Annotated in this window: 46 protein-coding genes (2 of these 46 only partly in view); 44 read left to right on the forward strand and 2 right to left on the reverse strand. The window is 51.7% G+C overall.

Annotation, left to right across the window (positions count from 1 at the left end; genetic code table 11):
• The 35 genes from MKX51_RS15085 to MKX51_RS15255 all read left to right on the forward strand — a co-directional run.
• Positions 1 to 3990, forward strand: the 3' portion of a protein-coding gene (locus tag MKX51_RS15085; RefSeq protein ID WP_340992954.1) for a polysaccharide lyase family 8 super-sandwich domain-containing protein. It extends 663 nt beyond the left edge of the window; 3990 of the gene's 4653 nt are visible here — the last part of the coding sequence; its start codon lies beyond the left edge, outside the window; it ends in the stop codon at positions 3988 to 3990.
• Positions 3991 to 4083: 93 nt separating this feature from the next.
• Positions 4084 to 5793 (forward strand): extracellular solute-binding protein, encoded by a 1710-nt coding sequence (locus MKX51_RS15090; protein ID WP_340992955.1) that lies wholly within the window; start codon positions 4084 to 4086, stop codon positions 5791 to 5793.
• A 97-nt stretch (positions 5794 to 5890) separates the two neighbouring features.
• On the forward strand, positions 5891 to 6850 hold the full coding sequence (locus MKX51_RS15095) for an ABC transporter permease (protein WP_340992957.1): 960 nt from the start codon (positions 5891 to 5893) through the stop codon (positions 6848 to 6850).
• A 13-nt stretch (positions 6851 to 6863) separates the two neighbouring features.
• Positions 6864 to 7742 (forward strand): carbohydrate ABC transporter permease, encoded by an 879-nt coding sequence (locus tag MKX51_RS15100; protein ID WP_340992958.1) that lies wholly within the window; start codon positions 6864 to 6866, stop codon positions 7740 to 7742.
• An 88-nt stretch (positions 7743 to 7830) separates the two neighbouring features.
• Positions 7831 to 9558, forward strand: coding sequence for a sensor histidine kinase (locus MKX51_RS15105; protein WP_340992959.1), 1728 nt, complete (start codon positions 7831 to 7833; stop codon positions 9556 to 9558).
• 7 nt (positions 9559 to 9565) lie between these two features.
• Positions 9566 to 11191, forward strand: coding sequence for a response regulator (locus tag MKX51_RS15110; protein WP_340992960.1), 1626 nt, complete (start codon positions 9566 to 9568; stop codon positions 11189 to 11191).
• 143 nt (positions 11192 to 11334) lie between these two features.
• Positions 11335 to 12444, forward strand: coding sequence for a glycoside hydrolase family 88 protein (locus MKX51_RS15115; protein ID WP_340992961.1), 1110 nt, complete (start codon positions 11335 to 11337; stop codon positions 12442 to 12444).
• A 20-nt stretch (positions 12445 to 12464) separates the two neighbouring features.
• Complete coding sequence (locus MKX51_RS15120) at positions 12465 to 13169, forward strand: SGNH/GDSL hydrolase family protein (protein ID WP_340992962.1); 705 nt, start codon at positions 12465 to 12467, stop codon at positions 13167 to 13169.
• A 95-nt stretch (positions 13170 to 13264) separates the two neighbouring features.
• Positions 13265 to 13762 carry a DinB family protein gene (locus MKX51_RS15125; RefSeq protein ID WP_340992963.1) on the forward strand — a complete coding sequence of 166 codons (498 nt, stop codon included), beginning with the start codon at positions 13265 to 13267 and terminating at the stop codon, positions 13760 to 13762.
• Between the two features lie 166 nt (positions 13763 to 13928).
• Entirely contained in the window at positions 13929 to 14606 is a 678-nt protein-coding gene (locus MKX51_RS15130; RefSeq protein WP_036726939.1) for an MBL fold metallo-hydrolase, read from the forward strand.
• A 28-nt stretch (positions 14607 to 14634) separates the two neighbouring features.
• A complete protein-coding gene (locus tag MKX51_RS15135; protein WP_340992964.1) occupies positions 14635 to 15600 on the forward strand; it encodes an acyltransferase domain-containing protein in 966 nt (321 codons plus the stop codon).
• 164 nt (positions 15601 to 15764) lie between these two features.
• Positions 15765 to 17564 (forward strand): cache domain-containing sensor histidine kinase, encoded by a 1800-nt coding sequence (locus MKX51_RS15140; protein WP_340992965.1) that lies wholly within the window; start codon positions 15765 to 15767, stop codon positions 17562 to 17564.
• Positions 17561 to 18406 (forward strand): response regulator transcription factor, encoded by an 846-nt coding sequence (locus MKX51_RS15145; protein ID WP_340992966.1) that lies wholly within the window; start codon positions 17561 to 17563, stop codon positions 18404 to 18406. The genes MKX51_RS15140 and MKX51_RS15145 overlap by 4 nt, the downstream gene beginning before the upstream one ends.
• A 255-nt stretch (positions 18407 to 18661) precedes the next feature.
• Entirely contained in the window at positions 18662 to 19957 is a 1296-nt protein-coding gene (locus MKX51_RS15150) for an ABC transporter substrate-binding protein (protein WP_340992967.1), read from the forward strand.
• Positions 19958 to 20042: 85 nt separating this feature from the next.
• The gene (locus tag MKX51_RS15155; RefSeq protein WP_340992968.1) at positions 20043 to 20927 is read left to right on the forward strand and encodes a carbohydrate ABC transporter permease; all 885 of its coding nucleotides are present in this window, start codon (positions 20043 to 20045) and stop codon (positions 20925 to 20927) included.
• Positions 20928 to 20939: 12 nt separating this feature from the next.
• Complete coding sequence (locus MKX51_RS15160; RefSeq protein WP_340992969.1) at positions 20940 to 21767, forward strand: carbohydrate ABC transporter permease; 828 nt, start codon at positions 20940 to 20942, stop codon at positions 21765 to 21767.
• Between the two features lie 24 nt (positions 21768 to 21791).
• Positions 21792 to 23402, forward strand: a complete 1611-nt coding sequence (locus tag MKX51_RS15165) for a bifunctional metallophosphatase/5'-nucleotidase (protein ID WP_340992970.1) — start codon at positions 21792 to 21794, stop codon at positions 23400 to 23402.
• Positions 23403 to 23564: 162 nt separating this feature from the next.
• Positions 23565 to 24554 carry an alpha/beta hydrolase gene (locus tag MKX51_RS15170; protein ID WP_340992971.1) on the forward strand — a complete coding sequence of 330 codons (990 nt, stop codon included), beginning with the start codon at positions 23565 to 23567 and terminating at the stop codon, positions 24552 to 24554.
• 254 nt (positions 24555 to 24808) lie between these two features.
• The gene (locus MKX51_RS15175) at positions 24809 to 26302 is read left to right on the forward strand and encodes an N-acetylmuramoyl-L-alanine amidase (RefSeq protein WP_340992972.1); all 1494 of its coding nucleotides are present in this window, start codon (positions 24809 to 24811) and stop codon (positions 26300 to 26302) included.
• 126 nt (positions 26303 to 26428) lie between these two features.
• Positions 26429 to 27673 (forward strand): MFS transporter, encoded by a 1245-nt coding sequence (locus MKX51_RS15180; RefSeq protein ID WP_340992973.1) that lies wholly within the window; start codon positions 26429 to 26431, stop codon positions 27671 to 27673.
• A 265-nt stretch (positions 27674 to 27938) separates the two neighbouring features.
• Positions 27939 to 28841: a CPBP family glutamic-type intramembrane protease gene (locus MKX51_RS15185; protein WP_340992974.1), complete on the forward strand. Its 903-nt coding sequence runs from the start codon at positions 27939 to 27941 to the stop codon at positions 28839 to 28841.
• Positions 28842 to 28874: 33 nt separating this feature from the next.
• The gene (locus MKX51_RS15190; protein WP_340992975.1) at positions 28875 to 29630 is read left to right on the forward strand and encodes a MerR family transcriptional regulator; all 756 of its coding nucleotides are present in this window, start codon (positions 28875 to 28877) and stop codon (positions 29628 to 29630) included.
• A gap of 150 nt (positions 29631 to 29780) precedes the next feature.
• Positions 29781 to 29903: a hypothetical protein gene (locus MKX51_RS15195; RefSeq protein WP_340992976.1), complete on the forward strand. Its 123-nt coding sequence runs from the start codon at positions 29781 to 29783 to the stop codon at positions 29901 to 29903.
• 72 nt (positions 29904 to 29975) lie between these two features.
• Positions 29976 to 31442, forward strand: coding sequence for a nucleotidyltransferase family protein (locus tag MKX51_RS15200; protein WP_340992977.1), 1467 nt, complete (start codon positions 29976 to 29978; stop codon positions 31440 to 31442).
• 29 nt (positions 31443 to 31471) lie between these two features.
• Complete coding sequence (locus MKX51_RS15205; protein ID WP_340992978.1) at positions 31472 to 32236, forward strand: hypothetical protein; 765 nt, start codon at positions 31472 to 31474, stop codon at positions 32234 to 32236.
• Complete coding sequence (locus tag MKX51_RS15210; RefSeq protein WP_340992979.1) at positions 32226 to 32498, forward strand: PqqD family protein; 273 nt, start codon at positions 32226 to 32228, stop codon at positions 32496 to 32498. The genes MKX51_RS15205 and MKX51_RS15210 overlap by 11 nt, the downstream gene beginning before the upstream one ends.
• A gap of 26 nt (positions 32499 to 32524) precedes the next feature.
• Positions 32525 to 32647: a hypothetical protein gene (locus MKX51_RS15215; protein ID WP_340992980.1), complete on the forward strand. Its 123-nt coding sequence runs from the start codon at positions 32525 to 32527 to the stop codon at positions 32645 to 32647.
• Positions 32648 to 32713: 66 nt separating this feature from the next.
• Positions 32714 to 34465, forward strand: a complete 1752-nt coding sequence (locus tag MKX51_RS15220; RefSeq protein ID WP_340992981.1) for an ABC transporter ATP-binding protein — start codon at positions 32714 to 32716, stop codon at positions 34463 to 34465.
• A complete protein-coding gene (locus MKX51_RS15225; protein WP_340992982.1) occupies positions 34462 to 36261 on the forward strand; it encodes an ABC transporter ATP-binding protein in 1800 nt (599 codons plus the stop codon). The genes MKX51_RS15220 and MKX51_RS15225 overlap by 4 nt, the downstream gene beginning before the upstream one ends.
• Positions 36236 to 37465 (forward strand): radical SAM/SPASM domain-containing protein, encoded by a 1230-nt coding sequence (locus MKX51_RS15230; protein WP_340992983.1) that lies wholly within the window; start codon positions 36236 to 36238, stop codon positions 37463 to 37465. The genes MKX51_RS15225 and MKX51_RS15230 overlap by 26 nt, the downstream gene beginning before the upstream one ends.
• 13 nt (positions 37466 to 37478) lie before the next feature.
• The gene (locus tag MKX51_RS15235) at positions 37479 to 38201 is read left to right on the forward strand and encodes a sugar phosphate isomerase/epimerase family protein (protein ID WP_340992984.1); all 723 of its coding nucleotides are present in this window, start codon (positions 37479 to 37481) and stop codon (positions 38199 to 38201) included.
• A complete protein-coding gene (locus tag MKX51_RS15240; protein ID WP_340992985.1) occupies positions 38198 to 39013 on the forward strand; it encodes a Sir2 family NAD-dependent protein deacetylase in 816 nt (271 codons plus the stop codon). The genes MKX51_RS15235 and MKX51_RS15240 overlap by 4 nt, the downstream gene beginning before the upstream one ends.
• Positions 39010 to 39936, forward strand: a complete 927-nt coding sequence (locus MKX51_RS15245; RefSeq protein WP_340992986.1) for a hypothetical protein — start codon at positions 39010 to 39012, stop codon at positions 39934 to 39936. Before MKX51_RS15240 ends, MKX51_RS15245 begins: the two co-directional genes overlap by 4 nt.
• A 17-nt stretch (positions 39937 to 39953) precedes the next feature.
• Positions 39954 to 40733: an HAD hydrolase family protein gene (locus tag MKX51_RS15250; protein ID WP_340992987.1), complete on the forward strand. Its 780-nt coding sequence runs from the start codon at positions 39954 to 39956 to the stop codon at positions 40731 to 40733.
• 29 nt (positions 40734 to 40762) lie between these two features.
• The gene (locus MKX51_RS15255; protein WP_340992988.1) at positions 40763 to 41431 is read left to right on the forward strand and encodes a hypothetical protein; all 669 of its coding nucleotides are present in this window, start codon (positions 40763 to 40765) and stop codon (positions 41429 to 41431) included.
• 35 nt (positions 41432 to 41466) lie between these two features.
• Here MKX51_RS15255 and MKX51_RS15260 read toward each other — a convergent pair whose 3' ends face one another.
• Positions 41467 to 43758 carry a helix-turn-helix transcriptional regulator gene (locus MKX51_RS15260; RefSeq protein WP_340992989.1) on the reverse strand — a complete coding sequence of 764 codons (2292 nt, stop codon included), beginning with the start codon at positions 43756 to 43758 and terminating at the stop codon, positions 41467 to 41469.
• A gap of 303 nt (positions 43759 to 44061) precedes the next feature.
• Here MKX51_RS15260 and MKX51_RS15265 point away from each other — a divergent pair, with 303 nt between their 5' ends.
• The 6 genes from MKX51_RS15265 to MKX51_RS15290 all read left to right on the forward strand — a co-directional run bounded on the left by MKX51_RS15265 (position 44062) and on the right by MKX51_RS15290 (position 52715).
• The gene (locus tag MKX51_RS15265) at positions 44062 to 44988 is read left to right on the forward strand and encodes an ABC transporter permease (protein ID WP_051478139.1); all 927 of its coding nucleotides are present in this window, start codon (positions 44062 to 44064) and stop codon (positions 44986 to 44988) included.
• A gap of 15 nt (positions 44989 to 45003) precedes the next feature.
• Positions 45004 to 45873, forward strand: a complete 870-nt coding sequence (locus MKX51_RS15270) for a carbohydrate ABC transporter permease (protein ID WP_209870928.1) — start codon at positions 45004 to 45006, stop codon at positions 45871 to 45873.
• 43 nt (positions 45874 to 45916) lie between these two features.
• The gene (locus MKX51_RS15275) at positions 45917 to 47485 is read left to right on the forward strand and encodes an extracellular solute-binding protein (protein WP_340992990.1); all 1569 of its coding nucleotides are present in this window, start codon (positions 45917 to 45919) and stop codon (positions 47483 to 47485) included.
• A gap of 85 nt (positions 47486 to 47570) precedes the next feature.
• Positions 47571 to 50621, forward strand: coding sequence for a CBM96 family carbohydrate-binding protein (locus MKX51_RS15280; RefSeq protein ID WP_340992991.1), 3051 nt, complete (start codon positions 47571 to 47573; stop codon positions 50619 to 50621).
• Between the two features lie 154 nt (positions 50622 to 50775).
• Positions 50776 to 51552, forward strand: coding sequence for a 6-phosphogluconolactonase (locus tag MKX51_RS15285; RefSeq protein WP_340992993.1), 777 nt, complete (start codon positions 50776 to 50778; stop codon positions 51550 to 51552).
• Positions 51549 to 52715: an N-acetylglucosamine-6-phosphate deacetylase gene (locus tag MKX51_RS15290; RefSeq protein ID WP_340992994.1), complete on the forward strand. Its 1167-nt coding sequence runs from the start codon at positions 51549 to 51551 to the stop codon at positions 52713 to 52715. The genes MKX51_RS15285 and MKX51_RS15290 overlap by 4 nt, the downstream gene beginning before the upstream one ends.
• Before the next feature lie 110 nt (positions 52716 to 52825).
• Here MKX51_RS15290 and MKX51_RS15295 read toward each other — a convergent pair whose 3' ends face one another.
• A complete protein-coding gene (locus tag MKX51_RS15295) occupies positions 52826 to 53371 on the reverse strand; it encodes a hypothetical protein (protein ID WP_340992995.1) in 546 nt (181 codons plus the stop codon).
• 29 nt (positions 53372 to 53400) lie between these two features.
• On the opposite strand from MKX51_RS15295, the gene MKX51_RS15300 reads away from it, so the two are divergent.
• The 3 genes from MKX51_RS15300 to MKX51_RS15310 all read left to right on the forward strand — a co-directional run.
• Positions 53401 to 55326: a DUF4838 domain-containing protein gene (locus MKX51_RS15300; protein ID WP_340992996.1), complete on the forward strand. Its 1926-nt coding sequence runs from the start codon at positions 53401 to 53403 to the stop codon at positions 55324 to 55326.
• Positions 55327 to 55356: 30 nt separating this feature from the next.
• Complete coding sequence (gene nagZ / locus MKX51_RS15305; RefSeq protein WP_340992997.1) at positions 55357 to 56916, forward strand: beta-N-acetylhexosaminidase; 1560 nt, start codon at positions 55357 to 55359, stop codon at positions 56914 to 56916.
• A 173-nt stretch (positions 56917 to 57089) separates the two neighbouring features.
• Positions 57090 to 57671 carry the start of a beta-L-arabinofuranosidase domain-containing protein gene (locus MKX51_RS15310; RefSeq protein WP_340992998.1) on the forward strand. 1296 nt of this gene lie beyond the right edge of the window, so 582 of the gene's 1878 nt are visible here — the first part of the coding sequence; its start codon is at positions 57090 to 57092; the stop codon falls past the right edge of the window.

Here is a 57671-nt window from a genome sequence, read left to right on the forward strand (position 1 = left end):
AAATCTGCCGCCAAGCTGACTGCAGCCAGAGATGCGCTGACGCCAATATTCGACTATACCGTAGAAGGGGACGGCTTCTACAAGGATGGATCGTTCATTCAGCACAATGTGTATGCGTATACCGGAAGCTATGGGGTAAGTCTGCTGCAGGAGCTGTCCAATGTGTTATTCCTGCTGGGCGGCACCTCATGGGAGCCGGTGGTTCCAGGATTAAGCCATGTCTATTCGTGGGTGTATGATTCCTATGAGCCCGTAATTTACAAGGGTGCGATGATGGATATGGTACGCGGCAGAGCCATCTCCAGAAACTATGAGCAGGACCATGTAGTAGGCCATAACACCATTGCGGCGATCATCCGGCTGGCCCAGATGGCTCCGGCGGCGGATGCGCAACGGATGAAATCCATGGTGAAGGCCTGGATTCAATCAGACACCGCCTTCAGCTTCTATAAGGATGCAAGCCTGAGCATAGCCCTGTCAGCCAAAGAAATCATGAATGACAGCAGCATTACACTCAGACCGGAGCAAATACAAACCAAGGTGTTCGCGGGAATGGACCGTGCGGTTCATTTGCGCCCGGATTTCGGTTTCGGGGTCAGCATGTCTTCCAAGCGGATCGGCACCTATGAATCTACGAACGGGGAGAACCTGAAGGGCTGGTATACCGGGGCAGGTATGACCTCCCTGTACAATAATGATCTTCAGCAATATACCGACTACTGGCCAACCGTCAATAAATACCGGCTGCCAGGAACGACTGTAGATACGATGGCAAGAACTACGGATGGGGAAGGGGCAGGCTTCATCAGTCCGAAGACATGGGCCGGAGGCACGGAGCTGCTCGGAGAATCCGCCACCGTGGGCATGGACCTCAAAGGCTACGGTAGTACCCTGACCGCCAAGAAGTCCTGGTTCATGCTGGGTGACCAGGTAGTTGCGCTTGGAACGGGCATCAAGAGTACAGATGGCCGGACCATTGAGACGACCATCGAGAACCGGATGCTGAACAAGTCTCACACCACCCGGGGGATTGATTCCGCCTCTCCGGCAGCAGTGCCATCCGGCAGCGAACCCGTGCGCCTTAAAATCTATGCCGTTAGTGACAGCGGCAACGACGGCAATCTGCCCGTAAATACCTATGATAATAACCTGGGCACCCGTTGGTCCTCGTCAGGGGACGGCCAGTGGATTCAATACGATCTGGGCAAGACGCAGCCGGTAGGGTATGCGGGGATTAACTTTTTTGTGCAAAATTCAAGAACCACCTCTTTCGACATTCTGGTCTCCCAGGATAACCTGACATGGAGCACGGTGTTCAGCGGAAGCTCCAGCAAGGTGGATGATTCCCGGATTCAAATGTTCGACTTCCCGGATACCGAAGCGAGATATGTTAAGCTGGTCGGCCACGGGAACTCGTCGAATCTGTGGAACAGCATTAACGAGCTGCAGCTGTATGCGCCTAGTGCAGCAGGCAACCCGATCATTCCGCTGACCGTAACTCCGTTAAGCGTTGCCTCCGTAACCGATAGCCTGGATTCCTCCAGCGTTCAGCTGGTCAAGGATAACGATATCACCACCTTCTGGAGTGCAGAGGGAGCGGGGAAATGGCTGAAGTACGACCTGGGAACAGCTGTGCCGCTCGGCTATGCAGGCATTAGCTTCGCCATGGGCAATGAGCGGCAGTATGCCTTCGATGTGGAGACCTCGCAGGATAATACGGTATGGACATCGGTCTATGGCGGACAAGTCAACGGGCTGACCTCCGAGATTCAGGCATTTGACTTCACCGACACCACCGCCAGATACGTGAAGTTCACCTTCCACGGCAACGATGAAGATCTCATGTACAGAGTCTCCGAGATCCAGCTGTACGCTCCGAGTTCCTTGGGAACGGTACTGGACCCGCTTCATAACGTACAGAAGACATTCGGGGATGAAGCGTTCAGCGTCAATGGCGTTGCCAAATCCACGGCGCTGGGCTGGACGGAGGAGATGGACAATGTCTCTTATGCGCATCTGGAAGGCACCGGGGGGTACTACTTCCCGCAGCCGGCTGCGGTCAAAGGCCTAAGAGCGGCCTCTACGGGCAGCTGGTCCGAGCTGAATACCGGCGGTCCAGCCACTCAATTATCTAAGAATTATCTGACGCTCTGGGTTGACCATGGTGCGAATCCGGTCAACAAGGATTATGCCTATGTTCTGCTGCCGGGTAAGACTGCCGCACAGACAGCCGCTTACAGCAGCAATCCCGAGATCGAGATCCTCTCGAATAATACCAACATCCAGGCGGTTCGTGATAAGGTACAGAATATCACCGGAGCTAACTTCTGGAAGCCCAGCACCGTCGGGAGGCTGACGGCCTACACCCCGTCTTCCATTATGCTCAAGGATGATAACGCGCAGCTCGATATAGCGGTATCCGACCCTGCACAACTCCAGTCCAGTGTTACCTATGAAGTGTACAAGGAAGGCTTGTCGGTCCTCACCAAGGATTCCAGTATTACCGTTCTCCAGCTCAGTCCGACGATCAAGTTCGTGGTGAATACCGGCGACAAAGATGGCCGCTCCCATAAGGTGAAGTTCCAGTATGATCCAGCTGTCCTGACGCCGTTGCCGGCACCGACTCCTCCTCCGGTCACGGAGCCGGTACCGCCAGTGCCAAGCACGGTGACTCAGGTGGACGACCTGGACGATTTCACCGGCCTGTTCGCCCGCAGCGCTAATCTCAGCTTTGACCGGGGAGAATGGAAGACCTTCGGCGGGGATACCTCGCGGCTAATCCGGACCAAGAATACCAATGAGTACATTGTGTATAAGGCCGCAGACAATAAGGAGATGACGGACTTCAAGCTTAAGACCTGGTTCTGGTCCAGTGAGTCCACCACTGATTTCGCGTTCTACACTTCGCCTGACAATATAACCTACAGCCCCTTCAGCCCGGAGAAGACCGCCGGGTCCGCAGGCTGGAAAGAAGTGAATTACAGCGGCAGCCTGCCTGCCGGAACCGGGTATCTGAAGATTGTCTATATGCACAGCACCGGTAATTTCTGGAATCCGCAGATCGGCCAAGCGGAGATTACCAGCAAAGTACCTGTTCCTCAGGCCGTTACGGTAACCGATGAAGTCTATGATTACAGCAAGATGTTCGCCCACAGCGCCAATCTGTCGATCAGCAGTGCTAATCAGGCCAGCTTTGGTGCGGATGCTTCCCGGCTGGTGCGGCTCACTAACAGTAATGAATATGTAATTTATAAGGCAGCGCCGGATATGGACCTGAAGCAGTTTGCCGCCAAGGTCTGGTTCTGGCCGTATGAAGAAACGGAGGAGCTTACCTTCTATACCTCTAAGGACAATAACACTTACGCTCCGTTCACCCCGGTGACCTCAGTCACAGCGGCTGTCTATGGCAGCTGGGATCAGGTCACCTACAGCGGAGTGCTGCCCAGAGGTACGCAATATCTGAAGATTGTCTACGGAATCAGCCCTGATGCCGTCTGGAATCCGCAGATCGGGAGCGTGGAGACACTCAGCGTGATTCCGAAGCCGGCGAGCATGTTATTGACGGATCACCTGTATGATTTCAGCAAAATGAATGCCCACAGCAGCAGCCTGTTCTTCGACACCACGAATCCGGGCAACTTCGGCGGGGATACCTCCCGGCTGGCGAGGAAGACCAACACGGAGGAGCACATGGTCTATAAGGCTGCCGCGGACATGGATATGAAGCAGTTTGCCGTTAAGGCCTGGTATTGGCCGAATGAAGCAGCAGCCGGTGATCTGGCATTCTATGTCTCGGCGGATAACCTGGCCTACAGTCTGTTCACCCCGGAGAAATCTGCAGGTACGGGCAACTGGAAGGAGGTTAATTACAGCGGAGAAGTCCCCGCCGGAACCAGGTATCTGAAGATCGTCAGCAAGGTAACACCAGAGAAAAGCTGGAACCCGCAAATCGGCAAGGTCGAGATTCTCAGTGAGATTTCAGGTGATTAACGAAAGTTCATAATCTTAAATTCCGGTCATGTTAATGGCATGGCCGGAGTGCAATAATGAAAGAGCAAGCAAGAGCATACTTGGGGGGATAAGATGAAACAGAAGCAAACGTTAACAGCGATTGTAAGCGTTATCCTAAGCGCAGGCCTTCTGGCCGGCTGCTCCGGCAACAGCACCGGCAAGGAAGGGCAAGCCGCAAGTCCGGACACAAGCCCGGCGGCGGCGGCCAGTGAGGCGCCGTCGGCTCCGCCGAAGGAGAATGACCGCACCAAGTTCGATCCGCCGGTTACCATTACGGCAGCTATTGCCTTGAAGCCTTCCGACAAGCTGCGCAGCGGTGACACTCCCGAGAATAATCCGGTATCCCGCTGGTTCAGTGACAATCTTGGCATTATTACCAAATATCAATGGGTAGTGACCGATTCACTGGACACTAAGGTCCGGCTGGCGATGGCCAGCGGTGAGACTCTGCCCGATGTTCTGTACGTATCGGGTACCTTGTTTGAGGATCTGGTGGCCTCCAAGAAGATCCAGCCCATCGATGAAGCCTTCGAGAAGTATGCGACAGCGAGAGTGAAGGATTCCTACGCCAAGAACCCCGACATATGGAACGCAGTGAAAAGAGACGGCAAGGTCTATGGCCTGCCCAACATCTCTAACGGAATCGTCGGCGACACCGTCATGTGGGTCCGCCAGGACTGGCTTGATAAGTTGAATTTAAAGGCCCCTGCTACCATTGAGGAGTACCAGCGGGTGATGGATGCCTTCACGAACCAGGACCCGGACGGCAACGGGAAGAAGGATACGTTCGGTATGGCGATCGGCGGCAATTCCGGATTCTACAAGCCGACCAACAACTATATGGCCGATGCGGCATTTATCTTCGGTCAGGATCAGCCTTACATGTGGCTGAAGGGAGAGGACGGCAAGCTGCAATACGGCTCCACGAAGCCCGCTATCAAAGAGGGGCTGGCCCTGCTGAATGACTGGTACAAAAAAGGATACATCAGCCCGGATTTCGGTACGCAGGATGCGACCAAGGCCATGGCTGATTTCACCTCCGGCAAAGCAGGCATTGCTTTTGCTCCCGGGTGGGCTGGCGGATGGCCGGTGGGGACGGCTGTAGCTGAGGCCAAAGCGAAGAATGAGTCTGTCGTGATCAAGCCGTATCCGCTGCCCTCGGGGATTAATGGTGTGGTCGGACGGCAGGAGTCCCCTCCGTCTTATGGAACCTATGTGTTCCGTGAAGGCTTTGAACATATGGATGCCATCTTCAAATATTGGGACACGATGTACGGTGGCTTAATTGAAGACGAAGCATACCCGTTCGGCCGCGGGTACGGGGAAGGGTATGACTATGTGATGAAGGACGGCAAGCCCTCCTGGGATGTTCCGGACGGAGTGGTCAGCTTGAACAGCTATTTGCTCCTGTCGCCCGGCTCGGGGACAGCCCCGATGAATGTCGTCAGCGGCCCGAATATCTATGAGCGGGTGGCTGCCGGCAAGCAGGATAATATCTTCGAGCAGAAGCTGAAAGCGAGCAACGGCGAGCTGACTATCGCCGGCTTCGCAGTCGCCCAGTCGCAATTCGGTCAGGATGTGAAAAGCGGCTTCTACGGGGCCAACACGCCGACGATGAAGGAGAAATGGGATCAGTTAGCGACACTCGAGGAGCAGACTTTCCTGCAGATTATCTACGGTAAGCAGCCACTTGATTACTTCGATACTTTCGTCAAGCAATGGAATGACCAGGGCGGTGCCAAGATTACAGAGGAGGTTAATGCTGCCGCAGCGGGTCAATAATCTAACAAGCAAATGTGGAATATAGCTTCCTTTACTGCTTCACATTTGCTTGTTCCATGATTCAATAAGTCACGTTTATCGATAGGAGACCTAACGGATGAAAACCGTGAAAGTAAATCTTAGCACAACCAAGAGAAGCGCTGTCCCCATCCCGAAGCTGCGCGGCAGCTTCAATCTGCGGAAAACCTGGCCGCTGCACCTGTTTCTCCTGCCTTCCGTGATTCTGCTGCTGATCTTCAATTATGCACCGATGGCAGGCTTCATCATTGGCTTCAAGGATTACAAGCCCTGGCTTGGCATGTGGGATTCCCCTTTCGTGGGGCTTAAGCATTTCCGCTTCATGTTCCATGACCCCGTGGCTCTCCAGGTGATCTGGAACACCTTCATTATCGCTGTCTTCAAAATTATCTGCGGCGCAATAGCGCCCTTCACCTTCGCTCTTCTGCTCAATGAAATACGCGTTGTGTTCCTCCAAAGAACGGTACAATCGCTGGTCTACCTGCCTCACTTCCTGAATTGGGTTATTCTCGGCGGCATTCTCTCAGACATGCTGTCCACCAGCGGAATGATTAATCAGTTCCTCGGCTGGCTGGGTCTTGAGCCTGTGTTATTTCTGGGAAGCGGCAATTGGTTCCGGTTCACTCTGGTGGCAAGTGATGTATGGAAGGAATTCGGCTTCGGCACCATTATCTATCTGGCTGCCATGGCAGGCATCAATCCCAATCTGTATGAGGCTGCGGGTATAGACGGGGCCAATAATTTCCGCAAAGCATTGCATATCACCATCCCGTCGGTCATCCCCATCGCTATTGTGGTGGCGACCTTATCGCTCGGCAATATTCTGAATGCCGGATTCGATCAGGTGTTCAATATGTATAATCCGTTAGTCTATGACAAAGGCGATATTATAGATACTTATGTGTACCGTGTAGGCTTGCTGCAAGGCTCCTTCAGTCTGGCGACAGCGGTTGGATTATTCAAATCCGTCATCAGCTTTACACTGATCGCCATCACCTACCGGCTGGCCAGCAAGTATGCAGATTACCGGATTTTCTGAAAGGATAGAGACTATGCTCAAAATACCGTTCTCCAATCGAATGTTCCAGGTGCTCAATAACCTGCTGCTCTCTCTGGTGGCCATTCTTTGTATCCTGCCTATGGTTCATGTGCTGGCTGTATCACTCAGCTCAGATTATGCCACTACCTCTTACCTTGTGAAGTTCTGGCCGGTTGGCTTTAATCTGTCTGCCTATCGGAAAGCGCTAGCGAGCAACAATTTTATCATTGCCTTTGAGATGAGTGTGCTGCGGACGGTTCTGGGTACGGCGATCACCATGTTTTTGACCATGCTGGCAGCCTACTCTATGTCTAAGGACGACCGGTATTTCCGCGGCAGAACAATGTACGCCTGGTTCTTCGTATTCACAATGCTGTTCCATGGCGGCCTGATTCCAACTTATCTCGTAGTGCAAAAGACCGGCCTGACCAATTCGATCTGGGCCCTGGTCATCCCCTCCGCCGTGAATGTATTCAATGTCGTGCTGATGATGAATTTCTTCCGGGGAATACCGAAGGAGCTGGAGGAGTCCGCCATGATTGACGGGGCCGGGCATTTCCGGATCTTGTTCCGGATTCTATTTCCGATATCGCTGCCCTCGATTGCCACGCTGTCCCTATTCACCATAGTATTTCACTGGAATTCCTGGTTCGACGGGCTGATCTATATGAACAAGGCAGAGCTGTTCCCGCTGGCCACCTTCCTCCAGGCACTGATTGCCGGGTTCGATTATACGAAGATTGGGCTGAATCCGACGGATCTGGAGAATCTGTCTGAGCGTTCGCTGAAATCAGCCCTGATCTTCATTGGCACGTTCCCGATTCTGCTCGTGTACCCCTTCCTGCAGAGATATTTCGTCAAAGGAATGACTCTCGGCTCCGTCAAGGAATAACACGAATTAACTTCTGGCTGTTAGGGGAGACCTTAGCAGCCATTTACTGTGTATAATGAGGAAGAATGAGCTGAAGGGGGGAGCAGGCGTGAAATTAATCAAAAGGGTAATCCTGCTCATTGTATCCAGCGTCATTCTGATTCTGGCGCTGTATTCCTATTCCTACCGGCAAAGCGTGTCTGTTATCGAGAACCAGATCAATACCCGCAATGACGAGAAGCTCTCGTACTTCCTCAACCGGATAGAAGGTCTGCTGGATCAGAACATGCTGTTCGCTACGCTGATGGCCAAGGACCCTGAGGTGAAAAGAGTATCTTACGGCAATCTGCCCCCGTCCGGGTACGACCGGCTGAATGTGATCCAGTCGCTGGAGCACCAGCTCAATCTGTTCAGCATTACGAATCAGATTATGAACATCATCTCGATTTATTTTCCCAGGTACGATCTGGCTCTGTCCTCCATGCCTTCAACGAAATTCGACCAGGAAGAAATCGCTTCCGCCTATTCCTCCAACTGGGAGCTTAACATGGTTGAGGTAAGCGGCGTACAAATGGAAGCGTTCTCCCGCTTCTTTGTCTCCCCGTATCAGGCGGAGCCGCCGGATCTGATGAAGGCTGATTTTATTATCCGCGTGGATTTTTTCACCAAGAATATTATGAATCTGCTGGATGAATTCAAGCTTGGCGGGTACAGCGATGCGTTCTTTTACCATAGTCCCGAGCAGATTGTCTATAATAGCACGGCCCGGATCGGGCTAATCCAGCAGGTGATGAAGCTGCGCAGCCCGGAGATCCATAACGCACAGCAGCAGTATCATGAGGTCGTCGAAGTGGACGGCAAGAAATATATTCTCTATGTTCTGCCTTCCCACAAAATTGACTGGAGTCTGGTTGATATCGAGCCGCTGGATGAGATTCTGCAGCCGGTGGTGGACAGCCGCAATCTGTTCGGTGTGATTCTGTTCCTGCTCCTGCTGCTGGGGATTATAGCCGCCTTCCTGCTCTACTTCTACATACAGGTGCCGATTCGTATTCTGATCCGTAGTGTGGAGCATATCCGCAACCAGAATTTCTCTTACCGGATTACCAGTCTGAAGCGCAATGAATTCCAGCAGCTATTCGATTCCTTTAATCATATGGTTCAGGAGATCGACCATCTGATCAAGCGGGTGTACGCCGAAGAGATCCGTTCGCGGGAAGCGGTTATGAAGCAGCTGCAGTCGCAGATTAACCCCCATTTTCTATACAACTGTCTGGCCTACATCGTGAACATGGCGAAGCTGAACAAGAACAGCTCCATCATAGCCATGGCCCATAGTCTGGGCGATTATTACAAATACACGACCAGAAATGAGACGCTGGAGACGACGCTGAGGAGTGAGATGGAGCTGGCAGTGAACTATATGGATATTATGAACCATCAACTGGACAAATTCCGCTATACGGTCTCTATCCCTGAATCGATGATGGCGCTGAAGATTCCCCGGCTGATTATCCAGCCTGTGATAGAGAATGCGATTGTTCACGGACTGGAGGAGGTTGTAGCGGATGGCCTGATCATGATTACGGGTCAGGAGGACCCCCATTCCTGCCGGTTAATTATTGAGGACAATGGACCGGGATGTTCAGAAAATATTCTAGATGATCTTGTGCGCAGGGTGGAGATTGACGATCATCTGACGGAACAGACAGGCCTATGGAATGTCCATCATCGTCTGAAGTATTATTTCGGGCAACAGTCGGGCATCCGGCTGGCATCCTCGCCTCTGGGCGGCCTGCGGATCGAGCTGTATTGGGAGAAAGCGGAGAGGGAGTGAGCCGGAAGTGTACTCGTTATTAATTGTGGATGACCACAAGCATCAGGTGGATACGCTCGCGCTTACCTTGCCCTGGGAGCAGTTCGGGATTACTTCGGTTCACCGGGCGTATGACAGCAGGCTGGCCCTGGAGCTGCTGAAGGATCACCGGATGGATATTATGATTACGGATATCCGTATGCCGGGAATATCGGGTCTGGAGCTGATCGGCTTCATTAACGAGAATCAATGGGATATCGATTGTATTCTGCTGACCGGATATGCGGAATTTGAATATGCGAAGCAGGCGCTTGAACTGCATGCAGTGGAGTATTTCATCAAGCCGGTGCGCGATGAGCTGCTGCTGGACGCTGTAGACAGGATTATCAGCAAACGCAGGCGTCATCAGCAGCATTCCCGCCAATTCGAGCATGCCACCGCCGTGCTTCACCAGAACCTGCCGCTCCTAAAAGAAAACCTGCTGCTCGAAATTCTCCAGCACTCCGGCTACACCCGGACTTACCTCACGGAGAAGCTAAGCATGTATCAGATGCCCTATGCTTATGGGGACTCCGTGAAGCTGATGGTGATTAACTTCGGTTCCAGCTTCTATGAGAGCTATTCCGCCCAGGACATCAAGCTCCTGGAGTATGCGGTGATGAACATGGCAGAGGATCTGCTGTCGCCTCAATTCCATGTATGGAGCCGGATCACCACTCAGGTTAATCTGACGCTGCTGTTATTGCCGCACGCGGCAGATGATGCCGGTGACGCCGACCGGTGGAGTCCGTTCTGCCAGGAGCTGCTGCTTGCCTTAGCCAACCGGCTGCTGGAGCAGGTGGACCACTACTTGAAGCATAAGGTCATCATCTCCATCTCGGGCACCGCCCGGTTCCCGGCCGATATTAGCACTGCGTATTCCTCTGTCCTCTCCAGTGTGATCAAATCGGCAGAACGGCAGGGGGGCATCCTACTGGAGCAGTCTGGCGTATCCGGAAGCATCACTCCGCTGCGTTCCTTATACCAGCCGCCTACCTTGACTCAGCTGATGGAGCAGGGCCGGATAGAGAAGCTGAATGATAAGCTTCAGGAGATCTTCACCGAACTGGACACCTTAGGCACCGATTCGCGGGCCCACCTGCGTGAAGCTTATCTGCATCTGCTAAGCAGCCTCACTTATCTGGCGCATAAGAACGGGAAAGTACTGGAGGACATTACCGGCACCGCCTCATTCCAGGCTGAACGCAGCGTTATTCATTCCGCCCGCCAGCTCCAGGCTTGGAGCCGCATTATTATCGAGGCGCTGATCGGCCAGGAAGCGACTGCGGATGATGAGACCCACCGGCAGCTCGTCCGGAAGATTCACAGCTACATTCATGAGCATCTGGCCCATGATGTCACACTGCAATCGATCAGTGAGCATGTCTATCTTCACTCCGTCTATGTATCCAAGCTCTATAAGGAGATTACGGGGATGAATCTGAGTGAATATATTCTGCGTGCCCGGATGGAGGAGGCGAAGCGCCTGCTGGAGCATACCTCCTATAAGATCTACGAGATTACGGAGAAGGTGGGCTACCAGAGTCCGCAGCATTTCATCCGCAGATTCAAGCAGTATTACGGAGTCACACCTGATAATTTCCGTAAGCTGTAGACCTCAGTCTGGCTGCAGCTGGCTTCTTTCCCTAACGTTAACGGATGTTCATGATCTTAAGAACCCGTCATATTCTCGCCGTTCCCCCGGTGTCATAATAAGTAGGGACAATATCCGATTCTTAAGCATGGAGGAACAAGGTGATGGAAGAGAAATGGACAGAGCAGGCATGGCAGGAGGTCACCGCCAAAATCATGCGGATCAGCCATACAATAGGCGCAGGCTTCCCTAACGGATCGGTGTGTGGCCGCTATCAGTTAGCCGCTGCCCATGACTGGATTGCCGGCTTCTGGCCCGGAATCCTATGGCTGGTGTATGAAGAGACAGAAGAGGACAGGCTTAAGGAGCTGGCGGTGCAGTGTGAATCTCAAATCAGCCGCACCCTATGGGATAGCTTCGGGCTGCTGCATCATGATGTGGGATTTATGTTTGAGCTAAGCAGCGTCAGGCAGTATGAGCAGCTTAAGGAAGAGGAAGCGAGAGAGCATGGCTTGATGGCGGCCAGCCTGCTGGCGGGCAGATTCAATCCGGCAGGCGGCTTCATCCGGGCTTGGCCCAATTGGGGCGGTGAGGATCACACCGGCTGGGCAATTATTGATTGTATGATGAATCTGCCTCTGCTGTACTGGGCATCCGGGGAGCTTGCCGACCCGAGGTTCAGGCACATCGCAGAGCTTCATGCCGATACCGTGCTGCGGGAGTTCATACAGGCGGACGGCTCGGTCCATCATATTGTCTGCTTCGATCCGGTTACAGGAGAACGGCTTGAAGCCTTGGCCGGACAGGGATATGCAGCGGATTCCGCCTGGTCCAGAGGTGCGGCCTGGGCACTGTACGGATTTGCGCTTAGCTACCGGTATACGGGCCGAGACAGATATTTGGAAGCTGCCCGGAAGGTTGCCGCCTTCTTCCTGGAGAATCTGCCGGAGGATAAAGTGCCTTATTGGGATTTCCGTCTGCCGGAGCACGAGCTTGGGAGAATGCCGCGGGATTCTTCAGCCGCAGCCATTGCTGCTGTCGGACTGCTGGAGCTGGCCGAAGTGATGCACCCGGCGGATGGAAGGGAATATACGCTGGCCGCAGAAGCCATACTCCGTTCCCTGTATGAGAATTATGGCGCATGGGGCACAGAGGAGGAGGGACTTCTGCTTCATGCGACAGGTTACTATGATAGAGAGATCTACGTAGACCGTCCGCTCATCTTCGGAGACTATTATTTTGTGGAAGCGCTTAAGCGTCTCAAGAACTTATAACCAGAGAGGTTGATTGTAAGATGATAACTGCACGCAGAACGATCCTGAAGCCTGGTAATTTCGGGCTGATTGCTGCGGCTGACAGCCGCAGAGGGGAATTCGACATCGGAAATGAGGTTATTGTTACGCACAAGCTGCCGGTAGATGCTGTATTTATCGGTGATTCAATTACTCACATGTGGGAGCTGAATGCTTACTTTGGCCGCAGCGGCAGATTCGTAGTGAACCGGGGGATCGGAGGCGATATCAGCAGTCATGTGGCCGGAAGGTTTGCCGCTGATGTGATTCAATTGCAACCTAAATACGCTGTGATCAAGATAGGAGTGAATAATTTCTGGGCCTTAGATGGCTGGACTGAGGCGGACCGCAAACCGGTAGAGATGATTGTAAATGATCTGGTCAACGATGTGCTGGATATGGTGAAGCAGACCAAGGGGCATCCTGTAATTCCTGTAATCTGCTCGGTTCTTCCCACCCATATGCCGCATTCCGGCAATGACAGTCTGCGCAACACCGGCATCAAGAAGGCCAATGAGCTGTTGCGCGTGCTGGCTGACGAGCATGATGCTATCTATGTAGATTTTCACTCCAGGATGGTTCAGGCGGACAGACTGCAGCTGCGGGACGGACTTGCCGATGACGGACTGCACCCGCATGTCCTGGGGTATGATATTATGGCAGAGACTTTAATTGAGACTTTGGGTAAGAACGGGATAGAGTGGTGATGTCCTAGGATACTGTGATTGACAAATCATTAGAATCCGGCTATATTGAATTTCGGTAAATTATATTTCGCACAATCAATAGGAGGAGCATACTGATGTCCGAATCCAATCATGCTTTTGGTCAAGCGCTGGTGAAATCTCTGGTGGGAGAGCGCGGGCATATTCCGATCGCCCGGGCCTTGCCGGATCTGACACTGGAGCTTGCAGGTTATACAATAGAAGGAATTCCTTACTCCATCTATCAGCTGGTGAAGCATATGGGCTTCTGGCAGGATTTCATGCTGACCCACCTGGAGGGCGGCCAGCCTCAGCGGCCTACAAGCGTACAGGAGAGCTGGCCTGCGGAGAAGGCCCCGGCAGAGGAAGCCCAGCTTCAGGAGGCCATCACACATCTGCTGCAAGGTGTCGATAAGGCGGTTGCTATCGCTCAGAGCGCCAAGCTTGACGAGCCATTGGCCCATTTTCCCGGGGAGACCAAGGGCGGACTTCTGCGCAATATCGCCTCCCATAACTCCTACCATCTGGGAGAGATTGTTCTGCTCCGCCGTCTGCAAGGTGCGTGGCCTCCGCCAGGGGGCGGATATCCTGCTTAAAGAGAATAATCCGAAATGTGGAAAAGTCTGCAATCTCAGGTTGCAGACTTTTTGGTATGGAAGCAATAACATTCATTGACAGTTCGTGAAAAAGTAGATGATAATTTAGTAGATTCATCCTGTAAATTATGGTAATTAGATCTATCAAATCTTCAAGGAGGCGGGCATGGAAGCAACCTATGATCTGTTTACGATTAAAACGCATTGCATGAATTTTCTGAACTACGCTTATCTCGGTATTGACAAGACTTCCCGCAAAGCTTTTGTAGTTGATCCATCCTGGGATGTATCGCAGATGATCCGTATTCTGGATTCGCATGAGGCCACAGTCACGGCTGTTCTGCTGACCCACTCTCATTTTGATCATACCAATATGGTGAAGAAGCTTGAACTGCTCTACCGTCCCACTGTCTACATCTCCAAAACCGAGGCAGATTACTATAAATACCGCTGCAACCGGCTCCGAACCGTCGAAGACATGGACCTCATTCGTATCGGTGATTCACGGATTACCTGTCTTGTAACGCCCGGCCATACGCAGGGAAGTGTCTGTTACTGGGGGCAAGACCATCTGTTCTCCGGGGATACGGTATTTATTGAAGGCTGCGGCTTATGCGACAGTAGCGGAGGCTCGGCTGAGGATATGTTCAACAGCATCCACCGGCTCATCCGGCTGATTCCTCCCAGCACCCGGGTATACCCGGGACATTCCTTCGGCGATCCGCCAGGCAAAGAGATGAGCTATCTCTACAAAAATAATCTGTATTTCCAGATTGATGATATCAATCATTTTGTGAAATTCAGGAACCGTAAGAATAATGCCCGACTGCTTGATTTCAAATAAGCCGCTCTACAATCAGGGGGGGATGGAAATGCACAGCGAAATCGTATTTATGTTCTCCGGGCAAGGCTCGCAATATAATAAAATGGGGCTTGAATTGATCGGGAAGCAGCCGGTATTCCGGCAATCGATGGAACGCCTGGACCGGATTGTTCATCGGCTGACCGGCAAGAGCGTGATTGAAGAGCTGTATATGAACACACGGAGTAAGGGCGCCAGCTTCGAAAATATTGTCTATTCCCATCCTGCTATCTTCATGGTGCAATACGCGCTCGCGGAGACTCTGGAAGCTGAAGGAATAACCCCACGCTACACGCTGGGAGTCAGTCTCGGGGAGTATGTTGCGCTGGCGGTGGCTAAGGTGCTGACGCCTGAACAGGTGCTGGAGCTGATTGTGACGCAAGTACGGCTGCTAGAGGATACCTGCGACAACGGCGCGATGATTGCTGTTCTGGATCATGTGCAGCTCTATCACCGGAACGCCGAGCTGAACACCCGCTCCGAGCTGATCGCTGTGAATTTCGACAAGCACTTCACCATCGCCTGCAGAAGCGGGCATACTGGCGAAATCCAGCAGTTCCTCAGAGCACAGGGTGTAGCCAGTCTGAAGCTGCCTGTGAACTACGCCTTCCATTCCGCATTCATCGATGAACTGGAGAAGCCTTACCGTACATATATGCAAAAGATCGATTACAAGACACCTGCTCCGGGAGTGACACTGGTATCGGCCATGACCGGGGAAAATGTGCAGACGGTGGATGAATCCTTCCTGTGGGATGTGGTGAGGAAGCCGATGAATTTCCGCACAGCCCTGGAGGGTCTGACTGCCGGCGGGCCGCGGCTGCTGCTCGATCTGAGCCCGTCGGGTACCCTGGAGAACTTCAGCAAGTATATTCTCGGCAAGCCCCTGGCCCATATGGTCCGCTCAGTGATTACGCCGATGGCCAGCGAGCTGAAGAAGCTGAATGAGATTGTGAATGCTACCTTAGAAGTCTGATTACGCCAAAACTCCGCAAGCAGCGGTTCTCTAAGTTATGGAGAGCCGCTGCTTTTCTGTTGTTGTAATTTGTGTATAATACATGTACAACCATACATATAACGGAGGGAACGATGAAGCGGTTCATGCCATATCCATCCCTCTTGAAGAGGTTAAGGGCGTATATGCCCTTTCTATTCAGCGGAAGTATGCCGCTGCGGCGGAAGATTCTGCTAAGCAACCTCCTGATTGTCCTGCTGGCACTGGTGATTTTCATGGTCAGCATTCAGCGGATTGTCTTCAATCAGACCCTGGAGAGAACCACGGCAAGCTCACAGCAGGAAGTGAGGCTGGTCAAGCAGTCAATGGAGACGGTGTTCCAGTCGGTCCAGAATTTCACCAAGTTCGTGCTGATCAATCAGGACACCCAGAAGCTGCTCAGCAGCGATACCGGTGCCGGCAATGATGTTGCTGCACTGAAGTCGATCTACAATACACTGGCTGCAATGCTGGTGACTGAGCCGAATATTGATTCCGTAATTATAGAATCCTTGAGCGGCAATCTCTATTACACCTCCAATCTGACCGGCGTGACCCGGGAGAGTCTGGGAATCTATCCCAAATCGGAGATCGATGCAGCCAGAGGCGGGGCGGTCTGGGCGGATTCGCTTACGCCTGACTTTCTGTCCGGGATGAAGCATAAGAATATGATCAGTGTGGGCAGGGTCATTAAGAGTATGGAGAAGGGGACCCCGCTTGGCTATATCTATGTCAACATTGACGAGCGGACGCTTGCCCGCCTCTATCATAATGAACAGAACCCGCAGAGCGCTACGCTGGTCATTAACCGGGATGGAAGAATCATCTCTGCGAATGAAGCCACAAGGGTGAACCAGCCGGTCCCGGAGGCATCCCTCACGGATTGGGTCAAGTCAGTCTCACAAGGGGCCCGGACCCAGGAGGTCGCCGGAGACCGTTATTTAGTATCCATGCAGAGTCTCACTCCCTATGACTGGAAGCTAGTCCAGCTGGTGACGATATCGGAGCTAACCTACGGGTACTGGAAAATCGCTCTGCTGCTGGCCGGGTTCAGCCTGATCAGCATCCTGTCGGCCGTGCTTCTGTCTATTCTGTTCGCCCGCCGGCTGACCCGGCCGCTCAGCCAGCTTAGCGAGGTAATTGTCGAAGTGGGCAGCGGGAATCTGGAGCGGCGCGCCGCCGCCGATTCTGAGGATGAGGTCGGGCGGCTCGGAGCTACCTTCAATGAAATGGTGGAGCGCATCCAGGGCTTGATGGTCCAGGTGGAGACGGAAGAGAGGACCAAACGGATGCTGGAGCTGCGGCTGCTCTATTCGCAGATCAAGCCGCATTTCCTGTACAATACACTGGATACGATCCGTGCAATGGCGGTGATGTCGGGGGCGAAGGACATAAGCAAGATGCTGAAGGCGCTGGGTGAGTTCTACCGGATATCACTTAGCAACGGACAGGAGCTCATTACCGTGGCCCAGGAGCAGAAGCATCTGGAGAGCTACCTGTATATTCAGCAGATCCGTTTTCCTAAGCTGAACTACCGGATAGGGTTCGAGCCGGGGCTGGAGTCCTGCCTGGTGCCGACCATGCTGCTTCAGCCACTGGTCGAGAATGCGATCCACCATGGCATTAGAGGGATGGCGGACGGAGGCTGGTGTGAAATTACCTGCGAAGCGGAAACCACGAATGGACAGAGCCTGCTCTGCTTCACCGTACGCGACAACGGCAAAGGCATAAGCGAAGAGCAGAAGCGGATGATCTGGTCGGGGCATGACAATGCGGAGAGGTACAGCTTCGGACTCCGAAATATTCAAGACCGCATCCGCCTGCGGTTCGGCGGGGCCTATGGAATCTCTCTGACCTCTGAGCCAGGCCAGGGCGTAGAAGTGAAGCTGCGCTTGCCACTGCTTATGCAGACGAACGAACAGGAAGAGGGGACAGTCAGACTATGAGTACAGCACCGGTAGCCCGCGTCCTGATTGTGGATGACGAATATTATTTCAGGCAGCTCCTGATCCGTCTGGTGGACTGGGAGGCCGCCGGGTTCGAGGTCGCCGCAGAAGCGGATGACGGCACGGCCGCATTGCAGATCATCGGGGAGCAGCCAATCGATCTCATCATTACGGATATTGAGATGCCGAATATGAACGGGCTTGAATTCATTGGGGAAGTCCGTAAGCTGAATTCGGCAGCCAAGCTGATTTTTATCACCAGCTACGATAATTTCTCTTATGCCCAGCAGGCCATTTCGCTTGGAGCGGACCATTATCTGCTGAAGCCCGTCGATGAGGATGCTGTCGAACAGGCCCTCCGCACGATCCGGACGCAGCTGACGGAGAAGTGGGAGGCAGAGCGCTACATCAACCGGCTCAGAATCAAAGCCGGGGATGTGCAGGAGTCGCAGGCAGGCGATGCCCGTACGCCGAAGCGGCAGAGCAGCGGCACGGCCTTAATCGGCAAGACCATTGCCTATGTGACGGCGCATTATGCCGAGGATACATTGTCACTCCAGAGTACGGCCAGCGCCCTGTTTGTGAATCCTAGCTATTTAAGCCATGCGTTCAAGAAGGAGACCGGCGAGTCTTTTGTAGAATATGTGACGAACGTCCGTCTTGGCGAGGCCATGAAGCTGCTCAGCCAGGGGGCCTCCGGGGAGGAAGCCCCGGCACCCAAGATTGCGACGATTGCCCGGCAGGTGGGCTATAAAGACCCGTTCTATTTCAGCAAATGCTTCAAGAAACGCTACGGAATGACTCCGAATACCGTATACGGCGGTTCCTATTCGGATACTTAAATAGCAGCTATACTCAGAGTCCGGTGTTTTGCAGCCGGGCTTTTTCGTTTGAATAACTTTTCACTGATTAAAGTTAACCCTGTGTAAAGCTGCCGTTAACATGGGAACGCCCCGTAAATTGAGTGTAAACTTACCTGACACACCTAAAAATTTTACTGTTAAAACCAACATATCTCCATTCGTACACGGCGGTTCACTTGTTAAGATGATACCTGTAAGTCAAATCCCGAAATATTGAAAGGTGGTCCAACACAAATGTTCGGAAAAAAGCTTGGGGTAGTTGCAGCATCCATCGCGCTTAGCAGTGTAGTGCTTAGTGCTTGCGGAGGAGCTAACGGTAACGAAGGGGCAACTCAGAATCAGGATGCGAAAGCGGCGGAAGGCAAGGAATCTGTCTCCTTATGGATGTTCGATGCAGATCCGATGTATCAGGCTGCTGCCGAGGCTACCGCAGCGGAAGTCGGCGTGGATTTGAATTATGAGTACATACAGGACGAGACCTACAAGACCAAAATCAGTGTTGCACTGGCTGCCAATGAGCTTCCGGATGTATTCCAGCAGCATGCCGGGAAGTCCTACCGGACACCTGTACTGCAATCGAAAACGGTAGCCCCGCTGAACGATACCCTGGATTCCACAGGACTTGGCGCGAAATTTCTGGACAACCAGCTGGTGAAAGAAGAAGACGGCAATATCTATTCCGTTCCTTCCAATATCAGCACAACCCTGGTCTTCTACTATAACAAAAAGCTGATGAGCGATCTGGGCGCTACGCCTCCTGCAACCTGGGACGATCTTCAGGCGCTGGTATCCAAAGCCGATGATAAAGGGATCATCCCTATCGCCCTCGGCGGCAAGGAAAGATGGCAGGGTGATCTGCTGTACAACCTGCTTGTAGCACGTCAGGACGTTAACGTCTTCGACAATGCGATTAAAGGCGATGCGAAGTTTACAGATGCTCCATTTGTAGATGCGGCGAAGCAGGTAGCCACCTTGGTAAGCAGCAATGCCTTCCAGAAAGGCTTCCTCGGCTCGGCTTACCTGGATGCCCAGGAGCTGTTCAAGAATGATAAGGCGCTAATCTGGATTGACGGTAGCTTCAACTTCGGCGCGCTGTCGAAGGCCATGGGCGATAATCTCGGATATATCGCTTTCCCGAAGACTGGTGCAGAGGATGTCTACAGTGCAACGATCGGCTTCCAGAACTCGGCGGCACCTTACTCCTTGTTCGTGAACAACAGCTCCAAGCATCTCGACAAAGCCAAGGAATTCGCGATTAAGCTGTCCCTTAAGCTCAATGATGAGTTCGTACGTAAAGGCCTGCCGGGCTATGCGGCCAGCGAAGTGAAGTCGGAGTCGCAGAATGAGCAGCTCTCCGCTTATGCTACGGATATCAGCAAAACAGCCAAAACCCAGGCGATGTGGTTTGGCCTGCTGTCGGCAGATACAGGCCAGGAATACCGCGATATGACGCAGCAGCTCTATGGCGGCAATCTGACGCCTGAGGAATACACCGCCCAGCTGGAAACATTGCTTCGTTCGGCAGAGTAAGACGCGCATTACAAATATAATAGGGGAAAGGCGATGCAGTCTCTTGGACCGCATCGCTTTTCTGCACTCTGATAGGTGGATAGTGATGGAAAGAGCGCTCTCGGATAAGAAATTAATCGCTTTGTTTCTAGTGCCAGGTTTAACCGTATTTCTGATCTTCTATTTCGTGCCAATTCTCATGACGGCGTATTACAGCTTCCAGGAGTGGGACGGAATTAACCCTATGGCCTTCGTGGGCCTGGACAATTACACCAAGATGTTCACCGCAGATAAAAGCTTCTGGAAGGCGGTATGGAACAGTGTGGCCTTCCTGCTGACAGGCGTGTTCGTCCAGCTGCCGCTCTCGTTCGGCCTGGCCCTGCTGGTCTCCCGTAAAATGAAGGGACGCAAATGGTTCCGCAATATTTACTTTTTCCCGGTGGTGATGTCAACGACGATGGTCAGTCTGCTGTGGGTCAAAATCTACGATCCGAACATCGGGATGCTGAACACGCTGCTGGAAGCCGCTCACCTCGGCAGTTGGGCCCAGGCCTGGCTTGGAGATACCAAAACGGCACTCTTGTCAGTCCTGATCGTAACGACCTGGCATTATGTAGGCTATAACATGCTGATCCTGTTCGCTGGTATCCAGGGTATCTCAGAGCAGTACTATGAGGCCGCGAAGCTGGACGGTGCTGTCGGCTGGAAGGCCGTCCGTTATATCACGCTTCCGTTATTGTCTGATGTGCTGCGGATCTGTGTCGTGCTGAACGTGATTTATGCGCTTAAGACTTTTGAAAGTGTGTATGTTATGACGAATGGCGGACCGCTGCATTCCACGACCATGATTGCCCTGAAAATGTTCCAGGAAGCGTTCCTGAAGCAGAACTTCGGCTACGGCAGTGCGCTTGCCGTGTTCATGGTGCTGGAGTGTCTGATCATTGCCTGGGTACTCAATAAAGTGCTGACCCGTGAAAAAATTGAATATTAAGGAGGACCGGACATGCTGAAGACTACGAAAAATACAGGCATCTATCTGCTGATGATCCTCATTGCCGTCCTCCAGTTGTTCCCGCTATACTGGCTTGTGGTAAGTGCGTTTAAGGATAATTCGGAGATTATCGGCGGAGTGGTCTGGGCGCTGCCCACGGAGTGGCGGTTTAGCAATTTCTCAGAGGCCTGGGTAAGCGCCAAGGTGAATCAATACTTTTTCAACAGTGTGTCAGTTACGCTGATTACCCTCTTCTGCGTGCTGCTGCTCGCTTCAATGATGGCTTACGCGCTGACACGGATGAGATTCAAATATAACGGACTGATTCTGTTCATTCTGCTCATGGGAGTCATGGTGCCGATTCACGCTACGCTGATTCCGCTGTTCATGATCCTGAAGAATCTCGGCCTTCTCAGCTCGCGGCTGTCGATTATCCTGCCGTACATCGCTGTGAATCTGCCGATTGGCGTCTATATGCTGTCTGCGTTCCTGCGGAGCATGCCGAAGGAGCTGGAGGAGGCTGCGTTCATCGACGGCTGCGGGGTAGTAAAGTCCTTCTTCAAGGTCGTGCTGCCGTTGCTGAAGCCGCCGCTGGCCTCGGTTGCCATCTTCGTGTTCCTCGCCGTATGGAATGAGCTGCTGATGGCGGCAACCTTCATCCAGAAGGAGACGCTGCGGACGCTGCCGCTCGGGCTGATGAACTTCAGCGGCCAATACAGCATTAGCTGGGGACCGCTGGCTGCAGCCATGGTGATCTCTACGCTGCCGATTCTGCTCGCTTATGTGCTGTTCAGCGACCAGATGGAGAAGAGCTTCACCGCAGGCGCAATTCTGAAATGAAGAGACGGAAGAAGGGTGAACGAGATGATGGAACCGGCAGCAAGCCGTAACCTGCGCAAGATCGTGATTATCGCAACCTCGGATGTTCATGGCAATCTGTGGGGCTACCGTTACGAAGACGGTCTCGATACCGTAAATGACGGGCTCGCCAGAGTAGCCGCTTATGTCCGCGAACTTAGGGAGAGCGGGACGGAGATTCTGCTGATCGATAACGGCGATGTCTTCCAGGGGAATATGCTGACTGACGATGTCTACAATAAGCGGCCGGATGACAGGCATCCGGTCGCGTCAGCGCTGAATGCCATGGGCTATGCCGCATTGACACTGGGCAACCATGAGTTTAACTTCGGCCTTGGCCTGATTGAGCGAATCCGGCAGGAGCTGAGCTTCCCGGTGCTCGCGGCGAATGTCTGGGATTCAGAGGGCAGGCCATTTGCCGAGCCGTATGTGATCCTTGAACAACACGGCATCCGGGTGGCGGTAATTGGACTGACGAATCCGAACGTTCCGCGCTGGGATGGAAGTAAGGTAGAGGGCCTAAGGTTCGGACATATGGCCGAGACTGCGCAGGCTATGGCGGCCTCGCTACGCGCGGAAGGGAAGGCGGACCTGATTGTGATCAGCGCCCATGCGGGCATGGTTGCAGAGTTCGATGAAGAGGGCGGCTCGGATGCCGCCGGACGGATTGCGGAGCTGGTTCCTGAAGCAGATGTGCTGCTGGTCGGCCATATGCATATTACCGTGAACCAGCGGATTGGGAGTACGGTCATTGGAGGACCGCGTGACCGGGGAAGGGAAGTTGTACGCTTCGACCTGACACTGGAGCTGGACAACGGGCAACCCAAGGTTGTGAGCCGCGAGGTCACGGTGGTAGACATGAGCGGCTGGGCGCCGGACCAGGAATTGCGCAAGCTGATCACCGGGGCGCATGAAGAGACCCTCCGGTTCATCGCCGAAGGCGGCGGAGGCTCTTCGATAGAGGGGGAGGGCGGCATTCTGGGCTATGCGGCCGCCGATTTCCAGCCTGAAGAGACTGCTGCCGGTCTGCCGGCGGGGCGTGTGCAGGATACGGCGGTCATTACCTTGATCCAGCGGGCCATGCTGGAGGCCAGCGGAGCGGATGTTGCCGCCACCAGCCTGTTCAACGACAAGGCGGATCTGAAGCAGGGACCGCTGACGTATGCAGATGTGTACCGCATTTATCCTTTTGACAATGTACTGTATGTGGTTACCGTCACCGGCAAGGAGCTGAAGGCTTATATGGAAGCTTCGGCTGCCCATTTCCGGCAGTGGCAGCCCGGGGATACGGAGATTGCCGCCGATCCCGAGGTGCCGAGCTACCTCTACGATATGTTCGCCGGGATTAATTATCAGATCGACATCTCGCAGCCTGTTGGCCGGCGGATCATCCATCTGGCCTACCGGGGCAGAACGCTTGCCGATACAGATACGTTGCAGCTTGCTGTCAACAATTACCGGTATAGCAGCATGTTGAAGGCTTCGGGACTGGTCAGCGCCGTCAAGCACTGGGAGTCGGACTGCAGCGTCCGCGAGTTGCTGGTCCGTTACATCCGGGAGCGCCAGACGATCATACCGGAGGTCGATCATAACTGGTCTATTGTGGGGATGGATTGACAGAAGAGCAGGCACTCATTGATGAATGAGGGCTTGCTCTTTTTTTACATGCCTATTCATACTCCGTTCATATTCCCGTCACGAAGAGGACATCTTAAGCAGGTACACTCTACCTATACCGCTAAGGCGAATCTACAGATAGAAGAACAGGAGAAGATGGACATGGCAGGAACCGCTGAAATAAATAAACCTGAAAAGGGACGCAAGAAACGGAAATTATGGTTGAAAATATTAGGTGGCATTATCGGTGTGCTCGTGCTGTTCATAGGCATCACCTTTATTGTTAATGTTATCAGTACTGGAATCGAGAAGAAGAAGATCGAATCGTACGGGCAGTACGTTAATGTAGAAGGCAAAAAGATGAATGTGCTGATTCAAGGCAGCGGGGAACAGACCATTGTTCTCTTGCCGGGGCAAGGAACCGCTTCGCCTGTGCTTGATTTCAAGCCGCTGATAGATCAATTGACGCCTTCGTACAAAGTCGTAGCCATCGAGCCTTTCGGCTATGGCCTGAGCGATGGGACGGATAAAGAAAGAACGACAGAGAACATCATCAGTGAAATTCATGAAGCTGTGCAGCAGCTCGGGCTGAAGCGTTACATTCTGATGGGACATTCCATTACAGGACTCTACTCCGTGTCTTATGTGAATGCTTATCCGGATGAGGTTCAAGCCTTCGTAGGGATTGACAGTAGTGTGCCCAATCAGCCAGGCATGGATGTGAAATTGCCGCTGAAGGCCATGAAGTTTGCCAAGGATTCTGGTGTGATGCGGCTGCTCCAAAAATTGGGCGGAGATTCGTTTAAATCGCTTGACTATGATGAGCATACCAAAGAGCAGATGAAACTGATCACCAATGTACACGGCAATAACTCCACACTGATGAATGAACTCAGCCACCTTGGCTCCAATTTCAAAAATGCCGAAAAGCTGACATACCCGCAGGATTTGCCGGTCTTGCTGTTCGCACAATCCAATAACGAGAACAACAAGCAGTGGATTCCGCTGCATGAGGAGCAGGCGAAGCAGTCTGCACAGGGTAAATTGATCCCGATGGTAGGCTCCCATTACCTGCACCATACGAAGTACAAAGAAATCGCCGAGGAATTCAAGGAATACATGAAGACCGTTCAATTGAAGCAAGCGAAGTAGGGAGAATGGAATAATATAGTGCGGCGCCCCTCGGGGTGCCTTTTTTTGTAGAAAGATAAGAATTTATATGCTTCGCGCTATAATTATCTTCTATTTCTCGCTGAAACGGTACCGTCCTTTAAAAGGACGGCAAAGCCGTTTCCACTTGATATAACTAATTATAAATACTCAATTTCGCAACCTATTCCAATTACTGGAGTCTAATTTAAGAATCAGCAATTCTACAAATTAGATGAAATGGATGAGATGCACGTATGAAAAAATGCAATTGGTTCCTCCTGTTCGCCGTCCTATTCTTATGCTTCCCGCTCAGCGGGCAGGCCAGTGCCGCCGTGAAGACAAGTCCGACCATCATACTGGACGGGCAAGCCATTCCTATGCAAAAGAAAGACAAGGTTGAATTGATCAACGGCAGTGTGATGGTTCCCTTGCGGATCATTGCGGAGAATATGGGAATGGGGGTCCTCTGGAATCAACAGGTTGGAACTGTAACCATCCCTAAGGAATCTGGCAGCATAGTGCTGACGATTGGCCAAAAGAAAGCCCTCATCGATGGGGCTTCCCATTCGCTGGCCACCGCTCCCCGGAACCGTAACGGAACCACGCTGGTGCCGCTGCGGTTCATCAGCGAAGCCATGGGTGTCCAGGTCAGCTGGGACAACAGCCGCAAGGTGGTGGGCTTGACTTCAGCTCCGCTTCCGCCGGTGCAGCCGGCTTCACCGGAGGCTCCAGAGCCGGCCGTCACTCCCGCTCCGGTCAGCTCTGAAGGCCCGGAACAGCCGGTGACCCTGCCCGTCCCAGCCGCGGCGGCTTCCACCGTCCATAGTCTCAGCTTCAGCGATGACCGCCTGATGCTTGCTTTTACCGGCGATGTCCAGCCGTCTGTACATACCGGTAACGAACCGCTGCAGATTGTGGTGGAGCTGCCCCGAACGACCTTTTCCGCAGATTTCTTACAGACGGTGTCATGGGATAGCCGCACCCAATCGGGGGAGCAGACTGTTACCGGCGTTCCCAATGTCAATAAGCTGTATTACGGACTTTCGGGGACGGACGCCGCCGCCGTACGGATTGTGATTGCGCTCTCTACGGATACGAAGTATACCAGTTACATCGAGGAGGATGCCGCCTCCCGGCTCCTGGTCGTCGACCTGAGCTCTGCCGCAGCCGAGCTGCCTCCGGCAGAGCCGGTTCAGCCGGGCAACGGGAAGAAGACCGTTGTTATTGATGCCGGCCATGGGGCTGCGGACCCGGGAACGATCGGCATTACGAAGAAGCTGGAGAAAGATTTCAACCTTAGCGTCGCCTTGAAGGTAGAGCGTCTGCTGCTGCAGGAGCCGGCGTTCAATGTGGTGATGACACGCCGCGACGATACCTATCCGCCCAACAAGCGACGGGCAGAGATGGCCAACGAGCTGCAGGCCGATGCCTTCGTCTCCATCCATGGCAATTCTGCCACAGGGATGCCCAATGTCCGGGGAACCGAAACCTACTACTACAGTCAGGAGAGTAAAGCCTTCGCCGGTATCATGCATAAGCACCTGCAAGGGACCACCGGCTTTCCGGACCGCAAGGTTAAATACAACAAATATATCGTCTTGAAATATTCCAATATGCCAGCTACGCTGCTGGAGGTTGGTTTCTTATCCAATGCCGTCGAGGAAGCCATCCTGTTCTCCGACGATTTCCAGAACCGGGTAGCGGCTGCTATCGTAGCGGGCCTGAAGGAATATTTCGGGGTCGCTTGACCCCGTCTGCTCCTGCATTTATAGCTTTCAAGATCGCGGTCCGCTCCTTATAATATAGAGAGTGAGAGGAGAACCCCGCCTTAAGAAGCTGAGCGTATTTTGTAAATAAACAGGAGGTTGAGAAGATTGAATCCGCATGAACAAAGCGCGAATACGCCTAGCTTGTTCCGTAATCGCTTTCTGCAGACGATTCTGTTATCCAGCGTGCTGCTGCAGATCGGGATCTGGGTGCGTAATTTTGCTATTCTGCTCTATGTTGCGGAGAGGACCAACAATGATCCCTACGCCATTTCGCTGATCAGTGTAGCTGAATTTGCACCTATCTTTGTATTTTCCTTCATTGGAGGAACCTTTGCGGACCGGTGGCGGCCGAAGCGGACGATGATCTGGTGTGATTCCCTGTCTGCGGTATCGGTATTCGCCGTTCTGCTCAGCATTCACTTCGGTTCGTGGGAATCCGTGTATCTGGTCGCGTTCATCTCGGCCATTCTGTCGCAGTTCTCCCAGCCTTCGAGCATGCGGTTATTTAAGTTCCATGTGCCGGAGGAGCAGCTGCAGCAAGGGATGGCACTCTTCCAGTCGCTGATGGCCATCTTCATGGTTCTCGGACCGATGTTAGGTACTTTCGTATACAGCACCTTCGGCCTTGAGATCTCCATTGCCGTAATGGGCGTTGCTTTTCTGCTGTCGGCACTCGTGCTTATCCGTCTGCCGGAGGATCATATGGAAGCCGGGACAGTTGCCGAGAAGGGGCAATTCCGTAAGGACTTCACCGAAGGCTTCCGGTATGTCTGGCAGAGCCAGGTGCTGCGGATGCTCGGACTTGCGTTTGTATTGGCCGGACTTGCTGTGGGTGTATCCCAGGCACTGAATCTGTTCATCGTCACAGAGCGGCTTGGCCGAAGCAAGGAGTTCCTGCAATACATGCTGATGGTCAACGGTGCAGCCATGCTGATCGGGGGTGGGCTCGTGGCCGCTTTCGCCAAAAAGGTTCCGCCCCAGCTGCTGCTCGCCATGGGGATGCTGGCAGGTGCCGTTTGCACCACTATCGTCGGGTTCTCAACAAGCGTTCCGCTCACGCTGACCGTGCAGTTCCTGAACGGGCTGATGTTCCCGTGCATTCATATCGGAATCAGTACCATGATTCTGAGGTGGTCGCACAGCGCTATTGTCGGCCGGGTCAACGGGGTGCTGAATCCGATGTTTGTCGGGATGATGGTCGTGTCCATGTCGTTCGCAGGTGCGCTGAAAAGCGCCTTCTCCCTGAGTACCATTTATGGCGGGGCTGGCATACTGTTCCTCCTAGGCGCCTTAATGATGCTTCCCATCATGAATCAAAAAGCGCCGGAGCAGGCACAGGCTGTGCAATAACATAAATATATGATCTAAGCAGATAGAACACTTCTGCTCGTTAACTGAAACCATATCCCCTGAAAAGCCGCTGGTTAGCGGCTTTTTGTCGTTATACCAGATAAGTAGGTTAGAGCTCCCCGCATGGGCATGACTAGGGGCGTGATGTACGGTTAGAGGAGCGGCGGAAACAGCTGGATTTGGGTTTCCCTATGCTCAAAGATAATCCCAGGCTTGACCCTGACGTATACTGGAGGGTTTACAATGGCAGCAGGAGGGATGCACAATGGATAGAATAACATCATCTGCAAAGCACAACGATGGCCGGGAATCATCCGGGAGATGGCTGGCGATTACAGCGCTTGGATGGTTGGCCATGACGCTGGGGCTGTTCACCGCCACGGTTGCCGGGAACGCTGTGCGGGCTTCCGGCGGGGCGGACAACACCATTTCTGTCGTCCAGGCTATGACCGCAGTGCTGCTCATTGTGCCCGCAGCTTATCTTATTCAGCGCCGGTTCCGGCTGACCGCCAAGCTGCTGCCATTGACTCCGGCCGCATTCCTGCATTTGCTGGGCGGCGGCGCATCAGCCTTGCTGATGGGGGGAATAGGCTTTATGATTACCGGGGTGCTGGGCTGGACTACCACTATTGCCTGGCATTTCTCCGTGGACCTGTTGCTGGCTATAGCCTTCAGTACATGTATCGCTTTTCTGTACGAGGCGATGCCGGAGGAATTGTCGATGAGAGGAATCGTATACAGCGGATTGCGGTTGCGCCTGCCTGCCTATGCTGCATATGGCGCTCAGGTGCTGCTGTTTGTACTGGTGCCGGTCACTGTAAACCAGCTGCAAGCCTGGAGCGGACTCGACCGCGGAAATAGCATTAATGCAGAATATGTGATTATGCTGCTCTGCTTCGGCACGGTGCTTCAGCTATGGCGCAGCTTGACCGGATCGCTGTGGGCTTCCATCGGCTTTCATCTGGCGTATCTGGCAATGGCGCGGTTTGTTATTCTGCAGAGGGACCGCAGTATACTGACGTACAATGAGCTGGAGGCAGGGACAGGCCCGGTTGTCATCCAGTTCGGAGTTGTGATTGTCGGCACCGCAGGACTGCTGTTACTGTTCAACCTGTGGCGCCGGCGTATGCCAGGCCCATACCGGATGAATAACTGCGCCGGGCGCTAAGGCAAAATACTGTACTTATCTGGAGGGAAGCCGATGTATACTGTAGGGCAATTGTCCAAGCTTACTGGTGTTTCTGTCCGCACCTTGCATTATTATGAGAAGCTGGGCCTGCTCCAGCCGGACAGGAAGACCGGCAACCAGTACCGATCTTATAGTGAGAATGATATTTTAAGGCTGCAGAAGATCGCTGTGCTGAAACACATGCATTTTAAACTGAGTGAGATCAAGATTATCCTCGACAACGGTGAAGTAGCTCACAATGATGTTGCCGTATGGAGCCGGGCCCTTACGCAGCAGATGGCCTTCGTGAAGCAGCAGCAGGACAAATTGCAAGCGGTAGAGCATTTGCTGTATTCTATCCTATACGCCATGCGGGCACGCGAACAAGTAAATATAGACGAGATGCTTGAATTTATCCGTGAGCTTGAACAGCCTCCGCAAGGCAAAGCGCTACGGCAGCAGTATTTCTCACCGGAGGAACTCGAGCTGCTGCCGATCAACGATGTAAGCAATCCGCTGACTATGGAGTGGGCCGATATTCTCTGGCGGGTTAAGGGACTGCTGGCAGAGCCGCCCGATTCACCGGCAGCGCAGCAGCTTGCGTCCTCTATTATAGAATACGCCGATACAATGTTTGGCGGAGATGAGCAGCTCATCCAGAAATATTGGGACTACATTACTCCGCAGGAAGGCCAGACTACGCGAGTGTACGGGATGACCACCGAAGTCATGCAATATATGGATGCGGTTATCCGCATTTATCTGGGTGAGGAAGATCCCCGCCCTTAATCGTTGTTCCATGAAGCGTGCCACCATCCGGGGCACGCTTGTTTCATTTTTGATGTAGATTTCTTCTTTAATACCTATAATTAGACAGGTATTAATTTCATTTCCTTTTAGTTAATATTTATGTATCTTCTAAGCGGGAGGTGATTCAAAGTGAAAAAGGAATGGAAGAAACCCGCAATCTATGCTTCTTTTAATGAAGAAGAACTAGCACATCAGAAGGATGAACTGATGTTTGTCGGTGATTGGAAGCAAGTGATTTGGGGCCAGTCCTGACGCAGCAACGGAGTGGGTGAGGACTAACGCCCGCTCCGACTAGAGCACACATGCCCCCATATGGAGGACGATATGGATAACGACTTGCAAATTATTCTAAAAAATTTTCTGGAGATTACCCGTACTAGATTTATCCCAGGGCAAGAGGATTTAATTACAAAGTTCCTGCTGGAGCTGATACTTTTGCATAAGCTTGAGGGACGAGTAAGTCAAGATTTACAGCACCTTGAAGATAAAATACAGAGTACTAATCTAACTCAGACTTTGGATGATTCCAGATATCGAAATCAATTGAGGTTCCTTAAGCAATGTCAGTTAGCCAAGGAGATTGTAAATTTATTCCAAAGACATAACTTCAACGAATTCCCGATCTTGATTAAAGGGATCTCTATTTATGGATTGACAAACCAAGCTTACCATATCAGGAGAAGCGTCGATATGGACTTGATTTATTCGGATCCCGCAAGTCTGGTAAGTCTACTAATGGAAATTGGATTTGCAAAGATAAACGAAGATGGGATAAGTGATCATGAGTTTAGCACAATGGTAAGGGAAGAACTAGTCATAGATATTCACAAGTTCATTCCTGTTTTTGGATACTCCGAGGGGATGCTGAAGAAAGCGCTACGCGCTGAAAAACACATCTTCTTCGAATCGTTTACAAAGTTGACCAGTGATAAGATATCCTATTCAGATTTAAATCAAGACGCTTATGCAGTTCCAAACTTCGGTGGTATGCGCGTACCCGACGTTCACTATCAGGTTCTCATTCTGTGCGCGCACCTTTTCAAGAACTTTGTCCATTCGCTTTTCCATTGTTCATCAGGCATCATCCTGGCTGAGTTGCTTGATATTCGCGACTTGTTGCGCCGCCCTTCATTTGATGTAAGACGATTTGAATTAATAATTACTTCTAACGAGAAATCTACCTCGGTGAACTTTGCCAGAGAATTAATAAGTCTGATCTTGGGCGAAAGTAGCTTGCAAGAGCTGGCTTATGACCCCAATCGGGCTTATCCCAAATTTATATTATGGAATGGATTAATGTATTTGCCGACACGCCCCAATGATTATATATACTCCAATTACAGCGACTTTACGGAACGGCTGGGGGCTGAGAGCTTCAATCTGCGGGGAAGGGACACAAAGATACTAATACCAGATATTGAAGCCTTCAATTCCCATGGTGTACGACAAGTCAATTTAATGACTCTGAAACGACAATCCGATCAGTTGGACATACGAATAGAATTGATCAATCGCCCAAATTCGCTTTCATGTGATGTTATTGAAATGGCGTTTGAGGGGAAACGTTGTTGTTTTTCTTTTGATGGTTCAAACATTGAGGTGGAGGAACAATCTGAAGGTTGCAGCTTTGGATTTACTATCGGAGAGGACCAAGGCTATGTGATACATATAAAAATACCAGTAGGAGTATTATCAACTCCATTTGTATCTCAGGTTGGCCTAGTCATTTGTGTTACAAGATGGGGAGATGGCCCACTATCTACTCTAATACCAGTAAATATACTTTTATAAATACTTAATCAGGTATGAGGTGAACTCCCATGCTGAATACAGTTCAGAAGCATCAATTGATACAAGACGGTTACACCATCTTAGCAAATGCCGTACCCCAAGAACAGGTGATATTAGCGAAGAAAGCCATTAACCATTCTCTCGGGAAAGGAATGACTTTTCGTGAGGCCGTTTTGGGAAGAGCGTTAGGTTATTGTTCCGAACTAAATACCAGCGGCAACATTTTAGAATTATTCTATGGTTCTCGTGCAAAATCAGTAATACAGGAGATATTTGAGGATAAATATGAAGACGTAGTTTCAGGTCAAATCGCGTTAAGATTCTCCGAATCGTTAGATCATCCAAGCGTTATCCCTGCACCACATATTGATGGTTTGCCATCCCCATACAACGGTGTTACAAAAGAGAACTATAACAACTTTGAACTTTTGGTAGGGGTGTTCCTAAGTAATGTTCATGAGCATTTTGCAGGCAATTTGACTGTTTGGCCAAGAAGCCATCAAATCATCCGTGACTATTTTCGAATCTATGGAGAGGATGCCGTATTAAACGGAATGCCTGAAGTCGATTTGGGTAAACCCCAGCAAATCCTTGTTAACGAAGGAGATATCATCATATGTAATTATTTGCTTGCACACAGCGTTAGTCCCAATCTGTCAGCCAATATTCGTTATGCAGTGTATTTCCGTATAAGGCACAGTGAAAGATTTTCATGGAGAACTACATTAACGGATCCTTGGTGGTACTGGAATAACAATTGTTCTGAAGAAAAGGAGGATGACCATGCTTTATAGGAGAAGCCATTCCGTTGTTATCCAAGAGGTTGGGTATGAGGAAGAGATCATGGTATATGACATTGAGAAAGGAATGCTGCATTTTGTAAACGCTTCAGCTGCTGAGATTCTGAAGATTGTTGAGCAAGAAATATCACTTGAAGGCATCATATCTAAAATCTCTTATCAATATGATGTTGAGCAAGAAATGGTGGCTGAAGATGTACAACATATTTTGGAGCAGTTTATAGAGAAAGACATTGTTCAGGTTATGGAGGCATGATTCCGCTGGAAAGGAGGTGAAATGGTATGAAGAACAACTGGACTAAACCAGAAATTATAGCTTCATTTACGGAAGAAGAACTTGCAAAACAAAAGGACGAATCGATGTTTGTTGGCGATTGGCGACAATTGATTTGGGGGCAAGCGTAACCATGAACGGAGTGAGCAAGCTTATGCTCACTCCAACCCGGCTGGAAAGGGAGACTAGGGAAGGATATGAACAGCTCATACAATTCTATAAAAATCGTGCGTTACGTGGTACAGAAATCTTATATGCAATGTACCGGCTTGCTTATCGTAGATCTAGCTACTGCATTTATTCCAATGCTTACAGCTTGGGCGCTTAAAACATTACTGGAGAGTATGTCTGCCGATGCCATGTTATATATGCTTGTGCTAATGGTTGCTTTACTGTCATTGTTCAGTTTTCTTGGCAACCTGTTCTCTACGCTTCGAGGATTGCTTACAGACCTGCTAGGGAGGAAAACCCGTAACCTGATAACAAGACATCTGATGATCCAAGTACGTTCCATGCCGCTTATTAATTTTGACACAGAAGAAAAATATGCAGATATTGCTAAGGCTAAAGAAACCGTGGGGTTTTTCGTAACGTTCGTAGATGCCTTGTCTGGCTCAATGCGTATGATTATTATACTAACTACCTTTGCCATAACCTTATGGACGATTGACCCAATTGTTGCTCTACTGACCCTAGTAGTAGGAGGGCCAGCATTATACTTTTCAGGGAAAGTGTCAGCGATTGAATTTAAGGTGCACCAGAACCAGCATAGTCAGCAGAGAATCGTTGATTACATCGCCGATTTGCTTATCAAACCAGGATCTGCAAAAGAAAGCAAGTTGTTTTCCTCAAACCATTTCTTAATTGGACGATGGGGAAGTCTCTCACAAGGGTTGATCAAGGAAAATCTTAAAATCTCCCTTAAATCTATGCTACTTGAACTAATGGTCATGGTTGTAGGATTAATCTTGTTTTTTGTAACACTGATAAGATTGGTGTATACATTGAATGAACCGGGACAAGGACTCATGGGCTTGACGTTAATAGCAATCATTCCTTTTGCTGTATCAGTGTTCCAGACAATCCAAAGCGGTCAAAGTGATGTTAAGAAGCTTGTGAAATCTGTTCATGAATGGGAAATTTACAAGAACGTCATCGAGAAACCATCTTCGGATAAGAATGAAACCAATCCGATAATAGAAAAGACGAGTCCACTTGTTGAGCTTAAAGCGGTCTCCTTCAAATATCCAAACAAGGAAGAATGGATTCTTAAAGATATTGAATTGTCGATTGGTGTTGGCGAAACTGTGGCGCTGGTGGGGGAGAACGGTTCAGGCAAGAGTACACTAGCGAAGTTGATCGCCGGTATGTACCACCCCTCCAGCGGTGATATCCGTGTAATGGGGAAAAGCACGGTTAGGTGGAGCAGACTACAATTGCGAAAGTATATTTCCTTTGTCTTTCAGCAGCCAATTCGTTATCCGCTTTCATTAAAAGATAATATCACAATGAGGCTCCGCGACAGCGACGATGCTGAACGGCTGATGGAAAGGTTTGGCCTAAAAACACATCTGAGAGATGAAGCAAGACTTGGGATTGGCTTTAAAGGTGGGATCAATCTATCGGGGGGACAATGGCAGATGGTTTCGATAGCTAGAGCCTTCGCTAAGCCGAAAGCCGTTTTATTTATCGTGGATGAACCCACTTCTTCCATGGACCCAGAGACAGAAGTTGAAGCATTCCGTTTGTTTAGGAACCACATAGAGGGAGCGGCATCTATTATAATTTCTCATCGTCTAGGCTTTGCAAGAGAGGCAGACCGTATCCTGTTTCTGAAAGACGGGTTTATTGCTGAAGCAGGCACACACCATGAATTGATCGAACTTGGAGGCGGGTATGCGTCATTATACGAAACTCAATCATCCTGGTACAAAGGAGGGATGAGATGAATTCATTATTTCGAGTAACCCAGCTTGCTTGGTCCTCGCACCGCCTTGCTTCAGTAGGGATGCTGCTTGTTATGATGATCTGGGGTATCGCACCTATCTTTGAATTAAATGCACTATTGAAGCTTACTAATGTGTTATCCGAAAGCGGCGAGCTACTTAAAATTCAGGAAACTGTTTATCTTCTATTTGTTTTTTTACTATGGTCTTTGCTTGTCCCCAACTTATGTTGGCAAGTGTACTATTATCTGTTCGATATCGTAAGACAATATTCTCAAAAGAGACTTGCCCATGACACCTTGACAAAGGTGACAAACTTACCGCTACGAACGATTGAGGACTCCAGGATACAAGACCTAATTACCCGGACATCCAGAATCGATACCGGGGATGTTCTCGGTATCTACCTCACGACAACCTTTCTGTTATGCGGTGTAATTCGGTCATTATCTATTTTTGCTGTGCTTTATACGCTGGATTTTTTCGTATTCGCAACTGTTGTTCTCGTAGCGGTACCTACATTTATCGTAAAAAACATGATGGATCGTAAATCCATGACACTCATTAAGCAACAGACTGAGGAGGAGAGGCTTAACAGCAGCTATCTGGATATTCTTTTCAGCCGGGAAGCCGCCAGTGAATTAAACACCTATGGAAACCGAATGGCTCTGGGCAGAAGATGGCTAAAATTGCGTAGAAAGCTCGATCAGGAATCCATCAAATTGTTAAACAAAAAATCGGTCTATGATATTACGGCAGCGCTGATTCGAACATTTGGACTGTTTGTGGTCCTTGTCTATGCATTGCGTTTATTTAAGGACGGACAACTGGCAGTTGGCGCGATCGCTACAGTAATCATTGCCCTGCAACATTTGCAATGGTTAGTATCGGCTTTCGTCCATCAAATTAATGGTGTTTTTGCATCAAAAGTCGTCTTGGAAGATTACAAAATGATGATGGAGCTACCGGATGAAGCCCATTGTCCTTCGCTAGAGCCTCCGATGGTTTCGTCTTTGATACAGTTATCTAATTTGCATTACAAATATCCCACGGCTTCAGATTATACCTTACGTAATATTAATGTATCCATTCGTATCGGTGAGAAAGTCGCAATCGTAGGAAAGAACGGCTCCGGCAAATCTACACTTATACGTTTGCTGCTTGGCTTGGACAGACCCGATTCAGGAGAAATTGCTCTCGGAGCTGTCGGTAAGGATCCCGTCCATTTCCGTGAACATTCTACAGCAATGCTGCAGGATTTCACCAAGTACTCCCTTAGTATCAGAGATAATGTTGCATTAAGCGATATTATTCAATATGAAAATGAAAATCGGATCAAGCAATCACTTGAATGGGCTGGAATTGCTAAAAAGCTATATAAGCTTGATAAAGGCATTGATACTATCCTAAATCCAGCTTTTAATGGCATTGATCTCTCGGGTGGAGAATGGCAACGAGTTGCCGCCGCAAGGGCACATTTCAGAGAACGCACAATTCTGGTATTTGATGAGCCAACTGCTGCACTAGACGCCAAAAACGAGGCGGAATTATACGAACAGTTCGTCCGCCTGTCTTCAGACAAGACAGCTATCGTTGTCAGCCATCGACTGCCCATAGCCCAAATGGTCGATAAAATTATGGTCATGCATGAAGGTGCGCTCGTCGAGGTGGGCAGCCATGACGAGCTGATGGCCCTTAAAGGTTACTATTATCGAATGTTCTCTGCACAAGCTAGCATGTATGCAGACTTCGAAAAAGGATTGGAGTGTAGTTATGAGAAAAACAGACGAGGCTCTTAAGCTGGGCCGTCAAGTATGGTTGTCATCGAGATATGCCGGTGCACCTGCGAAGCCCAATAAAATTGTGGTTAAGCTGACGCGTGATTGTAATCTAAGATGCACTTATTGTTATGTTTCTGGAGGTGCCAGTAAAGAACAAATTACTACGGAGATTGTTGAGCAGTTTTTTGATCAGGTAGCTGAGAATAATCCCAGGGTGATAGATTGCACATTTCACGGTGGTGAACCCCTCATGGCAGGGCAAATACTGAAAGATATTGTTCATATTCTTGAACACAAACCTTATTCAGCAAGAGTGCAATTCTCAATTCAGACAAACGGAACGTTGATTACGAAAGCCTGGGCAGAGTATTTCAAAGAAAAAAAGTTTTCAGTTGGAATCAGCATAGACGGCCCGAAAGAGGTAAATGACCAATCACGTATTTATGAAAAAGGTAATGGCTCCTTCGAGCAAACGATGCGAGGCATAGACAGATTACAGGAGCAAGGAGTAGGCATTGGCCTGATCTCCGTAATTACCAAGAAAAACATGATGAATCTTATTGATTTATTGGAACTCTGTAAGGAAAAGGGTATTCGTGCTATTTCTTTTCTTCCTTATTTCCCATCTGGCTATGGAGCTCACAAGGAAGACGAGTTAAAAACAAATAATGATATTTACTGGGGACAAACGAGAAAAGTCATAGATTGGCTAGTCAACCACAATTATAATCACCCGTCTAGCATGATCTATGAGCGAGAACTTGCTTCTATAGTCAAAAATATATTGATTCCGGGGAACGGATGCTATATGTGTGCATCATCACCATGTGGAGCGGGAACACAACATGTTGGACTTGATGTTGACGGCGATATATATGTATGTGATACCTTCTATGGGTTATCCGATTATGTCATAGGCAACATAGGTGAAGAGTGTCTGGATGATATTTTAAAAAATCCATTGATTGAAAAATTCACACATCACAGCGTTCATACAGTGCCCAAATGTAGTAAGTGCCACATAAATAGCTATTGTTACGGAGGATGTGTAGCGCATAATGTATCCTTTTATGGAGAAGACGGCTGGAACAGGGAGTCCCATTTGTGTAGCTGGTTTATGAAAACGATCCCTTATCTGAAAGAACAGTTCGACAAGCAACGGATTGACCCAACACTTTTATCAGAGCTGCCAGATAAGCTTGCATTCAATAAATTAGTGTAAAGGGAGGACGAAATTGTCGGAGCATATTGGATTGTCTCTTATGGGGCTAAGATTCGATTTTCCTTATGCAGGTTTAGGCATCGCATCTCTGATCCGGAATGTAAATAAATTGGGATTCGAAGAAATCGAGATCCCTATTATAACTGATGAATTACAAATGGCAACCATCGCTCAGACAGTGAAGGTTACGGGTGTGCATGTGTGTGCAATTCATGCAGAAAAAAACCTGATGCAGACGTCTCCGAAATCTTTGAACGATAAAGTAGAAGCAACGGTACGCTTTGCAGCAGCACTGGATTCCAACCTGATCGTGCTGCATCCAGCGCCTGAATGGCCGAGTCATGATCAGATAGAGACGCTCGCGAGAGGGTTTGCCAAATATAAGCTTGCAATCGAAAATACAAATTCAGTCGCTGTGGAATGGGTTAAAATCCTGAGCGAATATATAGAATGTGGCATAGCATTGGATATTTCTCACGCCAGATATTTGGGGCAGCCCATAGACTACTATTTCACTGCTAACGTATTCCATACGCACATCAGAGGATACAATTCTTGCGAAAGATATACTAGGATAGGTCCCTCTGATCACGAAGCAATCTTTGAACTACTTTACAAGGAAAAACAAGGCCTTTACAAAGGAGCGCTCATGCTGGAATATCCTTATATTTCATTGGACGATGCTTGTGATGATAAAGATGTGCTAACTCAGTTAAGGAAGTTGGTATTCGAATGATATGGAGTTACCAGCTCGCTACAGGAGGTTATTTGACACTTTGTGTTGAGGAGCACAAATCTGGATTCATGCTCGATGTCGCTTATGCCGATCTACAAAAACAATTATCAAACATGAATCTGAATAATTACCTAAACCATAATAGACAGCGGGTGGTTGTAAAATACGGCTGTTCCATATCCGCTCCTTACTTTAGCATATGTGAAGAGAAGATAGAGTCGGGTAGACTTCCAAGACTAGGAGATACTGAGATGCTTTGGCGTCTCATCTCCTGCTCCAAGGAAGAATTGGTATTCTACACAGGAGCTGGAATCTCCAGAGCTTCAGGTATCTGGGGAACAAAGGAGCTACTCGATCAATTGTATATCAAAGATCTTCCGGTATTAACTAGAATCTGTATAGAAGAACCAAAAGTTATTATGACGCGCTTTATGATGTTTCTTTGGAGAATAAAGTTTGCAAAACCAACGGCGGCTCATCTAGCATTGGCTCGACTGCTGGACCGATACAATAACAATGTAGTTGTTACAGAAAATATAGATATGCTCCATCAAAAAAGCGGCGTAAAAGCCCATCTGGCCTTAGGTAACAAAAAACTTTATTCGCTGCGGCCAAAGCATGTAATCACCTTAGGCCTATCGTGTCCAGCAGAGGTCGGCCTACTTCAGTTCTGGAAATTGAATGGTGTAACAATTCATTGCGTAGCCATGGAACCTCCAGAATGTTTGCATTTGGTAGACTACTTATATCTACAAGACGTTCAACAATTGCTTCCTAAGTGGGAGCGTGATATGGAGGAGAAGCGGATTTGACAAGTGAGTATATCTGTTATGGAAACGTTGTTGCTCAGATTGAAGAGGTCCCCCCCGAACTGAAAGATGAGGGAGTACATATCGGTTCTTTAGGGGTTTTTAACCAAGTGAAAGCCAATTACCGCTGTGAATTTATACATTACGATTCATTAATTAATTTTATGCCCAAAGGCTTGCTTAATATCAAAAAAAATTTAGTTGGTTACTATCTTAATGAATTCATTACTATTATGCCAGAGTATGGATTATTAGCTAGATCCGTTTTGGGGACGAATCGAACAATTATTGGCTTGCGTGAAGGTATGTTGAATCGACGTTCAGCTTATTTATTGCAATCAGAAGTGAGAAGACATATCCATCGCCATATGTTTTTCGAGAAACACATACCTTTGCATGCCTCTGGTGTTATTGTCTCTAATCAGTCCCAAGAGAGCATCCTTGTCATAGGACCCAGCGGATCGGGCAAGAGTACATTAATCTGGCTGCTCTATCAGTGCGGATATCTCCTGTTAACTGATGATAATCTAGTGACAGACGAACAAGGCAAGATATATGGCGCGGGGGGAGACATTCTTGTAAGACCTGACTTTTTTGATTTATACGGAGACCAGGACCGCGAAGAGGTATCTCCTAATCAGAAATATTCGATTCCAGTTCAAAACATCAGCAATTGTGCGACAGCTAAAGCCATTCTATTCCCCTTTATAAACCCTGATATAAAGAGTGAACTGAAAACGGCCTCTGCGGAGGAGGTCATGCCGAGATTTATGGAGGCTCATATCGGGTGGGTATTCTCGACAGAGGAAAAAAGAGCCATTGAGCGTTCATTTCATTTGCTAACTAGTGACGCCAAAATTGCGCTTGTATCCATTGGTAAAGAGCCATTAGAAATGATGGATTTGCTTCGATTTTTTTGTGATTGAGCATAGTTTGGCATTCAATGAAAGGGAGATATATTATAGAAATATTAAATAGGAATAAAATTTTTGCATTTGATATAGATGATACTATAGCTGTCAATGGAACGGTGCTAGAAGGTGTTAACGCGTTGTTCAAGTATATTAAATCAAAAAATCATCACATCGTATTAGTAACAAAACGTACCCAGCTTGAATCATTATTGATATTGGACCAATTGGAAACTGAGGTAGACCTAATTAGCTTTGGTGGAAAATTAATCACCGACACTACCCAAATGAAGCTGTGGGCATGTCATGAAGTATTGGATATTCGAACACTTTCACATTTACGGGAAAAAGAAATTGTCGTTCTTCAAGGGCCAGATGGCTGGAGTGTCGCCGATAACAGGATGCTGCCGCTTGCAAAGATGATCCTCGGGTTGCCTCTGCATATGAAACGACGGTGGGACGAGAATTTCCCAGTATATCGAGTGATAGTGAGGGGACGATTGGAACAAGAATCATGTTATCAAATATTTGGCGACCTTATCAAAGTCAGCTACTGGACCTCGCTTCCATTAACCGAAATACGAACAAGGAGCGAAAACAAAGCAATTGGGCTGAATGCCTATTCCGCAATCGTTAATAGCTCAGATATACTTGCTGTCGGTGATGACTTTCCTGATATAAGCATGTTTGGATTAGCAAATGACAGTATCACTTTTATTACTTCGCCAGTTGAAGTAAGAGCTGCAGCTTCAATCGTAGCAAATCACTTTACGGACATAGCAGAGTACATCCACGGTCTTATCGGTAAATAACTCCATCTTGGTGAAAGGAGCATATTGCGTTGGGTATTGTCATAAAGACTAGCAACTTTTTTTTTGTATTTAAGGAGAACAGTCCGAGAGAATGGTTGGACAGGTTGCCCTTAGAAGCTGAAGAGAGATGGATAGGCATTAGAAATCTGCTTAATCTAGATAAAGGTGTTCAGTCTAAAAGACCTTTCATTTATTTGGTTTCACCAGGAGACGGAATGGAGTGTCATGGCAAAACGACCACTAAAGGCATTAGTTGTACGGTCCCGATGCATTCGGAGTTAGAAATTCCGTTCATACACGAAGAAGCACATGCTGTCGCCTTGAACGAATGGGGCAGGCTACCGAGCTTCTTCGCAGAAGGATTGGCCTACTACATTGAATTAAGAATCAGGGACCGGAAATCAGCAGGCTGCGTCAGCAGGGAGCAGGAATGTCATTTTGCTCGTGAATTTATTGATGATTGCACTGATTTTGAAGTTCTTTATACCGATCCCTTATTTTGGAGCCAACGTTTGAAGGGATTCTCGATGTATGCGGTCGCCAGCAGCTTTATTCATTTCTATGTTAGCGCCTATGGCTGGGAGGAGGCACACAGGCTATTACACCGTATTAACAAAGATCCTGAATTTCTTAAGCAATATATCCAAAACGACTGGAAGAAGCTCAAATTGAGATGGTTGAGTTTTATCAACAGTTGATTGTGCTTCTCTGAAACTCAATATTACATCCCCGTTCATTCCTCCCCCGCTACCGAACCCAGCTCCTGATTATCCCCGCCAGCCCGCTTGCGGTACTCACCCGGGGTCAGGCCGGAGGCACGCTTGAACATGCGGATGAACGAGTTCACGTTCTGATAGCCGACCTGAAGTGCGATATCCTGGATGCGCAGGTCGATGTTCATCAGCAGCTCCTTGGCCCGTTCGATCCGCAGCGTGTTGAGATATTCGCTGAAGTTAATGCCGGTCTTCTCCTTGAAGATGCTCGACAGATAGCCGGAGGTCAGATTCAGCTTGTCGGCTACAATGTTCAGATTGATATCCTCACCGTAATGCTTCTCCAGATACTCCAGCACGAAGCTGATGACCGGGTCCCGGGTCTCCGAGCCGCTGCGGATCGCCGCAAGCACCGGAGTCACCAGCTCCTGGAGCCATTCACTATACTGGTGCGTGGAATAGAAGGCGGCGAACGGCTCACCGGACAGGGCCGCGACCAGCCCCATTTCAAGCTCCGGCAGATTCAGCTTCATGACGGTCTTGCTTGTCTGTTCTGCCACCCCCGCAGCAAAAGCCCGGAAATCCTCCGCAGCGGCATCCTTATTCGACAGTTGCTCCAGTTGGCGGTCTATCCAGCCGAAGACCGCCTCTTCGCTGCCGGACTGCAGCAGGTTATGCAGCTCTTCCCCATGGGTGACCTTCAGATGAAACGTTTTGGCCGACGAGGCCCGCGGCTCTACGATGATCTGTGTCTCCCCGTTCAGTCTGCGTTCCTTCAGCAGCTCGGACAGGTTGTGGTAAGCATCGGTAAACGGGGTTTCCCCCGAATACACCGGGCTGACCGCTATCGTGAGGTAGAGGGAACGCTCCTCTGCCAGCAGCTCCTGGAGTGTACCCAGCACCTGAAGTATGCCGCTCTGCGGACCGGGATCGAAGAGCAGCAGCAAGAGCAGATCCTGCTCCGGCTGCAAAGCGACGTTCTCGGATTCCTCCCCGGTGAACAGGCGCTGAATCAGCTGCCATAAGGCCAGCGTATGCTTCTCCGGCTCCTCCGGGAGGCGGGTGAAGCTGAGCTTGAACAGGATGGAGGCATACGGCCGTTCGGAATGCAGCGCATCCTCCAGTTCGCTCAGACTTGCGTTCAGCGGAATGTTTTTCACCTTATGGGTATACGCATACTGGCGGACCAGCGAATTCTTGTGCGCCAGATCGTTCTGGATGAACCGGTTGTTCTCCAGGATGGAGCTTAGGCGGTCGCCGATAATGGCGAACTCCTTGACACTGCTCACCTTGCCGGGGGCGCTGCCCGATTTGCGGTCAAACGCGGCGATCAGGCGCTGGAGGGGCTGGTTCAGCCGGTAGCTGAACAGGAGCGAGAACAGGAGGCTGACCAGCACCGCAGCAGCGAGCAGAACCGCGAGCAGCAGCCGCATGCCGCGCAGCCCGCTCGCAATGGCGGCAACCTCGGTGACCCGGACGTAGGTGAAGCCGGTCTGCGCCCCTTTTTGATAGAAATAATAGTTGTCCCCGATCCGCTCATGAGCGCTTGTAGTAACGGCATATTCCAGCGCTGGCAGCTCCGTCTCTGCGGTGGAGAAGAGCAGCCGGTCCTGCGCATCCATTATATAGAAGGGATTCTTCCCGGCATCCCCGTACGCCTGCTCCAGCCGCTGCGGATTCAGCATCACAATGCCGTAGACCTCTTCATAAGGAATCGCCTTGATCATGACCGGCATCAGCCGCCCGAGCGCACGCGTGGAGCTCATTGTTGTTTCCGTAAAAGAAGCAGCAGGGAGGACCTTCAGATACTGGTTGTCCATAGTCTGGCCGCTCCAGAAGTCCGCCGGATACTCCCCGCTGTAATAATATTTGCCGAACATGTCGGCCGCGGTACTCAGCCCCTCTTTCTCAAGAACATAGTCCTCCGCCTTGAAGTACAGAATGAAATTCTCAATATGCAGAAAAGGATTCCCGTACAGCGTCATCAGATCCGACTTGACCTCACTGAGAATATCATACCGCCGGTTCTCCTTCAGATGGCTGAGAATGCCCAGGTTGGCTGTCCACGTATCCGACTGGGTCAGCGCCAGAATCATATTCTGCGTCAGCCGGAAGTGATTCTCGTACCCTTCCACCGTCTGCTTCAGGCTCTGCTCGTTCTGCCGGACCACCTCCTGATAGACCTTCCCGCTAAGATATAGATGAGAGAACAGATTGAATGAAGCCAGCAGCAGGATGACGCTCAGGAAGCTGAGCATGAGCTTAACGAACAGGCCGCTAAGGGCAAATTGGCTGGTAAGCGGTCTCTTCATATGTATTCCCCCTTCAGGTGCAGCCGCTTGGTTATCGTTTTATCCTATCATAGCGGCCCAAAGCTGACACGCACAATATGCACTTTTGCTGATTTATACGCTATTCTAGGGAAATACGCAAATAAGGCGAAAAGATATATAACATGCTGATAGCGCTTCCCAAAGACTTGCCGCTATAATTCGGAGACAAACCCCGGAAACAGAGGGGAAGTTAGCTGACATTCAGCGAGCTGCATCATTAAGAACAAGAGGGGAATGCCTATGGCTCAAACGAGTGTAGTACAAGACAACTTGCGAAAGGAAATGAAAGATCCTTACCGGCGTCAAGGGCGTCTGCTGCGGACCTGGAACCATAACAAAACGCTATGGCTGCTGTTCCTGCCGTGCCTGCTGTACTATCTGATTTTCCGGTATGCGCCGATGTTCGGCCTCGTCATTACGTTTAAGGATTATAATCTGTTTAAAGGAATCTGGGCCAGCGACTGGGTGGGGCTGAAGTATTACCGGATGTTTTTTGAGAATCCTGACTTTTGGCCGCTGATGAAGAACACCCTGCTCCTGGGTCTGTACAAGCTGGTGTTCGGTTTCCCTGCCCCGGTGATTCTGGCCATTCTGCTGAATGAAGTCCGTAAGGCCGCGTTCAAAAAGTTCGTGCAGACGGTCAGCTATCTGCCACATTTCATCTCGAATGTCATTGTGGCGAGCATGGTGATTATGTTCCTGTCGCCGACAGGCGGCCTGATTAACAATCTGCTGGGCACGTTCGGGATTGGACCGATTAACTTCATGAATGAGCCGGGGATGTTCCGGGGGATCTATGTCCTCTCGGAGATCTGGCAGCATATCGGCTGGGAGACCATCATCTATCTGGCGGCATTAACGGCGATTGATCCCCAGCTCTATGAAGCAGCCGACATGGACGGGGCCAGCCGGATGCGCAAAATATGGCATGTCACGCTGCCCGGCATCTCACCGGCGATTGTCATCACGCTGATTCTGAATATCGGCAAGGTGCTGGAGATTGGCTTCGAGAAGGTATTCCTCATGCAGAACCCGGCGATCTACGATACGGCCGACATTATCAGCACGTACGTATACCGGGTCGGGATGGAGCAGGGGAACTTCAGCTATGGCGCTTCGATCGACCTGTTCATGGGCATCATCAGCCTGATCTTCATCTATAGCGCCAATTACATCAGCCGCCGGGTCAGCGAGACAAGTCTATGGTAGAGAAGAGGTGTGGTGATGAGATCACCGAGAATATCCTTGTTTAACATTGTCAGCACGTTCTTTCTGCTGATCGTTGTGGTGATTACGCTCTATCCGTTCCTGCACATGCTGGCGGTGTCTCTGAGCAGCGATATCAATGTCATCAAGAACACGGTCTCATTCTGGCCCAAGGGCTTCAATGTGAAGATGTACGAGCTGGTGCTTGGAGACCCGAAGATCTGGACGGCCTATAAAAACACGCTGATCTACACCGTGCTCGGCACGCTGATCTCGCTGGTGGTTACGTCAACCGGGGCTTACGCGCTCTCCCGCCGGGATATGGCGCTGCGTAAGACCTTCACAATGCTGATCGTCGTGACGATGTTCTTCAGCGGCGGGATGATCCCGACCTTCCTCGTGGTCCGCTCCCTGAATATGGTGGATACCGTATGGGGCATGGTTCTTCCGGGTGCGGTCAGCACCTGGAATCTGATTCTGATGCGCACCTTTTTCTCGGGCATTCCCAAGGAGCTGGAGGAATCCGGGCGCATCGACGGGTTAAATGATATCGGGATATTCATGCGTATCATCATTCCGCTGTCGAAGGCTTCCTTCGCCACTATTGCTTTATTTTACGCAGTGGGCATGTGGAATAACTTCATCTATCCGCTCCTGTATCTGCGCACCCCGGATTTGTTCCCGCTCCAGGTGCTGCTCCGCAATCTGGTGCTGGCTGGAAGCGCAAGCTCGGGGGATGTGACCGGGATCGGGGGAGACAACCAGGTCGTTGAAGAGTCGCTCAAATATGCAACGATTATGGTCTCTACGCTGCCGATACTCACGGTATATCCGTTTGTTCAGAAGTATTTTGTCAAAGGCGCCATGATCGGTGCAGTGAAGGGCTGAACCGGCCCTGAACCATAACTACTACTTAAGGGAGAGATGAGGAATGAACAAATGGAAGTCTGTAATGCTGCCCCTCGCGGCAGCGGCAATACTGGTGAGCGGCTGCAGCGGGGGCAATAACAATAATGCCTCACCTGCTGCCACAGCTGCACCGGGCGGAGAATCTGGAGCTGCCACTGCGGGAGCGAAGCAGGCCCACACCTTCACCGCCCTGCTGGACAACAACGCCACCTTCCCTTATTCCAAGGACTGGCCGGTCTGGGGCTGGATCAAGGATCAGACCGGCGTCACGCTGGAGGTGCAGACACCTTCCGGGAAGCTGGCTGAAGCGTTGAACCTGGCGGTGGCTTCCAATGCGCTGCCGGATCTGATGTATATGCCCAACCGCAAGGAATCGAACAAATTCGGCCAGCAAGGCGCACTCGTAGACCTGATGGAATACATGGACAAGCTGCCGAATCTGACCGCCTGGATGAAGCAATACCCGGATGAGGCGAAGGCCGCACTCTCCGCTGACGGCAAAATGTTTATGTTCCCGAACCAGGGCTTCGGAGAGACGAACCGGATGATCTGGATGTACCGCCAGGATGTTTTTGAGAAGGAGGGCATTCAGGCCCCCAAGACTTATGATGAGCTGCATACGGCTCTGAAGACGCTCAAGACGAAATACCCGGACAGCTACCCGCTGTCGCTCCGTTACGGACAGATCCCCGATGAGATGAACACGAATATGACGGTCAACTATGGAACAGGCGAAGGGGCGTACTACGATTTTGATACAAAAGAATGGCGCTATGGGCCGACAGAGGACAGCTACAAGGAAATGGTCGGCATGTGGAAGCAGTTCTACGATGAAGGGCTGATTCCGCCGGACTTCCTCTCGCTGCAGACCAAGCAGTGGCAGGACATGGTGTCTACCGGCAAGTCTTTTGTAACCGTGGATTATATCAGCCGTGTGGACTTCTTCAATAATGCGATGCGCAAGGAGAATCCTGAATTCAATATGCAGTTCTTGGCTCCTCCCGCAGGGCTTGAGGGCGGCAAACAGCTGAATCCTTACTTCCATTACATGGAGGGCGGTCTGACGGTTGCTTCAACCTCCAAGAATATCGAGGATATCATGGCGTACATGGACTTCTTCTATTCGGAGGACGGCCGGACGCTCAGCAGCTGGGGTGTGGAAGGTGAGACGTATGTGAAGGAAGGCGATACGATCAAGTTCAAGCCGGAATATACTGATGTGATTGAGATGCGGAAGCAGACGGGACTTCAGACCAGCGGAACGTATACGTGGATTGACTTCAACGCCCATCTGTCCCTGTTCTCGGATGACCTGAAGCACGCTTATGAAGAGGCTGTCAAATACGATCCGGCCAACATGCAGCCGCGTCCGGCCTTCACCGAGAAGGAGAATGAAGTCATCTCGATCACCGGACAGGCGATCAAGAAGCACCGCGATGAGAGCTTCGCCAAGTTCGTGACCGGTTCCCGTAAGCTGGCGGACTGGGATAAGTATGTCGAGGAGATTAACAATCTCGGAGTAGACAAGCTGCTGGCGACATATAAGGAAGCTTACGACCGCGTTCAGAATATTCAATTAGGCAGCAAGTAACCGGGTGCGGACCGCAAAGAAGAACCGCTGAAGCACAGGCTAGGCAATCAGGGTATTCGCTTGACCATTAAAGGAGGCGGCGCTTATGAAGCAAAGGCTGCAAGGTTCTGGTAAACGGCTTGGATGGATATTGCCCTTGATCGGTCTGATTATTGTGATAATGGCAGTTCCGGGCACTGCCCGGGCCGCAGGCACCATTACACTGGATGAACCGCCCGGGGGATATGTATCCTCCGGCGGGCCGGTGGAGATCAGCGGCACCTATACCGGACTGTACGATGTCCGGTTGTATGTGAACGGGACAGCCCAGTTCGAGGTATTGCTGGATAACCCAGACGGGGATGACAGCGGCAGCTGGTCTTATACGCTCGACACCTCCCGTTACAACGGTCCGGTGGAGCTGGTGGCCCGGGGGCTGGATACCTCCACCCGCTACGGGGTGTGGAGTCCGTCCGTCACCCTTGAGGTGAACAACTCCGCAGGTGTTGCGCCTGTGGTGACGATTACCGGCCCGGACGAAGGGATTGCTGTGACCGGACAGGTGGCAGTCACCGTTCAGGCAGAATCGGCTACGCCGGTCTCGGCCGTGCAGGTCCGGGTGAACCGGGGACCGTGGCAACAGGCTGCGTATAACGGCACGGAATATGTATATGCCTGGAATACGGCGGGCATCGGGGACCGCACGATCAGCCTGGAGGCCCGGGCCACGAATGCTCCCGGACGCTACGGCTACAGCCCGACCGTCTATGCGCAGGTCGGTGCGGGCACGCACGAGCCGGCGCTTCCTCTGCCGGATCAGGACCGGGCCATGTGGATCTGGGAGCCGGAGAGCTATAAGCTGCTGCTGAATCCGGGCTCGCGGGAGGTGCTGGAGTCCTTCGTTACGGACACCGCAACCTTCGGATCAGAGCCGGTGACGACCCTGTATCTGGCCGTGGGCAACTACGCGGGCTACAGGGCGCTGGAGGAGCAGGAGGATGAGCTGCGCTCCTTCATGCGCTGGGCGCATGAGCGGAACTTAAGCGTCCATGCCCTTGTCGCGGGCGGAACCTCCCCGGCTTATATGGGTGCTTATGAGCGCTACCATAGTCATGCCGTACGGGAGATCGAGCAGATTATTAACTACAATCTTGCGGCGGATGCGGATGAGAAGTTCGATGGAATCAATGTGGACATCGAGCCGTATATCTCCCCGGACTTCAAAGACCCGAGCAAGTTCCTGCAAAAGGAGTACCTGGATGGCCTGCACAAAATGATTGACCGCCGGGATACAGCCGGTATCCGGCTGCCCTTCGGCCCTGCTGTCCCTAAATGGTATGATTCCTCCGAGCAGGGGGCGAATATCCAGTGGAACGGCACGACGAAATGGCTGTCCGAGCATATCCAGGATATCTCCGATTATATCTCGATCATGGATTACCGGGATTCCGCAGACGGCACAGCGGGCATCATTGCCGGCGCAGCTGGTGAGCTGGCTTATGCCGAGGCGATCGGCAAGCCGAATTCTGTAGTCATCGGGGTAGAGACGCTGGATATTGCAAACAGCGGTGACCCGGAGACCATCACCTTCCAGGAGGAAGGCCGCAGCCACATGGAAGCAGAGCTGGACAAGGTCTACGCCGCTTCCGGGCAGAGCAGCGCTTTCGGCGGAATCGCTGTCCATCATTATGATTCCTACCGGGCGCTGCCTTCTTATTGGGGACCAGGCGGTGTCTTCTGGACAGCACCGGAGGATCAAGAAGCACCGTCTGCACCTGCGGGCACTCCGTCCGCCGTTGCCAGCGACTATCAGAGCATAAGGCTGAATTACGGAATGGCTACTGACAACTTAGAGGTAGACCGCTACATTATTTACCGTAGCACGGTCTCCGGCTTCACGCCAACCTCTGCGGATATTGCCGGTCTCGCCCGGGGCCTGAATTACCAGGACAAGGGACTGCTCCCGGATACCACTTATTATTACCGCATCGCCGCCCGTGATCTGGCGGGCAATATCGGGCCGGTCTCCAGCGAAGCATCAGCGGTCACTGGAAGTACGGCGCTTAAGCCGATGATTGTGACCGACATGCAGCTCGCTTACACTGGAACCGCTGCGGCAGCTTCGATGAAGGTGCGTGACTATACCACAGGGGCGGTACTCGCAGGGGCGGCTATAGAAGGACGGTTCACCTATTCAGCAGGCCGTTACGCGGCGGCAGTAACAGGTGCGGACGGTCGGGCAGCCTTCACTTCGGAGGCTATTCCGTCGGGGCGTCAAGCCGGGTTCGAGCCGAGGAGAGTTCAGGCTGCCGGATATTATTATGCCAGCGCCCATGACCTGCCACACACTACGGCGTTGCTGCCGCATGGCGGGCTTAGCGGATTAACGCTGTCGGCAGGAGAGTGGGACAAGCCTTTCGCTTCGGGTGATAAGGCCTATACCGTAACTGTCAGCAGCAATGTAAGTTCGCTGCAGGTCACACCGGTTACCGCCAAGGCCTCGGATGCAGTGCTTGTAAATGGAATGCCAGTGGCATCGGGAACAGCCGCATCCGTTACTATCGGTTCAGAGCCTGCGGATGTGCCGGTCCTGGTGTACCACGAAGACGGAACCGCAGATCTCTATCTGCTGAATATCGAGAGAAGTGCTCCGGCATCTCCGGTGATCCCGGTGACCACGGATGCCTATGTCCATGAACATCAGCCCTCCACTAATTTCGGGCAGGAGCCTGTGCTGGAGATCGCCGATCTTCCGAATGCACAGGGTGGAGGAGACCGTATCGCCTTCATGAAGGCGGAACTGAATCTCTCCGGAACGGCGGTGCAGTCCGTAACCCTTAACGTGTATGTCACCGCTGCCCCGGCAGCTCCAGTTACACTTGCACTAAAGGGCTACGCCGGAACGCAGTGGACCGAGAGCGGCATCACCTGGAATAACCGGCCCGTCACCGGCGGAACGAATCTCGGAACAGTACGGGTCACCGGAGCCGGGTGGTACAGCGCGGATGTGACCGCTTATGTTGTTGCGGCAGCGGCGGCTGGACTTACGCCAACCTTTCAGTGGAGCGACCCTAATACTACGGGAATCGTTGTAACGCTGGCCAGTTCTGAGAATTCGGATAACAAGCCATATTTGATGGTGAGTAGCGGGTTGTAACCGATTGGATGCGCTAGACAGAGCGTGACTGGAAGAGTAGAACGGGATGAGTTTAAGTGAAAGAGAGTAACGGGAAGATCGTAATTGGAAGAGTGTAACAAGCAGGGGCGGCCCCCGCCCCTGCCACACCCCAATAAGGAGGGATGACGTAGCTATGAATGATAATATGGCTCCGGCAGAGGAGCATCAGGTGGAACGTATGCGTGTTCTGGTTTATCACCACCGCAGTGAGATGGGAGCGGCGGCGGCAGGAGCAGTTGGGCAGCGAATCAGAGACTTGCAGGGGAATTCCCAGGCTCCGGTTCGCATTGTATTTGCCGCAGCTCCGTCACAGAATGAGCTGTATGAGGGGCTGGTGCAGGAGCAGGGAATTGATTGGTCCCGGGTGCATGCTTTTCATATGGATGAATATATCGGCCTGCCGGAAGACGCGCCACAGCGCTTCGGGAACTACTTGCAGGAACGGCTGTTCAGCAGAGTCAATCCCGGACGGATCGAGCTGCTGGGCCGGATCGGCAATATTGAAGAGGAGTGCCAGAGATACGCAACGCTGTTGAATGAAGCTCCTATTGATATCGTCTGTCTCGGCATCGGGGAGAACGGGCATATTGCGTTCAATGATCCGCCTGTAGCCGATTTCGCCGATCCGCTTCTTGTTAAAGCGGTCGAATTGGACGAAGCCTGCCGGACGCAGCAGGTGAATGACGGCTGCTTCGCCAGCCTGGACGATGTACCTACTCATGCGCTGACGCTGACCGTCCCCGCCTTGATGGCAGGACATCACCTGTTCGCCATTGTTCCCGGCACGGCCAAGCAAGCCGCATTGCAAGCGGCGCTTCATGGCCCGCTCAGTACCGTGTGCCCGGCGAGCATCCTACGGACCCATCCCGCCATTGAGCTGTTCACGGACCGGGAAGCCTTCGGCTCATGAACGGTGTGATCTCGGGAAGACATTACAGAACCGGCCTGCCGCTTGAGGTCCACGTTAACGGTGGCGTTATTGAAGCGGTTCATACGCTGGCCGAGAGTCCGCATATGGCAGATTGGCCCTGGCTTGCGCCGGGGCTGGTCGATTTGCAGGTGAACGGCGGCTGGGGACTTGACTTCAATACGCTGCCGCTTGCGCCGGAGACTGTAGCCGAACTCTCGCGCCGCCTGCTGGCCCGGGGAGTCACCTCTTATTGCCCGACCCTGATCACCAATGGGCCGGACCAGCTCGCCCAGGCAGCATCCGTGATTGCTGAAGCCATGCGGACACAGCCGGATATCGCCGGGCTGATTGCAGGCATCCATCTGGAGGGGCCCTTCTTGTCCCCAGAGGACGGTCCGCGCGGGGCGCATCCCCTGGAGCATATCTGCCCGCCCGATTGGGAGGCCTTCTGCCGCTGGCAGGAGGCGGCGGAGGGGCTGATCCGGATCATTACCGTGTCCCCCGAATGGCCGGGAGCCGCAGCCTTCATCTCCAGATGCACCGCTTCCGGCGTCAGGGTCTCCATCGGACATACGGCGGCCTCACCGGAGCAGATCCGGCAAGCAGTGGCCTCAGGCGCGGTGATGTCTACTCATCTGGGCAACGGTACACACCTTACACTTCCGCGCCATCCCCATTATCTGTGGGAGCAGTTGGCTGCCGATGAGCTGTATGGTTGCATGATTGCCGACGGCTGTCATCTGCCGGATGCGCTGCTGAAGGTGATTCTGCGGGTGAAGCAGAGCCGGGCGATTCTGGTCAGCGATGCCGTCTCGTTGAGTGGCATGGCGCCGGGTGCATACCGGCTGCATATCGGCGGCGATGTGGTGCTGACGCCGGAAGGGCGGCTGCATCTGGCCGGCCATCCGCAGCTGCTGGCCGGATCGGCCATGATGCTGGCGGACCAGGTGGCCTACCTGGCCCGGGCCGGGCTGGCACCGCTGGAGGAGGCGCTCGACTGTGCCTCTCTTCACCCGGCCGGGCTGCTGGGGCTCCCGCAGGCTGCCGGGCTTACCGCAGGTGCGCCTGCGGATCTGATCGGCTTCCGCAGGGACAGCGGCGGAGACCTAGAGATCCAGGTGGTATGGAAGAATGGCCGGATTACAGCGGCTGGTAAGGATTAGCCGGCGCTGTAGCCCAATATGATCGAAAAATCGATCACATTCGGACCGAGGACGGCGCGCTGGCCAATTGTAATCGAAAAACCGATTACATTGCGACCGGGGACGGCACGTTAGCCAAATGTAGTCGAAAAACCGACCACAATTGGACCGGAGGCAGCACGTGAGCAAATTGTAATCGAAAAACCGATTACATTCGGACCGGAGACGGCGCGCTGGCCCAATGTAGTCGAAAAACCGACCAAAATTGGATCGGAGGCGGCACGTGAGCCAAATGTAGTCGAAAAACCGATTACATTTGGACCGGGGACGGCGCGTAGGCCAATTGTAATCGAAAAACCGATTACATTCGAACCGAGGACGGCGCGTAGGCCAATTGTAATCGAAAAACCGATTACATTCGAACCGAGGACGGCGCGTAGGCCCAATGTGATCGAAAAACCGATTACATTCGAACCGAGGACGGCGCGTGAGCCAAATGTAATCGAAAAACCGATTACGTTTGGACCGGAGACGGCGCGTAGGCCAAGTGTAATCGAAAAACCGATTACATTCGGACCGAGGACAGCGAGTAGGCCAAGTGTAATCGAAAAACCGATTACATTCGAACCGGAGGCGGCGCGATAGTTTCGTCTTACTGATCCAATTCGTAAAATCAAACCTGACGATGTACTAGGAGGAGAGAGCGATGCTTAGCTTAATACCCGAGCCGAAGCTGGTAAGGTTGACAGAGAAGGAGCCATGGCAGACAGGCCGGGAAGTCCGTCTGCAACTGGCTATGGAAGTGGATGATCCCCGGCTTGTGCTTCATTGCCGGCGGGCTTTTCCCGGCGGGGTAGTTACCACCGCCGTCTCGGGAGCAGGTGAGGGATACTCGCTGCTGATTGAGGAGATTGGGAGAAACAAGGGAACTGAAGGCAATGAGTACACTTCAACGCACACTGAACCCGAAGCTTCCGGGCAGGATGCCGCATGGGCAGCGTCCGGAGAAGCCGGACTGAATAACGGCATGACTTCAGCTCCTGATCTTAATGAGGCCGACCTGTCCGTGCTGAAGGGCCGGGCAGAAGGCTACATTCTGGAGGTTAGCGCAAGCGGTGCAGCGATCCGCGCCCTGGACGCTGCCGGACTCTATTACGGCTTGCAGACACTGCTGCAATTGCAGAGTCTGCATGGCGGTGGCGATATTCCGGCGTTGTCCATTACCGATTGGCCCGATACGGAGCTTCGGGTGATGAACTTCGATCTGCGCCAGACCTTCTCGAAGCCGGAGCGGCTAATCGAATACCTGGCGGAGTTCTCCCGCTACAAGACGAACGCGGTGCTCATTGAATACGAGGATAAGTTCCCGTTCAGCATACACCGGGAATTCACCCATCTGCAGCACGCGCTTAGCCGGGAACAGCTGGAGGCGCTCCAGACTGCGGCCCATGAGCATTACATCGAGATTATTCCGCTGCAGCAGAGCTTCGGCCACTTGGAGTATGTACTACGCCATGATGCCTGGAAGCATCTGCGGGAGACCGAAGAATCCACCGGCGAGATTTGCCCGTCCCATCCGCAGACGTATGAACTAATCACAGGCCTGCTTGGAGAGATGATGGATGCCCATCCTGAATCACGTTATATTCATCTGGGTTGTGACGAGGTGTACAGCCTGTGCGAATGTGAAGCGTGCCGGAAGCAATTCGGCGGCGTACGGGAACGGGCCTTCATCTCCTTCCTGAACCGCCTGATTGAATTCACGGCCAGCCGGGGACGCCAGCCGATCTTCTGGCATGACATGCTGGACAAATGCCCGCCCGAAGAGCTGGCGAAGCTTGATCCGCGAAGCGCAGCGATGATCTGGATCTATAACGGCCGCAACATACAAGAGGAAGTAACTTCTCTAACCAATAAGTTCAGGGCACTGGGCATTGAGGTAATGGGTGCTCCTGCGGTCCGCAGCTTCGACTGGGCGGAGCATCAGAACTACCCGGTCATTGATAACCGGACCGACAATCTGCTGCAGTGGGCAGAGACCGCCGAGAAGCTGGATATCCGCTGTATGGTCGCTACGAACTGGACCGGGCCGTTCAGCCTTGGCGTTCCTTATGGCGTATTCGAGACCACCTGGTATCCGATGCTGCTTCATGCGGATCTCGCCTGGAACCGGCGGGCAGATGCTGGTACGTTCATCGACCGCTTCCTGGAGCTGTTCCATGGTATAACTCCAGAGACGGGTCATGCGCGGCTGGGAAATTACCAATTAGAGGATTACTACGATATCATCTGGAAGCTAAGGGAGCATGTGCAGAGGAACAAGGATTACGCCGGGCTAATCGCAATTATGCATGATTTCGAGGTAGCAACCGACCGCTCCAGGGCGATTCACAAGTATGCCTACCGCTGGGAGCTGTACCCGGGCGACAGCGCGGAATGGCGCTCGCTGCGGAATAATTACACGCGCAACCACAACGGGCGGGAAGCCGTCCGGCCCCGGATGCTGGAGGCTCTTATGCAGTACCAGCCCCGCGATATGGCCGAGCATTTCGTGAGATCCCGGTTCTATCTGCATGATTATCTGGAGCGGACGCTCTATCAGGAGCTGGGCCTTGTCCACAGCGAGAGTTAGCAAACAAACCGACAGGAGGATGGAACAGATATGCAGCTGAATGAAGTGAATTCATCACAAGCTCCGGCAGCGATGAGTCTGGAGGACAAAATATCCCTGATGTGTGTGGTCGGAACCCCCTCCACAGCAGCAGAGCCTGACTTCCGTCAACGGATGTCTCAGAAAAGGTTCGGGGGGATCGGCTTGTTCCCCCATAATGTTAAGGATGAGCAGCAGACGCTGAAGCTGATGGCGGAGGTGCAGGCCATTGCCGGAGACTCCGGCATTCCGCAGCCTTACTATGTATCGATTGATGAGGAGGGCGGCACGCTCTCCAAGTTCAAGACCTTCTATCCTTACATTCCCGGCAACCGTGCTGCCGGATTAAGCCAGGATGCTGAGACCGCCTATCTCCAGGGTAAAATCATCGGCAGCCAGCTCCACGCGCTGGGCATCCCGATGAACTGGGCGCCAGTGCTGGATGTGAATACGAATACTGACAATCCGGTTGTCGGGGTGCGCTCGTTCGGCGAAGACCCTGAAGTGGTGGCAGGCTTCGGCAAGGCCTATATTCAGGGGATGCACGAGGCAGGGGTAGCCGTGACGGCTAAGCATTTCCCCGGCCATGGACAAGTCAGCGGGGATTCCCACGTTGTCCTGCCAGAGTGCGAACTCACAATGGAGGAATTAATGAACGGGCCGCTGTTGCCATTTATCGCTGCCATCGAAGCCGGGGCCGATTCAATCATGATGGGACATCTCGTATTTCCTAACATTCCCGAGTCGGCAGGACTGCCTGCTTCACTGAGCTCCTTCTTTGCCGGAGACTTACTGCGCAACAGGCTGGGCTTCGAGGGTATCATCTGCACGGACGATATTGAGATGGGCGCGATCAAGAAGAATTTCAACCCGGATGAGGTGGGCGTACTGGCTGTGCTGGCCGGCAATGACATGATTCTGATGTGTCATACCCCGGAATACCAGGAGCGGGTGATAGAAGGCATCCGCAAGGCTGTTCTGGACGGCGTCATCGAAGAATCCAGAATTGACGAATCGGTCAACCGCATCCACCGCCTCTATGGGAAATTCCAGCAATACCAGGCGGCAGCCCGGCCTATTCCGCGGGAGGGCTGGAAGGAGGCGGCCCTGCAATATGCACGCCGCACGGTCAAGATCAGCCGCGATCCGCAGCAATTGCTGCCACTGTCTCCATCGCGCCCATATCTGCTGATCTTGCCGCGCCAGGAGCAGCTGACCATCGCCGATAACTCCGGCGGCCAGACAATCGGCTTGGCTGAGCTGCTGCAAGCCCGGGGCATGTCCGTACAGGTAGAGTATTGCAGCATGAAGCCTGAAGCTGCGGAGATTGCAGACTTGTGTGCCAAGGCTGCCGGACATACCGTGATTCAGGGAACACTGAATGCCCATCTGTTCAGCGGACAGCTTCAGCTTGCTGAGCAGCTTGCCGCCGCCGGACCGCTGCTGAACCTGGTGCTGCGTAACCCGTATGACGATGCTTACCTGCCGCAGAACGCCGGAAGCATTCTGCTGTGCTCCACCTCCGATTATTCGCTTCAGGCTCTAGCGGAGGTGTTGGTTAGACAGGCTTAATAACTCACTCAAGAGCAGACTCTCATGCCATACATGAGTTCTGCTCTCATTTGTGTTGATAGAATAACTCGGTATGGATCAATTTTATCGTTGTATCCATCATTGGTTTGCGGGACGGGCTGCTTTATAATTTCATTGTGCAAGCAATGTCATTCCATTAAGGGGCTGCAGCAATGAGAGAACTGAAGGGCAAACAGGTCATTCTTCAAGATCATGATTTGAGACGCAGAGAAGAGGCCAACCGCCGGTATCTGATGAAACTGACAAATGACAATCTCCTCTTTAACTATAAGGTGGAAGCAGGAAGATATGACGGCAGGGAGATTCCAGCGGATGCGCACGGAGGCTGGGAGACGCCGGTCTGCCAGATCCGCGGACATTTTCTGGGACACTGGCTGTCTGCGGCAGCGATCCGGTATCATGAGACCGGGGATATGGAGATCAAGGTGAAGGCCGATCTCATCCTGGACGAGCTGGCTGAATGCCAGAAGGACAACGGCGGACAATGGGCCGCACCGATTCCCGAGAAATATCTGCACTGGGTGGCCCAAGGCAAGGCAATCTGGGCACCGCAATATAATATTCATAAGCTGTTTATGGGTCTTGTCGATATGCATCATTTCACCGGTAGCGACAAGGCGCTTGACATCGCGGACCGATTCGCCGATTGGTTCGTCGATTGGAGCAGTACCTTCACCAGAGAGAAGTTCGATGACATTCTGGATATGGAGACAGGCGGTATGCTGGAAGCTTGG

It is taken from the genome of Paenibacillus sp. FSL M7-0420 (assembly GCF_038002345.1).
GTDB lineage: Bacteria > Bacillota > Bacilli > Paenibacillales > Paenibacillaceae > Paenibacillus_AQ.

Coding starts and splice junctions, on each gene's coding strand:
- MKX51_RS15220 (WP_340992981.1), top strand. CDS start 32,714: ATGAACAGCTCATACAATTCTATAAAAATCGTGCGTTACGTGGTACAG.
- MKX51_RS15200 (WP_340992977.1), top strand. CDS start 29,976: ATGGATAACGACTTGCAAATTATTCTAAAAAATTTTCTGGAGATTACC.
- MKX51_RS15135 (WP_340992964.1), top strand. CDS start 14,635: ATGCACAGCGAAATCGTATTTATGTTCTCCGGGCAAGGCTCGCAATAT.
- MKX51_RS15130 (WP_036726939.1), top strand. CDS start 13,929: ATGGAAGCAACCTATGATCTGTTTACGATTAAAACGCATTGCATGAAT.
- MKX51_RS15150 (WP_340992967.1), top strand. CDS start 18,662: ATGTTCGGAAAAAAGCTTGGGGTAGTTGCAGCATCCATCGCGCTTAGC.
- MKX51_RS15290 (WP_340992994.1), top strand. CDS start 51,549: ATGAACGGTGTGATCTCGGGAAGACATTACAGAACCGGCCTGCCGCTT.
- MKX51_RS15275 (WP_340992990.1), top strand. CDS start 45,917: ATGAACAAATGGAAGTCTGTAATGCTGCCCCTCGCGGCAGCGGCAATA.
- MKX51_RS15205 (WP_340992978.1), top strand. CDS start 31,472: ATGCTGAATACAGTTCAGAAGCATCAATTGATACAAGACGGTTACACC.
- MKX51_RS15140 (WP_340992965.1), top strand. CDS start 15,765: ATGCCCTTTCTATTCAGCGGAAGTATGCCGCTGCGGCGGAAGATTCTG.
- MKX51_RS15190 (WP_340992975.1), top strand. CDS start 28,875: ATGTATACTGTAGGGCAATTGTCCAAGCTTACTGGTGTTTCTGTCCGC.
- MKX51_RS15160 (WP_340992969.1), top strand. CDS start 20,940: ATGCTGAAGACTACGAAAAATACAGGCATCTATCTGCTGATGATCCTC.
- MKX51_RS15115 (WP_340992961.1), top strand. CDS start 11,335: ATGGAAGAGAAATGGACAGAGCAGGCATGGCAGGAGGTCACCGCCAAA.
- MKX51_RS15125 (WP_340992963.1), top strand. CDS start 13,265: ATGTCCGAATCCAATCATGCTTTTGGTCAAGCGCTGGTGAAATCTCTG.
- MKX51_RS15215 (WP_340992980.1), top strand. CDS start 32,525: ATGAAGAACAACTGGACTAAACCAGAAATTATAGCTTCATTTACGGAA.
- MKX51_RS15300 (WP_340992996.1), top strand. CDS start 53,401: ATGCTTAGCTTAATACCCGAGCCGAAGCTGGTAAGGTTGACAGAGAAG.
- MKX51_RS15185 (WP_340992974.1), top strand. CDS start 27,939: ATGGATAGAATAACATCATCTGCAAAGCACAACGATGGCCGGGAATCA.
- MKX51_RS15270 (WP_209870928.1), top strand. CDS start 45,004: ATGAGATCACCGAGAATATCCTTGTTTAACATTGTCAGCACGTTCTTT.
- MKX51_RS15165 (WP_340992970.1), top strand. CDS start 21,792: ATGATGGAACCGGCAGCAAGCCGTAACCTGCGCAAGATCGTGATTATC.
- MKX51_RS15225 (WP_340992982.1), top strand. CDS start 34,462: ATGAATTCATTATTTCGAGTAACCCAGCTTGCTTGGTCCTCGCACCGC.
- MKX51_RS15265 (WP_051478139.1), top strand. CDS start 44,062: ATGAAAGATCCTTACCGGCGTCAAGGGCGTCTGCTGCGGACCTGGAAC.
- MKX51_RS15175 (WP_340992972.1), top strand. CDS start 24,809: ATGAAAAAATGCAATTGGTTCCTCCTGTTCGCCGTCCTATTCTTATGC.
- MKX51_RS15260 (WP_340992989.1), bottom strand. CDS start 43,758: ATGAAGAGACCGCTTACCAGCCAATTTGCCCTTAGCGGCCTGTTCGTT.
- MKX51_RS15120 (WP_340992962.1), top strand. CDS start 12,465: ATGATAACTGCACGCAGAACGATCCTGAAGCCTGGTAATTTCGGGCTG.
- nagZ (WP_340992997.1), top strand. CDS start 55,357: ATGCAGCTGAATGAAGTGAATTCATCACAAGCTCCGGCAGCGATGAGT.
- MKX51_RS15095 (WP_340992957.1), top strand. CDS start 5,891: ATGAAAACCGTGAAAGTAAATCTTAGCACAACCAAGAGAAGCGCTGTC.
- MKX51_RS15100 (WP_340992958.1), top strand. CDS start 6,864: ATGCTCAAAATACCGTTCTCCAATCGAATGTTCCAGGTGCTCAATAAC.
- MKX51_RS15230 (WP_340992983.1), top strand. CDS start 36,236: ATGAGAAAAACAGACGAGGCTCTTAAGCTGGGCCGTCAAGTATGGTTG.
- MKX51_RS15210 (WP_340992979.1), top strand. CDS start 32,226: ATGCTTTATAGGAGAAGCCATTCCGTTGTTATCCAAGAGGTTGGGTAT.
- MKX51_RS15145 (WP_340992966.1), top strand. CDS start 17,561: ATGAGTACAGCACCGGTAGCCCGCGTCCTGATTGTGGATGACGAATAT.
- MKX51_RS15280 (WP_340992991.1), top strand. CDS start 47,571: ATGAAGCAAAGGCTGCAAGGTTCTGGTAAACGGCTTGGATGGATATTG.
- MKX51_RS15090 (WP_340992955.1), top strand. CDS start 4,084: ATGAAACAGAAGCAAACGTTAACAGCGATTGTAAGCGTTATCCTAAGC.
- MKX51_RS15240 (WP_340992985.1), top strand. CDS start 38,198: ATGATATGGAGTTACCAGCTCGCTACAGGAGGTTATTTGACACTTTGT.
- MKX51_RS15170 (WP_340992971.1), top strand. CDS start 23,565: ATGGCAGGAACCGCTGAAATAAATAAACCTGAAAAGGGACGCAAGAAA.
- MKX51_RS15285 (WP_340992993.1), top strand. CDS start 50,776: ATGAATGATAATATGGCTCCGGCAGAGGAGCATCAGGTGGAACGTATG.
- MKX51_RS15155 (WP_340992968.1), top strand. CDS start 20,043: ATGGAAAGAGCGCTCTCGGATAAGAAATTAATCGCTTTGTTTCTAGTG.
- MKX51_RS15250 (WP_340992987.1), top strand. CDS start 39,954: ATGAAAGGGAGATATATTATAGAAATATTAAATAGGAATAAAATTTTT.